The following is a 57,276-nucleotide window of genomic DNA, read 5'->3' as shown; positions in this document are numbered from 1 at the left end:
CTCAAGGCCGTCCAGAGCGGTGAGCTGACCGAGGCGCGGCTCGACGAGTCGATCCTGCGGATCCTGCGGCTGAAGGCGAAGCTGCGGCTGTTCGAGGAGCCGTACGTCAGCCAGGGCGGCGTCGACCGCAACGTCGGCACCCCGTCCCACCTCGCGACCGCCGACCGCATCGCCGAGCGCACCACGACCCTGCTGGTCAACGAGGGCGCCCTGCTCCCGCTGTCCCGCCGCACCCACCCCAGGGTCCTGGTCGTCGGCGCCGACCCGGCCTCCCCGTCCGGCACCACCGGACCGCCGACCGGCGTGCTCGCCGCCGCCCTCACCGAACTGGGCTTCACGGCGACCCCCCTGTCGACCGGCACCGCACCCTCCGCCGCCACCATCGCCAAGGCCGTCGCGGCGGCACGGGAAGCGGACGCGGTGGTGGTGGGGACGTACAACGTCACCGCGGGCAGTGCGCAGCGGACACTGGTCGAGCAGCTCCTCGCGACGGGGAAACCGGTGGTGGCGGTCGCGATCCGCAACCCCTACGACGTGGCCCATCTGCCCGGCGCACCCGCCTACTTGGCGGCGTACTCGTGGACCGATGTCGAGCTGCGCGCGGCGGCCCGGGTGATCGCCGGCCGGGTGGCGCCGCGCGGGAGACTGCCCGTGCCGGTGCAGCGTGCGGACGATCCGACCCGGGTCCTGTACCCGGTCGGGCACGGCCTGTCGTACGGGAGGAACTGACACCACCTGGCACCTCGGACGTAGCGCTCGTACGCCATATAACGACCCCACTCACCCCCAAACGACGCAAAGGACCCCACACGTCTGGCGTGTGCCCGTCGCCGCGGGCCACGCTTGACGGGGGTACCCGGGGGGAGTGCGATGCGTGGGAGAAATGCGGTCGGGGTGGCCTGTGCGTTGCTGGTGCTGCTCATCGGCTTGCTGACGGGGTGCCAGAGCACGTCGGGGGCGGCCGGGGAAGAGGACGGGCGGCTCGACAAGACCGCGAGCGAGCAGCAGGTGACGCCGACCCGGCCCGCGGGCTACGGCGCGGTGTTCCTCGGCGTCGACGAGTGCAGTTCCTTCGGTACGACGAGCTTCACCGAGGTGTCCTGCACCAGTGAGCGGGCGGCGGCGCGGGTCGTGGCGCGGCACGACGGGGCCGTGAGCGGCGGGCCGCTGTGCCCGGGGACCACGGACTTCGTGCTGCACATCAGCGAGCAGAGCCGGTCCTCCGACGAGGACGGTGACGGCGCGATCCCGCAGGGCTACGCCTGTATGCGCAACCTGGCCCCGCCCCACCCCGGCGACCCGGGCGGCGGGGGCGGCCCCCGCACGATCGTCGGCGACTGCGTGTACAGCTCGGGCGACGGCCAGGTCCGTGAGACGTCGTGCGACGGCAAGGGACAGCAGAAGCCGGAGTACAAGGTGACGAAGGCCGCCGGCAAGCGGGCGGGGTGCCCCTTGTCGACGGCCCTTTACGTCCAGCTGGGCGGCGAGAAACCGGTGGGTTGCGCGCGGCCCGTATGAGACGTGCGGCTACGGACGCAGCGTCGGCTGCCGGTCCACGCCGCGCACGTCCAGCTTGGCGTCGTACTTCGCCAGCGGCTTCGCCCGGTCCACGGCGGCGGCCGGGACACCGGCCCACTGCAGGATGCGGGCCGTGGCGAGGTTCTTCTCGTCGGCGGTCAGACCGGACACACGGGCGCCGTGGTTGGCGCCGGGGGCGGTGAGGACGTACGAGTCCTCGGCGCCCTTGCCGAGGCGGAACCGCTCGCCGCCCCACGGGTCGTTCTGCCCGTAGACGAAGAGCATCTGGTGGGCGTTGTGCCGCACCCAGCTGTCCACGTCACGCATGGCCCGCGGCTGGAACGTCGTCGGGATGTCCCTCGGGACGAAGTTCCGCGGGGGCTGGTAGCCGTAGCGGAGGTACTTCTTCTCGATGTGCGGGAAGTGGATCGTGGGCGCGCCGAGCTGGGTGGCCGCCTGGTAGTAGTACGGGGTGTACGGCTCCAGGCCCTGGTCGGTGTAGAAGGAGAAGCCGGAGACCGTGTCGATGGACGTCCAGATCTGGTCGTCGGTGGCGTTCTTCGCGTCCGGCGGGACCAGCTTGTCGTCGGCGCAGTTCTCCAGCAGGTTGTACTGCCAGAAGCCCCAGACGTAGTCCAGGACGACCGCCTCGTACGCCCGGTCCAGGCTGCCGATCGTGCGGAAGGTGTAGCCGTTGTCGGCGGCGACCGCGGCGTACTTCTTCTCCAGCGGCTCCCGGCGCACCAGCGCCTCCCGCTGCACGGCGTTCAGCCGGTCGCGGCACTCCTTGGTGCCGACGGTCGCGAAGAAGCGGTCGTAGGCGGAGTCCTCGTCGTTGACGACGTCGTTGGGGGCGACGTAGGCGACGACGCCGTCCATGTCCCTCGGGTAGAAGCGCTCGAAGTAGGTGGCGGTCATGCCGCCCTTCGAGCCGCCCGTGGAGAGCCAGTTCTTGTCGTAGACCTTCTTCAGCGCCTTGAAGATGCGGTGCTGGTCGCTGGCCGCCTGCCAGATGTCCAGCTTGGTCCAGTCGGCCGGGTCGGGCCGGGACGGCGTGAAGAAGCGGTACTCCATGGATATCTGGTTGCCGTCCACGATCTGGGTCGGCTCGCTGCGGCGCGGTGTCGTGGAGAGCTCGTAGCCGCTGGTGTAGAAGACCGTCGGCCGGCTGACGTCCTTGTGCAGCACGGTGATCCGCTGCTGGAACGTTCCCTTGGACGGGTGCCGGTGGTCGACCGGCTGGGTGTAGTTGAGGACGAAGAAGCGGTAGCCGGTGTACGGCTTCTCCTCGATCAGGCTCATCCCCGGTATGGAGAGCAGCCGTTCCTTTATGTCGGCGGTGGCCTGCGGCCGGGCGGCGGTGGCCGCTCCTGCCGTGCCCGCCGTCGCCGCCGTACCCAGCGTGCCGATCAGCACGGTGAGCGCCAGCAGCCATCTGAGCGCCTTGCGCATGCACCCTCCCCGGTGAGTCAGATGTGCGTGCGGAAGCTATCGGAGCAACTCCCTGACACACCAGGGGAGATGAAGAAAACCCGGCGGAGGTGGCCTGTCAGTGGCCGAAATCAGTCGGCATCAGCGGGCATCAGCGGGTCAGCAAAGAATCCAGCCCTTGCTCACGGACCCCGACCCGACCTTGCCCTTGACCCAGACACAGCGCTGCCCGGCATGCACGGTGACCGGCCCGGCCCAGCTGGTGTACTTGCCCTCGTCCTCGACCCTGTTGGCGCGGTACGCCTGCACGCTGACCATCATCCACTGCGCCCGCCCCGAGCTCTTGGGCTTGACGATGGCGCAGACATGCCCCCGCTTCTTGTACACGTAGAGCGTGCCGGTGGAGAACGGATATGTCCTGACCTTGCGCCCCGCACACCCCGTGGGAGCGGTCTGCGCCTGCGCCTCCGTCGGCGCCGCGACCGCGAGCACTCCGGACGCGGTCAGCAACGCCAGACCGACCACCAGCCGCCGGCCTATCGCACCCATGTCCACTGTCCTGTCCTCCCCGTACACCGGCAATGAGCGTACTGATGTACGGACGCACGACGTATGCCGGGTGGTTGCACGGCAGTCCCCCGACCCGCAGCCGCCCCCTCAGTCCAGCCCGGCGCCGACCGGCTCTCCGACGAACGTGCGCCACAGCTCCGCATAGCGCCCGCCCCGCGCCACCAGCTCGTCGTGCGTGCCGTCCTCGGCGACCCGGCCGTCGGCCATCACGACCACACGGTCCGCGCGGGCGGCCGTGGTCAGCCGGTGGGCGACCACCAGGGTGGTGCGGCGGCCGGCGAGGCGGTCGGTCGCCTGGTTGACCTGGGCCTCCGTGGCCAGGTCGAGGGCGGCGGTCGCCTCGTCGAGGAGGAGGACGTCGGGGTCGACCAGTTCGGCGCGGGCCAGGGCGATCAGCTGGCGCTGCCCGGCGGAGAGGTTGCGGCCGCGTTCGGCGACCTCGTGCAGGTAGCCGCCGTCGAGGGTCGCGATCATCTCGTGGGCGCCCACCGCCCGGGCCGCAGCCTCGACCTCGGCGTCCGTCGCCTCGGGACGGCCGTAGGCGATGGCGTCGCGGACGGTGCCCTGGAAGAGGTACGCCTCCTGCGGGACGACGCCGAGCCGGTGGCGGTACGACGTGATGTCCAGGGAGCGCAGGTCCGTGCCGTCGACGGTGACCCGGCCGCCGGTCGGGTCGTAGAAGCGCGCGACCAGCTTGACGAGGGTCGACTTGCCGGCGCCCGTCTCGCCGACGAAGGCGACCGTCTGACCGGCGGGTATGCGCAGGTCGATGCCGGACAGGGCCGCGTCCCCCTCATCGGCACCGCCGTACTTGAAGTGCACGTCCTCGAACGCGATCTCGCCCCGCAGCGACAGCACCTCCAGCGGTTCCTCGGCCGCCTCGGTCGACGTCGGCTCCTGCAGGAGCTCCTGGATGCGGCCGAGGGAGACGGTGGCCTGCTGGTAGCCGTCGAAGACCTGGGAGAGCTGCTGGACCGGGGCGAAGAACAGGTCGATGTAGAGCAGGTACGCCACCAGCGCGCCGGTCGTCAGCGTCGCCGCGTCGATCCGTCCGCCGCCCACGATCAGCACCGCCGCCACGGCCGCCGACGACAGGAACTGCACGAAGGGGAAGTAGATCGAGATCAGCCACTGGCCCCGGATACGGGCCTTGCGATAGCTGTCGCTGCGCTCGGCGAACCGTGCGCCGCCGTCCCGCTCGCGCCGGAAGGCCTGCACGATCCGCAGCCCGGACACCGACTCCTGGAGGTCGGCGTTCACCAGCGACACCCGCTCCCGGGCGAGTTCGTACGCCTTCACGCTCGCCCGGCGGAAGTAGTACGTGGCGACGATCAACGGCGGCAGCGTCGCGAAGACGACCAGCGCGAGCTGGAGGTCGAGCACCAGCAGGGCGACCATGATGCCGAAGAAGGTGACGACCGAGACGAAGGCGGTGACCAGGCCGGTCTGCAGGAATGTCGACAAAGCGTCAACATCCGTCGTCATCCTGGTCATGATCCGGCCGGTCAGCTCACGCTCATAGTAGTCGAGTCCGAGCCGCTGCAGCTGGGCGAAGATCTTCAGGCGCAGGGAGTAGAGGACGCGCTCGCCGGTACGCCCGGTCATCCGCGTCTCCCCCACCTGCGCCACCCACTGGACGACCACGGCGACCACGCCGAGCAGGGACGCCGCCCAGACCGCGCCGAGGGCGGCCTGGGTGACACCGGAGTCGATGCCGTGCCGGATCAGAACGGGCAGCAGCAGACCCATGCCGGCGTCCACCGCGACCAGGCCGAGGCTGATGAGGAGAGGGAGCCCGAAGCCTCGCAGCAGCCGTTTCAGGCCGTACGACTCCTCGGGGCGCACCGCGCGCGCCTCGTCGATGTCGGGGGTGTCGGTCGCCGGGGGCAGCGCGTCGACCTGGGCGAGGAGCTCGGGCGTCGCCGGGGACTCGGACAGCGCCAGGTCCTTGGGCTCGCGGTCGCCGGTCCACAGCCGGGGAGTCACCCCGCGCTCGGCGTCGAACTCCGCCTCCAGCTCGTCCCGTACGGAGGTGTCCTCCTGCGGGCAGGCCGGCTGGGCGTGGCCGGGCGAGACGCCGCCGAGTTCGTCGGGGTCGGTGAGCAGGCGGCGGTAGAGGGCCGAGCGCTGCTGGAGTTCCTCGTGGGTGCCGATGTCGGCGAGCCGGCCGGCGTCCAGGACGGCGATGCGGTCGGCGAGGTTCAGGGTGGAGCGCCGGTGCGCGATCAGCAGCGTCGTCCGGCCCTCCATGACCTGCTTCAGCGCCTCGTGGATCTCGTGCTCGACCCGGGCGTCCACCGCCGACGTCGCGTCGTCCAGGACGAGGAGGCGGGGGTCGGTGAGGATCGCGCGGGCGAGCGCGACGCGCTGACGCTGGCCGCCGGAGAGGGTGAGGCCGTGCTCGCCGACCTTGGTGTCGTAGCCGTCGGGCAGCTCGGCGATGAAACGGTCCGCCTGGGCAGCGCGTGCGGCGGTGCGGATCTCCTCCTCGGTCGCGTCGGGACGGCCGTACGCGATGTTGTTGCGGACCGTGTCCGAGAAGAGGAAGGAGTCCTCGGGGACCAGCCCGATCGCGGCCCGCAGCGAGTCGAAGGTCAGCTCGCGCACATCGTGGCCGCCGACGAGGACGGCGCCACGCGTGACGTCGTAGAAGCGCGGCAGGAGCAGGGAGACGGTGGACTTTCCGGAGCCGGAGGAGCCGACGACGGCGAGGGTCTCGCCGGGGCGTATCTCGAAGCTGAGCCCGTCCAGGACGGGGGCGCCCGGGTCGGCGGAGTCGCCGTAGCCGAAGGCCACGTCGTCGAACTCGACGGTCGCGGGGGCGTCGGCGGGCAGCGTCTTGGTGCCCTCCTTGATCGACGGCTCGGTGTCGATCAGCTCAAGGACACGCTCGGTGCCCGCCCGGGCCTGCTGCCCGACCGTGAGCACCATGGCGAGCATCCGGACCGGCCCGACCAGCTGGGCGAGATAGGTGGAGAACGCGACGAACGTACCGAGGGTGATGTGCCCGCGCACCGCCAGCCAGCCGCCGAGCGCGAGCATCGCGACCTGCCCGAAGGCGGGGACGGCCTGGAGCGCCGGGGTGTACTTGGAGTTGAACCGGATGGTGCGCAGCCGCCCCGCGAAGAGCCGCCGGCCGACCTCCCTGAGCTTCCCGGTCTCCTGCTCCTCCTGCCCGAAGCCCTTCACCACGCGTACGCCGCTGACGGCGCCGTCGACCACGCCCGCGACGGCGGCGGCCTGGGCCTGGGCGTACCAGGTGGCGGGGTGCAGCTTGGTCCGGCTGCGCTTGGCGATCCACCACAGGGCGGGTCCGACGGCCAGCGCGACGAGGGTGAGCGGGATGGACAGCCAGGCCATCACGGCCAGGGAGATCAGGAAGAGGGCGAAGTTCCCGATGGTCATCGGGAGCATGAAGAGCAGGCCCTGGATCAGCTGGAGGTCGCTGGTGGCGCGTCCGACGACCTGCCCGGTGGACAGCTCGTCCTGGCGCCGCCCGTCCAGCCGGGTGATCGTCTCGAACATCTCGGTCCGCAGATCGTGCTGGACGTCGAGCGCGAGGCGGCCGCCGTAGTAGCGGCGTATGTAGGTGAGGACGTACACGGCGAGGGCTGCGGCTATGAGCAGCCCCGCCCACACCGCCATCCCCCGGCTGTGATCACCGATGACGTCGTCGATGATCACCTTGGTGATCAGCGGGACGATCGCCATGACGGCCATACCGGCGAGCGAAGAGCCCAAGGCCAGGACGACGTCCTTCGGATAACGCCATGCGTACGCGGCCAGTCTGCGCGCCCAGCCCTTCGACTCCCCCTGCTGCGCTGCCACGCGGTGCCCTCCGTTTCGGCCTGATCTACCGGAAGGCACCAACGCGGACGAGCTCGGATTTCATCCCGCCGCAACAAACGGGGGCAATGCGCTCAGATACGTACTCGCAGGTAGTAGAACCGGGTCGTCTGTACGGCGTTCTGGTTGTCGTCGCTGACCAGCAGCACCTTGAGGCGTCCCTTCGAGTACCCCGTGATCGCCATGCCCTCGATGTTGTCGAGCAGCGGGTTCGGCTGGGGCTGCTTGGCGGTCGCTCCCAGTGACGGGCAGTTCACGAGGTCGGCGAGGAGGGTCTTCCTGATGAGACGTACGTCGTCCTGCCCGGTCAGGTTCTCGACGCCGCTGGTGTCCGTCGCCCGGCGCGGGTCGGCCAGGTAGAGGCGGACGGTGTTGCCGACGCCGGAGGTGAAACCGCGCTCCAGGACGAGGAGGCGGCCGTCGGGGGTGGCCTGGACCTCGGGGACGCCGAGGCCGGTGTCGGCGCGGTAGGCGTACTGGCGGCCGAGCTCGAAGGGGTCGCCCTTGTCGTCTTTGCCGCGCCGCCAGGTCTGGAAGCGGACGATGCCGGCGCTGTCGCCGCTGAGCGCGTACTCCATCGAGGCGAGCAGGGTACGGCCGCCGGGCAGCAGGGTCAGCCCCTCGAAGGTGCCGTTGGAGACGGCGCGGCCGGCCGGAACGACCCTGAGCGCGTCCGGCACGGGGAGCCGGTCGAGGACCCTGCCGTCGCGGGAGTAACGGCGAACGGAAGGCTCGGTCTCGGAGGAGATCAGCCGCGTGCCGTCCCGGTCCACGACGAGTCCCTCGGAGTCGAGGGCGGCGCCGTTCTCGTCGGCGAGCGGGGTGACGGCGTTCGGCGCGAGGGTCCCGCCGTCCAGCCCGAAGAGGGCGGAACGGTCGGACACGGCCGCGAGGGAGCCGTCCCGGTCCACGGCGAGCCCGGAGAAGTTCCCGACGAAGGTGCCGGCGTACGTCGTCTTGTCGAGCGCGTCGGAGAAGCGGTCGATGGAGACGGTGGGCGAGCAGGCGTGGCCGTCCGGCGAGTTGACGTGCCCGCCCTGCGGGATGGCGTGGGCGTTCGCCGGGCCGGCGGCGGTGAGGCAGGTGGCTGCCGCCAGGCCCGCGGTGGCGGTCGCGAGTACGGTTCTCAGGCGCATGGGGGCACCGTAGGACGGGTGGGTGACGCAGGGGAGACCGGCTCGTGAAGCGTCAGCTCGCGGCGAGGTCCTTGTGGATGGCCTTGGCGACGCCCTGGATGGTCGAGATGCCGTAGTTCATGGTGCTGTTGCCGTGGGTGAGCACCGTGACCATGTAGTCGTGGCCGCCGCCCTTGAAGGTGCCGACGCTGTGCACCCGCCAGCCGTGGGTGGCCCGCTCCAGCCAGCCGTTCTTCACGGCCACCGAGACACCGGACGGCGCTCCGTACGGCGTGCCCCAGCGCTGCGAGGAGACGACCTGGCTCATCAGCTTCAGGATGTAGGAGCGGGAGTTGTCGCTCAGCACGGAGTTGCGGGCCGTGAGGAGCTTCAGCAGCTTCTGCTCGTCGGTGACGGTGATCTGGGTCAGGCCCCAGTAGCCGTCCGAGCCGGGCTTGGTCTGGGTCATGCCGGCGGCGGTGAGGAAGCCCTTGATCTTCGTCATGCCGAGCTGCTTCCAGAGCGTGCGGGTCGCGGCGTTGTCGGACTTGGTGATCATGGCCTTGGCGAGGGACACCTCCCGGTCGGTGAGATACCGGTCGTGCTTCTTCGCGTCCCACAGCAGCGTGGCCAGCACGGTGACCTTGACGACGCTGGCGGAGTCGAAGGCGGTGCCGGGCCGCAGCGTGCAGGTGGTGTTCGTGGCACGGTCGTACAGGCCGACCGCGACGGTGCCCTTGCGGTTGGCGAGCGCCGCGGTGATGTCCTTCTTCAGCTTGGCGGCGAGGCCGTCCTTGGCCGACGTACAGCTGACGGTGGGTGTGGTCGCCGCGGCGGCGGGCGTGGCGGCCGCGAGGGAGGGCACCAGCACGCCCGCACCGACCCCCACCGCGACGAACGCTCTCGCCCGTCTGGAAACGCCTCTTGACTTTTCGCTCGGTGTCCCGTGATTCATGCCCTCTTGACTCGTGAGGCGGATGGAAAGGTTGTACGCGGGGGAAAGGTTCTGAGGCTCTCGGGTGTGATGACCGCTGACGACGTGTTGACCGTCCTGTCCCTGCTGCGCGAGGCGCGGGCCGATGTCCGGATCGGGGGCGGCCGGGGGATCGACGCCCTGGTCGGGGAGCAGACCCGCGACCACGGCGACCTGGACCTGATGCACCGCCAGGAACAGGAGACGGCCGTGGTGACGGCCCTGTCCGCCGCGGGTTTCGCGGAGACCCTGGACCGGCGGCCCGTCCGGTTCGTGGTCACGGCCCGGGACGGGCGGGAGATCGATCTGCATCCACTGGTCTTCGCCGAGGACGGCTCCGCGGTGCAGGCGTCACCCGAGCCGTCGCGCCCTTTCAAGTACCCCTCATCCTGCTTCGTGACGGGCACGATCAGCGGGACGACGGTCCCGTGTCTGTCCGCCGAGCAGCAGGTTTACTTCCATCAGGGGTACGAGCCGAGGTCCCGGGACCGGCATGACATGGCTCGGCTGCGGCGGGCTTTCGGGGTTGGCACGTACTTCTGGGGGGCGGCGGCGCGACACCCACGGCCCTGACCGTCTGTCAGTCGTAGAAGAACAGCTCAAGGTCCTCGACCGACCCTGGCCCGGTCAGGAAGGCCTCGGCCTGGGCGATCTCATCCCCTGGTGGCAGCAGGCCCTCTCGGAGCCGCGTCATCCATCTCTCACCCTGCTCGCCGATCGCATAGATCCCTGACAGCAGCTCAGCCATGCCCGCAGGGTGTGTCGGGCTGTGCCCGACGACGGGCCGGAGTTCCCATCCACCCGCCCTGGCGGCGAGCCGGAGCACACCGGCCCAGTTGGCGATTCGCCCGATGCGTACGTGCCACGAGTCTTCGGTGAACGGCGCCGGTCGACCGCCGTGCAGGGCATGGGTGGCAGCCCTGATGTCCGCGATCACCTGCCGTTCCACGGCATCACGGACCCAGCGCCCCTCCTGCGATTCCTCGACGGCGGCAGAGAGCCACACCCATGCGCCGTCCAGCCGGGATGCGAACTTGTCCATGCCAACAGGTTTCCATCCCTTGCAGACCCTCTTTGCAGACCCCTTTGAGAATCCACAGCAAACCGCCAGGCACGGCACAGCCCGCACCCACCCCCGCCGCACACGATGCGCGGGTGACATCAGCCACCGATCCCCACCCCCACACGACCGTGACCACCCCCGACGCGCCCCCGCCGAGTCCGGCCCCGCCCGCGTCGTCCCCGGACAAGGCACCGCGCTGGTCGCTCCCGGCCCTGCTGGCGATCCTGATCCTGGCGGCGGTGCTGTACTCCTGGAATCTGTCCGGGTCGAGCCTCAACAGCTTCTACAGCGCGGCCGTGCTGAGCGGTACGCAGAGTTGGAAGGCGTGGTTCTTCGGCTCGCTGGACGCGGGGAACTTCCTCACCGTCGACAAGCCGCCGTTCGCCCTGATGGTGATGGGGCTGTCGTGCCGTGTCTTCGGTTACGGCACCTGGCAGATGATGCTGCCGATGGTCCTGGTCGCGCTGGCGACGATCTGGATCGTGCACGCCTCGGTGAAGCGGGTGTGGGGCCACGGCGCGGCGACGGTCGCCGCTCTGGTGCTGGCCCTGACCCCGATCACGGTCGCGATCAACCGGGACAACAACCCGGACACGCTGCTGGTGTTCCTGATGGCCGGCGGCGCGGCGCTCGCCCTGCGGGCCGTCCGCAACGGCAAGTTGCTGCCGGTGGTCGGCTCCGCGGTCTGCTTCGGGCTCGCCTTCAACACCAAGATGCTCCAGGGCTACATCGCGCTGCCCGCCGTCTTCGCGGTCTACCTGTACGCGGCCAAGCCGAAGCTCGTGAAGCGGATCGTCAATCTCCTCATCGCGGGCGTCGCCCTCGTCGTCTCCAGCTTCTGGTGGGCAGCTGCCGTCTCGCTCGTGCCCGCCGACGAACGCCCGTACATCGGCGGTTCGACCGACGGCACGGCCTGGGACCTGATCATGGGCTACAACGGCCTCGGCCGGATCCTCGGCGGCGAGGGCAACGGCGGAGGAGGCGGTGGCGGGGGCGGTGGTTTCTCCGGGACCGCCGGGATCGGCCGCCTCTTCAACGACATCCTCGGCGGCCAGATCTCCTGGCTGATCCCCTTCGCGGCCATCGCCTGCGTCGGCGGCCTCGTCCTGTGCGGCCGCGCCCCGCGCACCGACCTCACCCGTGCCGCGCTGCTGATGTGGGGCGGCTGGACGGCCCTGCACTACCTGACCTTCGCCATGGCCGAGGGCACGATGCACCCGTACTACGCGACCGCGCTCGCCCCCGGCATCGCGGCCCTGTGCGGAGGCGGCGGCGTGATGCTGCTGCGCGCGTTCCGCGCCGACAAGCGGTGGGCGTGGGTGCTGCCGGCGGGGCTGGCGGTCACCGCCGTCTGGGCCGTCGTACTCCTGCGCCGGGCCTCCGGCTGGAACACCTGGCTGTGGCCGACGATCGCCGCCGTCATGGCGCTGGCCATCGTCGGACTGCTCGTCTTCCGCTCCGCGTCCGGCAACCGGCTGCGGCTGCTGGCCGCCTCCGTGACGGCGGCGATCGTCGCTGCGGTCGCGGGTCCGGCGGCGTACGCCTGGTCGGTGCCGTCCGGTTCGAGCGGCGGCATGGGCGGCGGCACGAACCCGACGGCCGGGCCCTCGACGGGGAGCGGCTTCGGGGGCGGGCCCGGCGGAGGCGGCGGTCCCGGCGGGGGCAGGGGCGGCTTCGGCGGCGGCGAGATGCCCGGCGGCATGCAGCAAGGCGGGCCGAACGGCCAGGCCGGCGGGCAGCAGCAGGGCCAGGACGGTGAGCAGGGCGGCTTCCCCGGCGGGGGCGGGCAGCAGCAGGGCCAGAACAGCGGCGGGCAGACGATGCCGGGCGACGGCAACGGCCAAGCCCCCGACGGGAACAGCCAGACCCCCGGCGGCACCGGCGAGATGGGCGGCACGCCGCCGAACGGCAACGGCGGTACGGCACCCGGCGGCACGGACACCGGCACCGGCACCGGCACCCCGCCCGGCGGCATGGGCGGCGGCGGCATGGCCGGCGGCCCCGGTGGCGGTATGGGCGGCGCGAGCAGCGAGCTCATCGCGTACCTCAAGAAGCACCAGGACGGCGCCAAGTGGCTGCTGGCGGTGTCGAGTTCGCAGAGCGCGGCGCAGCTGATCCTCAACAGCGGTGAACCCGTGATCTCCATGTGGGGCTGGTCCGGTAGCGACAAGGCGATGACGCTCGCCAAGCTCAAGGAGCTGGTCAAGAAGGGCGAGCTGCACTACATCCAGATCGGTGGCGGCGGCATGGGCGGCGGCCCCGGCGGCGGAAGCAGCGTCAGCACCGAGGTCACGGAGTGGGTGCAGAAGAACGGGACGGCGGTGAAGGAGAGCGACTACAGCTCGACTTCCGGCTCGACCACGAACTCGGACTCCAGCTCGGACAGCTCCTCCCAGAGCACCCAGTCGACCATCTACCGCCTGGACCCCTCCGACGTCAGCTGACCCCAGCCCAGCCCAACCCCGACTCCCAAGAACGGCCCCCGGCCCACCAGCCGGGGGCCGTTTCGGCGTCAACTAGCTCACCCATGCCCCGATTTGCCGTTTCCCGTCACCCGATGGACACGTGCAAACCCTCGACACGGCCACATGTCCATGTCACTCTCCCGTTTGCCGCCTCCATTCAACCCGCGTAGATGGGACACCCCACATGCTGGCGACACACATACGCCACCGCCGCTGGAAGTCAGTGGCGCTGACGACGGCCGCCGTCCTGGTCGGTCTCACGGCCCCGGCGCTCACCGCCTCCCCGGCCGCCGCGACCACGACGGAGTACGACGACACGTACTACGCCGACGCGATCGGCAAGACCGGCACGGCCCTGAAGGACTCGCTGCACACGATCATCAGCGACCAGACGAAGATCTCGTACTCGGCGGTCTGGAACGCGCTGAAGGCCACCGACCAGGACCCGAACAACAGCAGCAACGTTCTCCTGCTGTACAGCGGCGTCTCCCGCAGCAAGTCCCTCAACGGCGGCAGCACCGGCAACTGGAACCGCGAGCACACCTGGGCCAAGTCCCACGGCGACTTCGGTGAGGCGATCGGCCCCGGCACGGACCTGCACCACCTGCGCGCCTGCGACGTTCAGGTCAACAGCATCCGCGGCAACCTGGACTTCGACAACGGCGGCAGCGCCGTCACCAACGGCGGCGGCAGCACCGTCGACTCCGACTCCTTCGCGCCCCGCGCGGCGGACCGGGGCGATGTGGCCCGCATGATCCTCTACATGGCCGTGCGCTACGAGGGTGACGACGGCTGGGCCGACCTGGAGCCCAACGAGAAGGTCAACAACGGCAGCAACCCCTACATGGGCAAGCTCTCCGTCCTCAAGGCATGGAACGAGGCGGACCCGCCGAGCGCCTTCGAGGAGCGCCGCAACGAGGTCATCTACGACACCTACCAGCACAACCGCAACCCGTTCATCGACCACCCGGAGTGGGTCGAGGCGATCTGGTAGGCGACCGGAGCCGCGTCAGGGGCCCGTCGGCCGTCGGCCCGGCCCCTGGCGCGTTCGATCACCACCTGTCCAGCCGAATGACCTGCGCCGATCCGCTGCCGTTGACCCGGCCATGAAGAAGATCAGCGCGCTCGCCGCGCTCACCATGGCAGCCCTCGTGCTCGCCGCCCCGGCCCACGCCGACGGCCGCGACCGAGGCCGTATCAACATCGCCGGCTACTCCACCGGCGACCTCTGCAGGGAGGCACTCTCGGTCGTCCCGTTCGCCGTACCGCTGACCGGCCCCGCGGTGAACGACGCCTGCTACGACCGTGACCACGACGACGACACGCGCGACCAGGCCGGCGTCACATCGCCCCGCGCCGCATCGCCCGGCGTCGCATCTCCCGGCCTCTCATCGCCCGCCGTCGCAGCGCCCATCATCGCAACGACCGGCATCACACCGTGAGGTGCGTCGGCGCGAACATCCGCAGCACCGCCGGGAGGACGACCACCGACGGGCCAGGGGTCTGAAGCGCCTTCGCCAGATCCGCTTCCAGGGTCTCCGGGGTCGTACGGACCCCGGGGACACCGAAGGACTCCGCCAGCGACACATAGTCCGGCCGGGTCAGCTCGGTCGCCGTCGCCGCGCCGAAGGCGTCCGTCATGTACTCGCGGAGGATGCCGTAGCCGCCGTCGTCGACGATGAGCCAGGTGACGTTCAGGTCGTACTGGCGGGCGGTCGCCAACTCGGCGATCGAGTAAAGCGCCCCGCCGTCACCCGACACCGCCAGTACCGGGCGGGTCGGGTCCGCGACCGCCGCGCCGAGGGCCGCCGGGAAGCCGTAGCCGAGGCCTCCTGCGCCCTGGGCGGAGTGCAGGAGGTTGGGGCCCTTGGCGTCGAAGGCCGACCAGGCCCAGTAGGCCAGGATGGTCATGTCCCAGAAGGACGGGGAGTCGGCGGGCAGGGCACGCCGTACCGACGCCAACGTCTCCTGCTCCAGGGTGAGTTCCTGCCCGGCGATACGGTCCGTCACCTTCGCGAGCAGTTCACGCACCCGCTCCGGCGCCGACGGATCCGGGCGCTCGTCCACCGTCTCCAGCAGCGCCTGCAGGGCGAGGCGCGCGTCCGCGTGGATGCCCAGCGCCGGGTGGTTGGACTCCAGTTTGCCGAGGTCGGCCTCGATCTGGATGACCCGGCCTCGCGGCTTGAACGTGTGGTAGTTGGAGGACAGTTCGCCCAGGCCCGAGCCGACGACGAGGAGTACGTCCGCGTCCTCCAGGAGGTCCGTGGTGTACCGGTCCTCGATCCACGACTGCAGCGACAGCGGGTGCTGCCAGGGGAACGCCCCCTTGCCGCCGGGGGTGCTGACCACCGGGGCCTGGATCAGCTCCGCGAGCTGCCGCAACTTGCCGCTCGCGTCGGCCCGTACCACTCCCCCGCCCGCGATGATCGCCGGGCGGGCCGCCTTGGACAGCAGGTCGGCCGCCACCGCGGTCAGTTCGGGGCGCGGCGGCAGTTCCTCCGGGAACGCGTCGCCGCCCGTCACCACCGGGATCGATGTCTCGGCCAGCAGCACGTCCTGCGGGATCTCCACCCACACCGGGCCGTGCGGGGCCGTCAGCGCCGACTTCCAGGCCGCCTCGATGGCGGACGGGATCTGGGACTGGGTGCGGACCGTGTGGACCGACTTCACCACACCCCGGAACGAGGCCGCCTGGTCGGGGAGTTCGTGCAGGTAGCCGTGGCGGCCGCCGCCCAGACCCGCCGTCGGGATCTGGCTGCTGATCGCCAGGACGGGGGCGGAGGCCGCGGCCGCCTCCTGGAGCGCGGACAGCGACGTCAGCGCGCCCGGGCCCGTCGACAGCAGCAGCGGGGCCGCCTCGCCCGTGATCCGGCCGTACGCGTCCGCCGCGAACCCGGCGTTGTTCTCCACCCGCAGCCCGACGTAGCGGAGATCGGACCGCCGGAGCGCGTCGAACATGCCGAGGGCGTGCTGGCCCGGCAGCCCGAAGACCGTCGTCGTGCCGAGCGCCGCCAGCGTCTCCACGACCAGGTCCCCGCCGTTGCGGCCCGGAGGCGGATTCAGCGCGGCCTCCGTCTGGGCGGCGGTGGGGCGGAGTACCAGGTCGTGGTCGTGAGTCACTGCGCTTCCGAGTCCTTCCGGGCCGCCGCGATCTGGCGGGACATGATCGTGGTCAGTTCGTACGCCGTGTGGGACGCGGCCACCGACGTGATCTCGGCGTGATCGTACGCGGGCGCCACCTCGACGACGTCCGCCGAGACCAGGTTGCAGGACGCCAGACCGCGCAGGATCTCCAGCAGCTCCCGCGACGTCATGCCGCCCGCCTCGGGCGTACCCGTGCCGGGCGCGTGCGCCGGGTCCAGGCAGTCGATGTCGATGGAGATGTAGAGCGGGCGGTCGCCGATGCGCTGACGCAGCTGGTCGGCGACCTCGTCGGCGCCACGGCGGTAGACGTCCGAGGACGTGACGATGCCGAAGCCCATCTTCTCGTCGTCGGTGAGGTCCTGCTTGCCGTACAGCGGGCCGCGCGTGCCGACGTGGGAGAGGGCGGAGGTGTCGAGGATGCCCTCCTCGACCGCGCGCCGGAACGGCGTGCCGTGGGTGTACTCGGCGCCGAAGTACGTGTCCCAGGTGTCGAGGTGGGCGTCGAAGTGGAGCAGGGCGACCGGGCCGTGCTTCTTCGCCACCGACCGCAGCAGCGGCAGGGCGATGGTGTGGTCGCCGCCGAGGGTCATCAGGCGGGCGCCGGTGCCGAGCAGCTCGTCGGCCGCCGCCTCGACGGTCTCCACGGCCTCGTTGATGTTGAACGGGTTCACCGCGATGTCGCCGCCGTCCGCGACCTGCGCCAGCGCGAAGGGGGACGCGTCCTGCGCCGGGTTGTACGGGCGCAGCAGCCGGGACGCCTCACGGATCGCGTTGCCGCCGAAGCGGGCGCCCGGCCGGTACGAGACGCCCGAGTCGAACGGCACACCGACCACGGCGACATCGGCGCGGCCGACCTCGTCGAGGCGCGGGAGCCGGGCGAAGGTCGCGGGTCCGGCGTACCGCGGGATGCGGGAGGAGTCGACGGGGCCGCGGGGCGTCTCGTTGCTGCTCATGCGGAAATGCCTTCTTTCCTACTTCTCATACGCTTCATCGCGTATGCGGGATATCTGCCTACGACTCTACTGGTGAGCCGGCACTGGTTCGGACGCGAGTTCGGGAGCCCGCCCGGCGAGACGCTCACGCCAGGCGGCGAGTACGGCGGCGTCGGTCGGCCTTGTCATCAAGGAGACGGCGACGTACGCGGCGAGGGAAGACAGCAGGCCGTAGTAGACGGGCTCGTTGGCCAGGATGCCGTGGGTCGCCATCAGGGTGATCACCGCGACGCCGCCGACGACGACCGCGGCCAGCGCGCCCTGCACGGTCCCGCGCCGCCACAGCAGCCCGCCGAGGATCGGCACCAGCAGTCCGCCGACCAGGAGGTTGTAGGCGACGGTCAGCGCCTCCACGACGTTGTTCAGCGCGATCGCCGTACCGATCACGGCGAGGCCCATGAGGAGGATGAAGGCGCGGTTGCCCTTGACCTCGTCGTGCTCCTCCCCGTCCGGACGGACCACGCCGCGCAGCCGCGACCAGATGTCGTTGTTGGCGACGGTCGCGCAGGCGATCAGCGCGCCGGAGGAGGTCGACATCACGGCGGCCAGGGCCGCGGCCAGCACCAACCCCCGCACACCTACGGGGAGTTCGTCCTTGACGATGGTCGCGAAGGCGGCGTCCGCGCTGCCCAGCTTCGGGTACAGCACCTTGGCCGCCGTACCGATGACGGCGCCCGCGAGGGCGTACACGAGGCAGTACGTGCCCGCGACCGTCCCGCCCCACTTGGCGGTGCGGTCACTGCGCGCCGTGAACACGCGCTGCCAGATGTCCTGCCCGATGAGCATGCCGAAGGTGTAGATCAGGACGTAGGTGAAGATCGTCTCGCCGCCGATGCCCAGCGGGTCGAAGTACTCGGTGGGCAGCTTGGCCTTCATCTCGCTGAACCCGCCCGCCTTGACGACGGCGATGGGAAGCAGGAGCAGCAGCACGCCCACTGTCTTCACCACGAACTGCACCATGTCGGTGAGGGTGATCGACCACATGCCGCCGAGCGTCGAGTAGGCGACGACGATCGAGCCGCCGAGGACGATCGCGACGGTGCGGTTCATGTCGAAGAGGACGTCGAAGATCGTGGCGTACGCGATGGTCGACGTGACCGCGAGCATGAGGGTGTACGCCCACATGACGACACCGGAGATGACACCGGCCCGGCCGCCGTAGCGCAGGTCGAGCATCTCGGAGACGGTGTAGACCTTCAGGCGGGCTATACGGGCGGAGAAGAACACGGAGAGGGCGAGGAGCCCGAGGCCGATGGTGAAGACCATCCAGGCGCCGGAGAGCCCGTACTGGTAGCCGAGGCCGACGCCGCCGATGGTGGACGCGCCGCCGAGGACGATCGCGGCCATGGTGCCGGAGTACATGGTCGGCCCGAGCCGCCGTCCGGCCACCAGGAACTCGCTCTTGGACTTGGCGCGGCGCATGCCCCACCAGCCCATGGCCAGCATGCCGGCCAGATAGACGACGATGACGGTGTAGTCGACGGCCACGGGGACCTCCCTCAATCGAACGCTCGAATCGCCAGGGGGGTGACAGACGTCGACACTAGGTGGCCGGAAAGCGACTGCGAAGTGTACGTTTCATCCATTCGTGGTCGCATGAATAGAGGAAACATCCATATGCCGGACCCGGCTGTTCCGCCCACCCCACCGGTACCGCTCGCCGCGCTTCTGGCCCGCGAGGACCTGGCCCTGCGCCAGATCGCCGGACCGGCGGACGCGGGCACGGTGATCCACTGGGCGCACACCTCGGAGATGGCCGACCCGTATCCGTATCTGCTGGGCGGGGAACTGCTGCTGTCGGCCGGGGTGCACATCCCGGAGGCGGCGGGGTCGGGGACGTACTTCGACGACTACGTGTCGCGGATCGTCGCGGCGGGCGGCGCGGCGCTCGGCTTCGGGCTCGCGCCCGTGCACGACACGGTGCCGCGCGCGCTGGTGGAGGCGTGCGACACCTACGAGCTGCCGCTCCTTGAGGTCCCGCCGCAGACCACCTTCTCCGGCGTGGCCCGCGCCGTCTGGCAGCTGATGGCCCAGGCCCGGCACGCCGAACTGCGCCGTGTGACGGAGGCCCAGCAGAGCCTGGCCGCCGCGGCCGCCCGCCCGGATCCGGTGCGGGCGGTATTGCGGCAGCTGGCTCAGCGGGTGGCGGGCTGGGCGGTGCTGTACGGCCTGGAGGGGACGGAGGTCGCGTCGGCGGGGAGGGCGCCGGACGAGGCGGTCGGCGGGTTGCTGGCCGAGCTCGCGGAGGTCGTACGCCCCTCGGGCCCGGGGACGCCCACGTCCGCCACCGACACCGCCGCCGGCACCCACCTGGCCGCCTACGCCCTCGGCGCCGGTCCCGGCTTCGTCCTCGGGGTGGCTGCCGCGCACCGCGACCCCGGCGACCACACCATCGCCTCCGTCGCCGCCGTGCTCCTCTCCCTCCTCACCGGCGAGCAGCAGAGCGGCTCGGGAGCGGCCCGCTCCTCGGCACTGGTACGGCTGCTGCTGGGCGCCGCACGACAGGAGGTCGCCCCGCTCCTGGGCGAGGGCAGCCGGCTGGTGGTGCACGCCCGTCCCGACGCCGGGCCCTGCGACCCGGTGGCGGCCTCGGCGCTGGGCGCGGCCCTCGGCTCCCCACTGGTCGACCTGGCGCCCGACGTCGTACGCGTCCTCGTCCCGGCGGACCGCGAACCGGCCCCGCAGCCCGGCTGGACCCTGGGCGTCAGCGCCCCGGCGGCGGCGCCGGACTGGCCGGCGGCGGACGTCCAGGCGGCGCGGGCCCTGTCCCGGGCGCGGGCCACCCGCACGCCCCTGGTCCGGCACGGCGCCCGCCGCCCCGCCCTCACCGACCTGCTCTCCCCCGACGCGGCCGAGGCCCACGCCCGCGCACTGCTCGCGCCGCTGACGCCCCCGCTCACCGAGACCCTGCGCACCTGGCTCTCCCTGCACGGCAGTTGGGACCGCACGGCCGTCGCCCTGTCCGTCCACCGCAACACGGTCCGCCAGCGGATCGCCCGGTGCGGGGCGCTGCTCGACACGGACCTGGACGACCCGGACGTACGTATGGAGCTGTGGTTCGCACTGCGCAACGCCGAACTGCCCGGCACCCCACGCTGATCTGCACAGTGACCCGCGTCGCACGCGCACCGGACTCAACCATTCCGCCCAGTTGTCTGCCTCACAATGGGAACCATGCCGATACCCGGGACACCCAGCCGCGCCGAGCTCGTCGACCACCTCGTCAGAACGCGTATCGCGGGCGACGTCGCCACTCCCCGCGAGAACAACCTCTCCCACTACCGCAAGCTGGCGAACGGCGACCGCCACTACTGGCTCGGCCTGGAGCTCGGCGACCGCTGGACCGACGAGCAGGACGTGCTCGCGGTGATGGCGGAGCGCGTCGGTGTCAACGACGACGCGGAGCACCGGCACGGCCAGGACACCATCGACCCCGAGCTGACGGTGGCCGCGCTGGAGCGGATGGCGGCCCGGCTGCGCAAGGCGGCGGACGGGCAGCAGCGGGTGCTGTTCGCGACCGGGCACCCGGGCGGCCTGCTGGACGTCCACCGCGCGACGGCGGACGCCCTGCGCGCGGCCGGCTGCGAGATCGTCGTCATCCCGGAGGGCCTGCAGACCGACGAGGGCTACGTCATGCAGTTCGCGGCCGTCGCCGTCCTGGAACACGGCGCCACCCTCTGGCACACCCACTCCGGCGACCCGATGAGGGCCATCCTCACCGGCCTGGAGCGCGAGGGACGCCCGCTGCCGGACCTGGTGGTGGCCGACCACGGCTGGGCGGGCTACGCCGGCCAGCACGGCGTGGACTCCGTCGGCTACGCGGACTGCAACGACCCGGCGCTGTTCCTCGCGGAGGCGGAGGGGACGGTGCAGGTGGTGGTGCCGCTGGACGACCATGTGGTGAGCCCGCGCTACTACGACGCCATGACGGCGTACCTGCTGGCCGAGGCGGGCCTGGTCGAGTAGAGGGTCGCGCCGGAGGGGCGGGCCAGAGGGTCAGGCAGCCTTCCTCATGCCGCCTTTAGGTCAAGACTTAGTAAAGTGGCGCGCGTGATCATTGCTGCCGCATCCGACGCACCCGTCGGCGGGGTCGCCGGCTGGGCCGCCGGGCTGATGGAGAAGCTGGGCGGTCCCGGTGCCGGGCTGGCCATCGCCCTGGAGAATCTCTTCCCTCCGTTGCCCAGCGAGGTGATCCTGCCGCTGGCCGGGTTCACGGCGAGTCAGGGCGGGATGAGCCTCTTCGCGGCCGTCGTCTGGACGACCGCGGGTTCGGTGGTCGGCGCGCTGGCCCTGTATCTGCTCGGCGCGCTCCTCGGCCGGGACCGGCTGATCGCGGTGGCGGCGCGGCTGCCGCTGGTGAAGGCCGCCGATGTGGAGCGGACCGAGGCGTGGTTTCTGCGGCACGGCACCAAGGCCGTCTTCTTCGGCCGCTTCGTGCCCGTCTTCCGCAGCCTGATCTCGATACCCGCCGGGGTCGAGCGGATGCGGCTCCCGGTGTTCCTCGCCCTCACCGCGACGGGCAGTCTCATCTGGAACACCGCCTTCATCACCGCCGGTTACGCCCTCGGCGCCCGCTGGCACGAGGTCACCGACGTGGTGGGGCTCTACTCCAAGGTCATCCTGGTGGTCGTGGGCGTGGCGGGCCTGGCATTCGCCGGGATACGGCTGTCACGGTCGGGGCGGCGGCGACAGGGACGGCAGCAGAGGCAGCAGCAGGGGCAGAGGCAGGGTGCGCCTTGAGCGCCGCGATCCAGCCCTGTTGCGGGGTGTAACCGCTGCGGTTGCAGGCACTGCTGAGGCATGTGTGACTGGTGGGGACCCCAATCTCCTGCTCCTAGGGGAAACTTCATGTCCGAACGCCCTTCCCACCGCACCGGCTCCGTCGCCGTCTGGTCCGACTTCTGCGCCGTGCCCCCCAGCCCGCAGCTGCGCGAGCGGCTTCTGGAGGAACAGCAGCGCATCCGCAGTTCCTCACCACTCGCCCGGCAGTTCGCCGTGAGCGGCGATCCCCGCCACCTCGGCCTCAACGACGCCATGCTCTTCCCGGCCCACGAGTACCCGGTCGGCACGCCGCGTGCCACCATCGCCGCCGCGGCCGCCGAACGCAGGCCCCTGACCGGCGCCGTACGCGTGGTGGTCGTCCTCGCCGACTTCGGCGACAAGCAGATGACGCACGACAAGGAGCACTTCGAGAAGCTGTTCTTCTCGCTGGGCGCGATGCCGAACGGCAGTGTCCGCGAGTACTACCGCGAGGTGACCCACGGTCTGGTCGACATCGTCGGCGAGGTCGTCGGCCCCGTCCGGCTGCCGAAGGACCTCTCCTGGTACGCGAACGGCAACTTCGGCATTGGCAAACCGACCGGTCAGCCGCGGGCGCACTTCATGGCCAGGGACACCGCGATGGGCGCCGACCCCCAGATCAACTACGCCCCGTACGACAACGACGGCAACGGTTTCGTCGACGCCTTCATCGTCGTGCACGCGGGACAGGGCGGCGAGGTCACGGGTGACCCCGGCGACATCTGGTCGCACAAGTGGACCCTGCCGGACGCCTACAACGCGGACGGCGCCCGCATCTTCGCGTACCTCACCATCCCCGAGGACGCCAAGATCGGCGTCTGCGCCCATGAGCTGGGGCATCTGGTGTTCGGCTTCCCCGACCTGTACGACATCGACAACACGTCGGAGGGTGTCGGCAACTGGTGCCTGATGGGCGGCGGTTCCTGGGGTGGCGGGGAGGGTCAGGAGGGTGAGCGGCCGACGCACCCGTCCGCCTGGTGCAAGATCAACCAGGGCTGGGCGTCGGTGTCCAACGTCACCGGCTCGACGACCCTGTCGATCCCCGACGTGAAGAACAGCCACCAGGTGCACCGGCTGTGGACCGGCGGACTGCCGGGCAGCGAGTACTTCCTAGTGGAGAACCGCCAGCGCACCGGCTACGACGACTCGTTGCCCGGCGACGGGCTGCTGATCTGGCACATCGACGAGCACCAGCCGGACAACTCCGACGAGAGCCACTACATGGTGGGCCTGGTGCAGGCCGACAACGAGCACGACCTCGAATGGTCGGCGAACCGCGGCGACCCCGGCGACGCCTACCCCGGAAGCACCGGCAACACCACGTTCGGCCCGACGAGCACTCCCAGCTCCCACTCGCACTCGGGTGCCCCGACCGGTGTGTCCGTCACCGGCATCTCGGCCTCCGGGCCCACGATGACGGCCAAGGTCGCGGTCACCGTGCCGGGGCCGGTCCATATGCCGGTGGGCGTCGGCGCGGCGCAGGCCGAAGCTGACGGGGAGACCGGTCTGACCGAGATGATCCACGGCCTCCAGTCGCGGCTGGAGGCCCTGGAACAGGCCGTGGCAGGGGACGCGCGCAGGCCGGCCGAGCCCGCCCTCGAAGGCAGCCCACGCCACGATCGCGACGGGACACCGCGCACCGCGGAGTCCGGCACCGGCAGCGGGCGCGGCTATCGCCGGTCCTAGAACCGGCGACAGGACCACGGGCGAGAGCGGGCGAGGACGGAGGTCGCGAGTGCCATGGTGCAGGCGATCGAGAATCTCACCGCGCTGACTGTCCGCCTGGTCTCCTCAGGTCCGCATCCGCGGCTGACGGGCTGGGACCGGCTGGTCGTCGACGTCCTCGACGGCCGGCCGGTCGCCGGCTATGCCGACCTTCTGTCCCGCCGGGTCGGACACCGCCTGGACATCGCTGTGCCGAGCACCCTCGCCGCGGGTCTGGCCCCGGGCACCGTCATCCGGCTGCGGGCGAGGCTCGCCGGAGGTGAGGCACTGGCGGAAAAGCGCCCGCCGCCGGGCACGTTCACGGTGGAGCCGCCCTGACGCCCGGCAACCCCGCTCAGCGCGGTACCCGGACCACGCCCTCCTGGATCACCGACACCGCGAGCCGTCCGTCCTGCGTGTAGATCCGCGCCTGTCCGAGCCCCCGCCCCGCGTACGCCGACGGCGACTCCTGGTCGTACAGCAGCCACTCGTCCGCGCGGAACGGGCGGTGGAACCACATCGCGTGGTCCAGCGAGGCCCCGACCACATCCCCCACGGCCCAGCCGCCGCGCCCGTGGGCGAGCAGCACCGAGTCCAGCAGGGTCATGTCGGAGACATAGGTGGCGAGCACGACATGCAGCAGCGGGTCGTCGGCCAGCTTGCCGTTGGTGCGGAACCAGACCTGGGAGTGCGGCTCACGAGGCTCGCCGAACTTTCCGTACGGCGGCTCGTCGACGTAGCGCAGATCGACCGCCTGGCGCGCCTCCAGGAACCGCTCGACGACCGCCGGGTCGAGGTGGTCGTACCCGCGCAGGCGCTCCTGGGAGGTGGGCAGCGACTCCGGGTCGGGCGAGGCGGGCATCGAGGTCTGGTGGTCCAGGCCCTCTTCGTACGTCTGGAAGGACGCCGACAGCGCGAAGATCGGCTTGCCGTGCTGGACGGCGACCACCCGGCGGGTGGTGAAGGAGCGGCCGTCGCGCATCCGGTCGACGTTGTAGACGATGGGCGCGCCCGGGTCCCCCATGCGCAGGAAGTACGCGTGCAGGGAGTGGGCGGGCCGGTCCGCGGGCACCGTGCGGCCGGCGGCGACGAGCGCCTGGGCCGCGACCTGGCCGCCGAAGACCCGGGGGACGACGGCGGAGCGGGACTGGCCGCGGAAGATGTCCTCCTCGATCTGCTCCAGGTCGAGCAGATCGAGGAGATCATGCAGTGCCTCGTTCATGGCACCTTTTCTACTGGCAGGGATTTCAGGAGCCCTACGGACCGCCTCACAGGCCCGTGTGCTTACAGGCCCATGTCCTTCGCGATGATCGACTTCATGATCTCGCTGGTGCCGCCGTAGATGCGGTTGACGCGGTTGTCCGCGTACAGGCGAGCGATCGGGTACTCGTTCATGAAGCCGTAGCCGCCGTGCAGCTGCAGGCAGCGGTCGATCACACGGTGGGCGACCTCGGTGCAGAAGAGCTTCGCGGAGGCGGCCTCGGCGGGCGTCAGCTCACCGGCGTCCAGGGCCTCCAGTGTGCGGTCGGCGACGGCCTCGGCGGCGTCGACCTCGGCCTGGCAGGCAGCCAGCTCGAACTTGGTGTTCTGGAAGGAAGCGACGGACTTGCCGAAGACGGTGCGGTCCTGCACGTACTCCTTGGCGAACCGGACGGCCGCCTTGGCCTGGGCGTAGGCGCCGAAGGCGATGCCCCAGCGCTCGGAGGCCAGGTTGTGGCCGAGGTAGTAGAAGCCCTTGTTCTCCTCGCCGAGGAGGTCCTCGACGGGGACCTTGACGTCGACGAAGGCCAGCTCGGCGGTGTCGGAGGTCTTCAGACCGAGCTTGTCGAGCTTGCGGCCGACGGAGTAGCCCTCGGACTTGGTGTCCACGGCGAACAGGGAGATGCCGTGGCGGCGGTCCTCGGCGCTGGGCGCGTCGGTGCGGGCGCAGACGATCACACGGTCGGCGTGCACGCCACCGGTGATGAAGGTCTTGGCGCCGTTGAGGACGTAGTGCGTGCCGTCCTCGCTCAGCTTGGCGGTGGTCTTCATGCCCGCGAGGTCGGAACCGGTGCCCGGCTCGGTCATCGCGAGGGCCCACATCTCCTCACCGGAGACGAACTTCGGCAGGAACCGCTTCTTCTGCTCGTCGGAGGCGAGCATCTTGATGTACGGCAGACCGAGCAGCACGTGCACACCGGAGCCGCCGAACTGCACACCCGCGCGGGCGGTCTCCTCGTACATCACCGCCTCGAACTTGTACGAGTCGATGCCGGCGCCGCCGAACTCCTCGTCGACGCGGATGCCGAAGACACCCAGCTCGGCGAGCTTGTAGTAGAAGTCGCGGGGCGCCTGGCCCGCCGCGAACCAGTCGTCGTAGACCGGCACGACCTCGGCCTCGATGAAGGCGCGGATGGTCTCCCGGAACGCCTCGTGATCCTCGTTGAACACCGTACGGCGCACGCCGCCCACCTCCACCGGTACATGTCTAAGCGCTTGCTCACTCAACCGTACCGGCGAGTATCCACAGGCGTCCAGAGGTCAAGGTCCGTAACGCTCGTCACGCTCGGAGTCCTACGCCCCTCCGGTGGTCGTACTCCAGCCCGTGCTCGGCGCAGGGCCGACCCGCCTCACGTGGGCAGATCATCGAGTACGCGGTGACCCGCGCGCGGTACACCCGGTACGGCGCCGACGGCCCGACCTCTTCCGGGGCGAGCGCACGGCCGCCGCGACCGGCGGGACCCGGGATGACCCGCAGCCCCTCCAGCGCCTCCGCCCCGTCCAGCTCCGCCGCCGTGGCGGTCAGATACAGCGCGCGGGGCGCCGCCGTGCCGACCGGGGCGCGGGAGTCGTGGATGACGATGCCGACGCGGGGCTCGTGGGCGATGTTGCGGGAGTGTGTGACGTCCGGGGACGAGGCCCAGTAGAAGTCACGGCCGTCCTCGGTGGAGTAGAAGACCGGCGCGGCCCAGGGGGCGCCGTCGGGACCCACCGTGGCCAGCACCATGTACATGTTGCCGTCGATGATCGCCCGCGCCGCGCTGCGGGCGCTCCCGGCTTCTCGGCCATGCGTCCCCCTCGTTCGACTCACGAGCTGACCACTATGACGGCCGCCACCGGCATTACTCCACCCCCGCCGCCCCGAGCGCCCCCCGGGCCATCCGGTGCAGCAGCACCGCCGTAGTCCCCCGCCCCGGCAGCGACCCCGGGCGCCCCAGATGCGGGGTGGAGTTCAGCAGGCCGAAGACCGAGTGGACCGCCGAGCGGGCCGTCGGTTCGGTCAGGTCCGGGTACACCTCGCGCACCACCTCCACCCACAGCTCGACGTACTGCCGCTGGAGCTGCCGTACGAGCTTGCGGTCGCTGTCGCGCAGGCGGTCCAGCTCGCGGTCGTGCAGGGTGATGAGGGGACGGTCGTCGAGGGCGAAGTCGATGTGGCCCTCGATGAGGGAGTCGAGGACCTGGTCGGCCGGCACCCCGTCGGCCTCCGCGAGGCGCCGCTTCGCGCCCGTCAGCAGCTGACCGCTGATGCCGACCAGGAGCTCGGCGAGCATCGCGTCCTTGCCGGCGAAGTGCCGGTAGAGACCGGGGCCGCTGATGCCCACGGCGGCGCCTATCTCGTCGACACCGACGCCGTGGAAGCCGCGCTCGGCGAAGAGCCGCGCGGCCTCCTTGAGGATCTGTTCGCGGCGGGTGGGGGCGTCGGTTCTGGTGGCCATGGAAGCAATTCTAGACAGGGAGGTTAGCGGTCGTTAACCTGAAGGAAATGGTTAACGCTCATTAACACGCCCAACAGGCGATCACTGGGTGAGGGGACCGCAGGATGCAAGAGGCACCGGAGCTCCACAGCGCGGCAGATCCCGCGTCGGAGGCCTGGCGGGCCAACGAGGAGGCCCATCGGGCGCTGGTGGGCGAGCTGCACGGCAAGCTCGACGCCGCCCGGCTGGGAGGCGGCGAGAAGGCACGCGCCCGGCACACCGCGCGCGGCAAGCTGCTGCCCAGGGACCGGGTGGACACGCTCCTCGACCCCGGCTCCCCCTTCCTGGAGCTCGCGCCCCTCGCCGCCGACGGCATGTACGACGGCCAGGCCCCGGCCGCCGGTGTCATCGCCGGGATCGGGCGGGTCAGCGGGCGCGAGTGCGTGATCGTCGCGAACGACGCCACGGTCAAGGGCGGCACGTACTACCCGATGACCGTGAAGAAGCACCTGCGGGCCCAGGAAGTCGCCCTGGAGAACCGGCTGCCGTGTCTGTATCTGGTCGACTCCGGCGGTGCCTTCCTGCCCATGCAGGACGAGGTCTTCCCGGACCGCGAGCACTTCGGGCGGATCTTCTACAACCAGGCCCGGATGTCGGGCGCCGGGATTCCGCAGATCGCCGCCGTGCTCGGCTCGTGCACGGCGGGCGGGGCGTATGTCCCGGCCATGAGCGACGAGGCCGTGATCGTCCGCAACCAGGGCACGATCTTCCTCGGCGGTCCCCCGCTGGTGAAGGCCGCCACCGGCGAGGTCGTCACGGCGGAGGAGCTCGGCGGCGGCGACGTCCACGCACGCGTGTCGGGTGTCACCGACCATCTCGCCGAGGACGACGCACACGCGCTGCGGATCGTGCGGAACATCGTCGCCACCCTTCCCGCGCGCGGCGCGCTCCCCTGGGAGGTCACGCCCGCCGCGGAACCCAAGATCGACCCCTACGGCCTCTACGGCGCCGTCCCGGTCGACTCCCGCACCCCCTACGACGTCCGCGAGATCATCGCGCGCGTGGTCGACGGCTCCCGCTTCGCGGAGTTCAAGTCCGAGTTCGGGCAGACCCTCGTCACCGGCTTCGCCCGGATCCACGGCCACCCGGTCGGCATCGTCGCCAACAACGGCATCCTGTTCTCCGAGTCCGCCCAGAAGGGCGCCCACTTCATCGAGCTGTGCGACCAGCGCGGGATCCCGCTGGTGTTCCTGCAGAACATCTCCGGGTTCATGGTCGGCAAGGACTACGAGGCCGGCGGTATCGCCAAGCACGGCGCCAAGATGGTGACGGCGGTCGCCTGCACGCGCGTGCCGAAGCTGACGGTCGTGGTCGGCGGGTCGTACGGCGCCGGGAACTACTCCATGTGCGGGCGCGCGTACTCGCCCCGCTTCCTGTGGATGTGGCCGGGCGCCAAGATCTCCGTGATGGGCGGCGAGCAGGCCGCCTCCGTCCTCGCGACCGTCAAGCGCGACCAGTTGGAGGCGCGCGGCGAGTCCTGGCCGACGGCGGACGAGGAGTCCTTCAAGGCGCCGATCCGGGAGCAGTACGAGCGCCAGGGCAACGCCTACTACGCGACGGCCCGCCTCTGGGACGACGGCGTGATCGACCCGCTGGAGACCCGTCAGGTGCTGGGCCTCGCCCTGACCGCCTGTGCCAACGCGCCGCTGGGTGAGCCCCAGTTCGGCGTCTTCCGGATGTGAGGGGGACGGAACCCATGTTCGACACAGTGCTCGTGGCCAACCGGGGCGAGATCGCCGTACGGGTCATCCGGACCCTGCGCTCGCTGGGCGTGCGCTCGGTGGCCGTCTTCTCCGACGCCGACGCCGACGCCCGGCACGTCCGGGAGGCGGACACCGCGGTACGGATCGGTCCGGCGCCGGCCGCCGAGAGCTATCTGTCCGTGGAGCGGCTGCTGGAGGCGGCGGCCCGCACCGGCGCCCAGGCCGTCCACCCGGGATACGGCTTCCTCGCGGAGAACGCCGGCTTCGCGCGCGCGTGCGCCGACGCCGGGCTGGTCTTCATCGGGCCGCCCGCCGACGCCATCTCCCTGATGGGCGACAAGATCCGGGCCAAGGAGACGGTGAAGGCGGCCGGGGTCCCGGTCGTCCCGGGCTCCAGTGGCAGCGGGCTCACGGACGGCCAACTCGCCGACGCCGCCCGCGAGATCGGCATGCCCGTCCTGCTCAAGCCCTCCGCGGGTGGTGGCGGCAAGGGCATGCGGCTGGTGCGGGACGCCGCGCAGCTGACGGACGAGATCGCCGCCGCCCGCCGTGAGGCCCGCGCCTCCTTCGGCGACGACACCCTTCTGGTCGAGCGCTGGGTGGACCGGCCCCGGCACATCGAGATCCAGGTACTGGCGGACGGCCACGGGAACGTGGTGCATCTCGGCGAGCGCGAGTGCTCGCTGCAGCGCCGGCACCAGAAGATCATCGAGGAGGCGCCCAGTGTGCTCCTCGACGAGGCCACGCGCGCGGGGATGGGCGAGGCGGCCGTCCAGGCGGCGCGCTCGTGCGGGTACCGGGGCGCGGGCACGGTGGAGTTCATCGTGCCGGGCGGCGACCCGTCGTCGTACTACTTCATGGAGATGAACACCCGCCTCCAGGTGGAGCACCCGGTCACCGAGCTCATCACCGGCCTCGATCTGGTGGAGTGGCAGCTGCGGGTGGCGGCGGGCGAGCGACTGCCGTACGAGCAGGACGACATCACGCTCACCGGGCACGCCGTCGAGGCCCGTATCTGCGCCGAGGACCCCGCGCGCGGGTTCCTGCCCTCCGGCGGCTCGGTCCTCATGCTCCACGAGCCCCAGGGCGACGGCATCCGCACCGACTCCGGGCTCAGCAAGGGCACGGAGGTCGGGAGCCTGTACGACCCGATGCTGTCCAAGGTGATCGCGTACGGCCCGGACCGGGAGAGCGCGCTCAGGAAGCTGCGCGCCGCCCTCGCCGGGACGGTCACGCTGGGCGTGCAGACCAACGCCGGGTTCCTGCGGCGGCTGCTCGCGCATCCGGCGGTCGTCGCGGGCGAGCTGGACACGGGGCTGGTCGAGCGGGTGGTGGACGACCTGGTCTCCACGGACGTACCGGACGAGGTGTACGAGGCGGCGGCGGCCGTACGCCTGGAGGCGCTGCGGCCGACGGCAGAGGGCTGGGTGGATCCGTTCTCGGTGCCGAGCGGCTGGCGGCTGGGCGGCACGCCCAGGCCCGTCGGCTTCCATCTGCGGATCACCGAGCCCGTGGAGTACGCCCCGCGCGGCACCCACACCGTCACGGACGACCAGGTGGCCGTCACCGTCGACGGCGTACGCCACACCTTCCGCTTCGCCGCCCTGCCGGACGGCATCTGGCTGGGCCGGGACGGCGACGCCTGGCACGTGCGCGACCACGACCCGGTGGCCGCCTCGCTCACCGGCGCCGCCCACGCGGGCGCCGACTCGCTCACCGCGCCCATGCCGGGGACGGTGACGGTGGTGAAGGTCGCCGTCGGGGACGCAGTGACCGCCGGTCAGAGCCTGCTGGTCGTGGAGGCGATGAAGATGGAGCACGTCATCTCCGCCCCGCACGCCGGCACGGTCGCCGAACTGGACGTCACACCGGGCACGACGGTCGCCATGGACCAGGTCCTGGCGGTCATCACCCCGGTGGAGGAGGACTGATGACGCTGCCCATGACGGTGCCGGCCGCGGACCTGCCCGCCCGTGTCCGCATCCACGAGGTCGGCGCACGCGACGGCCTGCAGAACGAGAAGGCGACCGTGCCGACCGAGGTCAAGGCGGAGTTCGTCCGCCGCCTCGCCGACGCCGGGCTGACCACGATCGAGGCGACGAGCTTCGTCCACCCCAAGTGGGTGCCCCAACTCGCCGACGCCGAGAAGCTGTTCCCGCTCGTCGCCGGTCTGAAGGGCGTGCACCTGCCCGTTCTGGTCCCCAACGACCGCGGCCTGGACCGCGCCCTGGCGCTGGGCGCCCGCCGGGTCGCCGTCTTCGCCAGCGCCACCGAGTCCTTCGCGAAGGCCAACCTCAACCGCACGCTGGACGAGTCGCTGGCGGTGTTCGACCCGGTCGTGCGGCGGGCGAGGGACGAGGGGCTGCATGTGCGCGGCTATGTCTCCATGTGCTTCGGCGACCCCTGGGAGGGCGCGGTCCCGATCCACCAGGTGGTGCGGGTCTGCAAGGCGCTGCGGGACATGGGCTGCGACGAGCTGAGCCTGGGCGACACGATCGGCGTCGCGACGCCCGGCCATGTGCTGGAGCTGCTGGCCATGCTCAACGAGGAGGGCGTGCCGACCAACGTCATCGGCGTCCACTTCCACGACACCTACGGCCAGGCCCTCGCCAACACCTACGCCGCCCTGGAGCACGGCGTCACGACGGTCGACGCCTCGGCCGGCGGCCTGGGCGGCTGCCCGTACGCCAAGTCCGCGACGGGCAACCTCGCCACGGAGGACCTCGTGTGGATGCTGCGGGGCCTCGGCATCGACACCGGAATCGACCTCGACCGCCTAGTCGCCACAAGCGCGTGGATGGCCGAGCAACTGGGCCGACCCAGCCCGTCCCGCACCGTCCGAGCCCTGTCCCACAAGGAGCACTGAACAGCCATGGACCACCGTCTCTCCCCCGAACTGGAGGAACTCCGCCGTACGGTGGAGGAGTTCGCCCACGACGTCGTGGCGCCGAAGATCGGCGACTTCTACGAGCGTCATGAGTTCCCGTACGAGATCGTGCGGGAGATGGGCCGTATGGGGCTGTTCGGGCTGCCGTTCCCGGAGGAGCACGGCGGCATGGGCGGCGACTATCTGGCGCTGGGCATCGCGCTGGAGGAGCTGGCCCGCGTGGACTCCTCGGTCGCCATCACGCTGGAGGCGGGTGTCTCGCTGGGCGCCATGCCGATCCATCTCTTCGGCACGGACGAGCAGAAGCGGGAGTGGCTGCCGAAGCTGTGCTCCGGCGAGGCCCTCGGCGCCTTCGGGCTCACCGAGCCGGACGGCGGCTCCGACGCGGGCGCGACGCGCACGACGGCCCGTCTCGACCCGGAGACGGACGAGTGGGTGATCAACGGCTCCAAGTGCTTCATCACCAACTCGGGCACCGACATCACCGGCCTGGTCACGGTCACGGCGGTGACGGGCCGCAAGCCGGACGGCAAGCCGCTCATCTCGTCGATCATCGTCCCGTCCGGCACCCCGGGCTTCACGGTCGCCGCCCCCTACTCCAAGGTCGGCTGGAACGCCTCCGACACCCGCGAGCTGTCCTTCGCGGACGTCCGTGTCCCGGCCGCCAACCTCCTGGGTGAGCAGGGCCGCGGGTACGCCCAGTTCCTGCGCATCCTGGACGAGGGCCGGATCGCCATCGCGGCGCTGGCGACGGGCCTGGCGCAGGGCTGTGTGGACGAGTCGGTGAAGTACGCCAAGGAACGCCACGCCTTCGGCCGCCCCATCGGCGCCAACCAGGCCATCCAGTTCAAGATCGCCGACATGGAGATGAAGGCCCACACGGCCCGCCTGGCCTGGCGCGACGCGGCGAGCCGCCTGGTCGCCGGAGAACCCTTCAAGAAGGAGGCGGCCCTGGCGAAGCTGTACTCCTCGACGATCGCGGTGGACAACGCCCGCGACGCCACCCAGATCCACGGCGGCTACGGCTTCATGAACGAGTACCCGGTCGCCCGTATGTGGCGCGACTCCAAGATCCTGGAGATCGGCGAGGGCACGAGCGAGGTACAGCGGATGCTGATCGCCCGCGAGTTGGGCCTGGCGGGCTGACCCCGGCCCCCATCACGCCCCCCGCTCCCATCACAGCCACAGCGAGGCTCAACTCCCCTTGATTGCAAGGGGGTTGGGCCTCGCGGGCTGGGTAGCGGTCGTCACAGCCCGCGCACAACTTCGATCACAAGGGCCCCCGCCCCTGGACATCAGCTCAGGTTAGGCTAACCTACCTTCGAATTGTCCGGCCGGTGATCCGCCCTGTTCGAAAGCAGCGTACCCATGCCCAACGCCAGAGCCACCCACCTCACCCGCCGCGGCATCCTCGCCGCCGGTGGCGCCCTCGGCCTCGGGGCCGTGCTCGCAGCCTGCGGGGACGACGACGCGAAAAGCGGTGGTTCGGACGAGGCCACGACCGCTGCCAAGTCCGGCCCCTGGACGTTCAAGGACGACCGCGGCACCACCGTGAAGCTCGACAAGGTCCCGACGAAGATCGTCGCCTTCGTCGGCGTCGCCGCCGCCCTGTACGACTACGGCATCGAGATCAACGGCGTCTTCGGCCCCACCAAGACGCAGGACGGCAAGGCCGACGTCCAGGCCGGCGACATGGACGTCAGCAAGCTGACGGTCTTCGGCAACGTCTGGGACCAGTTCAACGTCGAGAAGTACGCCGCGTTCGCCCCCGAGGTCCTCATCTCCACGACCTTCGACGGCGCCGGCACCCTCTGGTACGTCCCCGAGGCGTCCAAGGACAAGATCGCCAAGCTCGCGCCGAGCGCCGCCGTCTCGGTCTACGACCGCCAGCTGACCAAGCCGCTGGAGAAGATGTGGGAGCTGGCCGAGTCCCTCGGCGCGGACATGAAGGCCGACAAGGCCGTCCAGTCCAAGAAGGACTTCGAGGCCGCCGCCGAGCGGCTGCGCAAGGCCGCCAAGGCCCGCCCCGAGATCAAGGTGATGGCCGGTTCCGCCAGCCAGGAGATCTTCTACGTCTCCGGCACCAACCTCTCCATCGACCTGGAGTACTTCAAGGCCCTCGGCGTGAACTTCGTGGAGCCGCCGGAGAGCGCCAAGAAGGAGGGCGGCGGCTGGTTCGAGAGCCTCAGCTGGGAGAACGTCGACAAGTACCCGGCCGACATCATCATGATGGACGACCGCTCCTCGACGATTCAGCCGAAGGACATCACCGAGGCGACCTGGAAGAAGCTGCCCGCGGTGAAGGCCGGTCAGGTCATCGCGCGTTCGCCCGAGCCGATTCTGTCGTACGACAAGTGCACGCCGCTGCTCACGAGTCTTGCCGAGGCCATCGAGAAGGCCAAGAAGGTCGCCTAGGCGCTCCGCTGGGAGAGCCGGTTCAGCGCCGTAGGCCCACCGCACCGTGGTGAACTGCGAGTCCGTCGTGGCTGGTCGCGCAGTTCCCCGCGCCCCTTTGGGGCGCGTCACCTCAGGAGCCCATATGACGACCGCCGTAGCCGCCCCGTTCCGATTCTTCTCGCTGCAAGTCGTACGGACGAGGCGGCTCGGTCCGTCCATGGTCCGGGTCACCTTCGCGGGGGCCGATCTGCACGCCTTCCACTCGGACGGATGCGACCAGTCCCTGTCGCTGTTCCTGCCGCACCCGCATCAGAGCGAGCCGCGGGTCCCCCTGGAGCTCGGCGACGGCTGGTGGCAGGGCTGGCGTGAACTCCCGGACGACGTACGGGCCGTGATGCGGTCGTACACGCTGCGCGCCCTGCGCCGGGATCCCGACGAGATCGACATCGACTTCGTGCTGCACACCCCGGCCGGTCCCGCGTCCGAGTGGGCCTCCCGCGCCGCCACGGGTGACCGCGTCCTCCTGCTCGGCCCCGCGATCGCCGACAACCGGGCGATCCGGTTCCGGCCGCCCGAGGACACCGACCTGGTCGTCATCTGGGGCGACGAGACCGCCGTACCCGCCGTCTCCGCCATCCTCGAAACGCTGCCGGCCGGCACCCGTGCCCGGGTGTGGCTGGAGGTGCATGACGCCGGGGACATCCAGGACCTGGCGACCGAGGCCGACGCCGAGATCACGTGGCTGGTCCGGGAGGAAGCCCTGGACGCCGTCCGAGCCGCTCAACTCCCGCCCACCGAGCATCCGTACGTCTGGATCGCGGGCGAGTCCGGCCGCGTGAAGGCGCTGCGCCGGCACTTCGTCGGTGAGCGCGGGGTGGACCGCCGCCGGGTCACCTTCGTCGGGTACTGGAGGCAGGGGATGAGCGAGGAGCAGCTGCGCGAGCAGGCGTAACTGCCGCTGAAAGCAAGGAGATCGGGCGACTACTGCGACGTAAGTGATCGCAGTCACCCTTGAGGCCGCCTTGATTCAAAGGAACTTAGGTTAGGCTAACCTAAGTTTCACGGCGCCCCTTCATGCCACCCCGCACTTCACGGCCCGTCCCCACCGGAGGACCTCCCCATGCGCTCGCACCTGCTCAATGACACGACCGCGGAGCAGTACCGCCGCTCCGTGACCGAAGGTATAGAGCGGGTGGCAGCCAAACTCGCCGCCACCGACCGTCCGTTCACCGGTGTCACCGTCGACGCCCTCGCCCCGGCCATCGACGCGATCGACCTCGACAAGCCGCTGCTCGACACCGCCGCGGTCCTCGACGAGCTGGAGGACGTCTACCTCCGGGACGCGATCTACTTCCACCACCCCCGCTATCTCGCCCACCTCAACTGCCCGGTCGTCATCCCGGCCGTGCTGGGCGAGGCGATCCTCTCCGCCGTCAACTCCTCCCTGGACACCTGGGACCAGTCGGCCGGCGGCACGCTGATCGAGCGCAAGCTGATCGACTGGACGACGGCCCGAATAGGGCTCGGCGAGAACGCCGACGGTGTCTTCACCTCGGGCGGCACCCAGTCCAACCTCCAGGCGCTCCTTCTCGCCCGCGAGGAGGCCAAGACCGACAGCCTGGCCAAACTGCGTATCTTCGCCTCCGAGGTCAGCCACTTCAGCGTGAAGAAGTCGGCGAAACTGCTGGGCCTCGGCCAGGACGCGGTCGTGTCCATCCCCGTCGGCCACGACAAGCGGATGCAGACCGTCGCGCTCGCCCATGAGCTGGAGCGCTGCAAGAAGGACGGCCTGGTCCCGATGGCCGTCGTCGCCACCGCCGGCACCACCGACTTCGGCTCCATCGACCCGCTGCCCGAGATCGCCGAGCTGTGCAAGCAGTTCGACACCTGGATGCATGTCGACGCCGCCTACGGCTGCGGGCTGCTGGCCTCCGTGAAGTACCGGGGCCGTATCGACGGCATCGAGCGCGCCGACTCGGTCACCGTCGACTACCACAAGTCCTTCTTCCAGCCGGTGAGTTCGTCGGCCGTGCTGGTCCGGGACGCCTCGACGCTGCGCCACGCGACCTACCACGCCGAGTACCTCAACCCGAAGCGCATGGTCACCGAGCGCATCCCCAACCAGGTCGACAAGTCCCTGCAGACCACCCGCCGGTTCGACGCCCTCAAGCTGTGGGTGACCCTGCGGGTGATGGGCGCCGACGGCGTCGGGCAACTCTTCGACGAGGTCTGCGACCTGGCCGTGGAGGGCTGGCAGCTGCTGGCCGCCGACCCCCGCTTCGACGTGGTCGTGGAGCCCACGCTCTCCACCCTCGTCTTCCGCTACATCCCGGCCGCGGTCACCGACCCGGCCGAGATCGACCGCGCCAACCTGTACGCCCGCAAGGCCCTGTTCGCCTCCGGCGACGCGGTGGTCGCGGGCACCAAGGTCCAAGGCCGCCACTACCTGAAGTTCACCCTGCTCAACCCCGAGACGACGGCCGAGGACATCGCCGCCGTCCTCGACCTGATCGCCGGCCACGCCGAGCAGTACCTGGGAGAGTCCCTTGACCGCGCGTCCTGAAAACCCGACCAGAACCCATGATTTCGTGGGGATCGGGCTCGGCCCGTTCAATCTCGGCCTCGCCTGTCTGACCGAGCCGATCGACGAACTCGACGGCGTCTTCCTGGAGTCCAAGCCGGACTTCGAGTGGCACGCGGGCATGTTCCTGGACGGCGCCCACCTCCAGACCCCGTTCATGTCGGACCTGGTTACGCTGGCCGACCCGACCTCGCCGTACTCCTTCCTGAACTATCTGAAGGAGAAGGGCCGGCTGTACTCGTTCTACATCCGCGAGAACTTCTACCCGCTGCGGGTCGAGTACGACGACTACTGCCGCTGGGCCGCGAACAAACTGAGCAGCATCCGCTTCAACACGACGGTGACGGAGGTGACGTACCAGGAGGAGGACGCGGTCTACGTCGTGCAGACCGCCGACGGCGCCGAGTTCCGCGCCCGTCACCTCGTCCTCGGCACCGGCACCCCGCCCCACATACCCGAGGCCTGCCAGGGCCTGGGCGGCGACTTCCTGCACAACTCGCGCTATCTCCAGCACAAGGCGGAGCTCCAGAAGAAGGAGTCGATCACCCTGGTCGGCTCCGGGCAGTCCGCGGCCGAGATCTACTACGACCTGCTCAGTGAGATCGACGTCCACGGCTACCGGCTGAACTGGGTCACCCGCTCCCCGCGCTTCTTCCCGCTGGAGTACACCAAGCTCACGCTGGAGATGACCTCGCCGGAGTACGTCGACTACTTCCGCGAGCTCCCCGAGGCCACCCGCTACCGACTCACCGCCGAGCAGAAGGGCCTGTTCAAGGGCATCGACGGCGACCTGATCAACGAGATCTTCGACCTGCTCTACCAGAAGAACCTCGGCGGTCCCGTACCCACGCGCCTGCTCACCAACTCCTCCCTCAACAGCGCGCGGTACGAGAACGGCACGTACACCCTGTCCTTCCGCCAGGAGGAGCAGGGCAAGGAGTTCGAGCTCGACTCGCAGGGCCTGGTCCTGGCCACCGGCTACAAGTACGCCGAGCCGGAGTTCCTGAAGCCGGTGCGCGACCGCCTGGTCTACGACTCCCAGGGCAACTTCGACGTCGCCCGCAACTACGCCGTCGACGTCACCGGCCGCGGAGTGTTCCTCCAGAACGCCGGCGTCCACACGCACAGCATCACCAGCCCGGACCTCGGCATGGGCCCGTACCGGAACGCGTACATCATCCGCGAGCTGCTCGGCACCGAGTACTACCCGGTCGAGAAGACGATCGCGTTCCAGGAGTTCTCGGTATGAGCACCACAGCCATGGGTACCTTCACCTTCCGCCCCCTCGACCCCCTGCAGGACGCCGAGCTGCTGCACACCTGGGTCACCCACCCCAAGGCCGCGTTCTGGATGATGCAGGACGCGCGGCTGGAGGACGTCGAGCGCGCCTACATGGAGATCGCGGCCGACGAGCACCACCACGCGCTGCTCGGCCTCGACGAGGACGGCGTCCCCGTCTTCCTGATGGAGAAGTACGACCCCGCCCATCGCGAACTGGTCGGCCTGTACGAGCCGCAGCCCGGCGACGTCGGCATGCACTTCCTCACGCCGCCCACCGACCGCCCCGTCCGCGGCTTCACCCGGTCCGTCATCACCGCCGTGATGGCGCACCTCTTCGAGGACCCGGCGGTACGGCGCGTCGTCGTGGAGCCGGACGTCTCCAACAAGGCCGTGCACGCCCTGAACGAAGCCGTGGGCTTCGTGCCCGAGCGCGAGATCCAGAAGCCGGAGAAGAAGGCGCTGCTGAGCTTCTGCACCCGCCAGCAGTTCGTGGCCGCCATAGGAGTAGCCGTATGACCCTGTCCGACGCCGTAGCGCATCTGTCCCCCCACCGCTGGGCGCGGGCCAACCGCCTCCTGATCCGCAAGGCGCTCGCGGAGTTCGCGCACGAGCGCCTGATCACCCCGGAGCCGGAGGGCACCGGTGACGGCCGTTTCGTCGTGCGCAGCGACGACGGCCTGACCCGCTACACCTTCACCGCGGTGCTCCGCGCACTCGACCACTGGCAGGTCGACGCGGACTCGATCACCCGCCACCGCGACGGCGCCGAACTCCCGCTCGCCGCCCTGGACTTCTTCATCGAGCTGCAGAAGTCCCTGGGCCTGAGCGACGAGGTCCTGCCGGTCTATCTGGAGGAGATCTCCTCCACCCTCTCCGGTACCTGCTACAAGCTGACCAAGCCGCAGATCACGGTCGCCGAGCTGGCGAAGGCCGGCTTCCAGGCCATCGAGGCCGGCATGACCGAGGGCCACCCCTGCTTCGTCGCCAACAACGGGCGGCTCGGCTTCGGCATCCACGAGTACCTGTCGTACGCCCCCGAGACCGGCAGCCCGGTCCGGCTGGTCTGGCTGGCGGCCCACCGTTCGCGCGCCGCGTTCACGGCGGGTGTCGGCATCGAGTACGAGACCTTCGTACGCGACGAGCTGGGCACGGAGACCGTCGAGCGCTTCCACGGAATCCTGCGCGAGCAGAACCTCGACCCGGCCGACTACCTCCTCATCCCGGTCCACCCCTGGCAGTGGTGGAACAAGCTCACCATCACCTTCGCCGCCGAGGTCGCCCAGCAGCACCTGGTCTGCCTGGGCGAGGGCGACGACGAGTACCTGGCCCAGCAGTCGATCCGGACCTTCTTCAACCGGTCCAGCCCCGAGAAGCACTACGTCAAGACGGCCCTGTCCGTCCTCAACATGGGCTTCATGCGCGGACTGTCGGCCGCCTACATGGAGGCCACGCCCGCGATCAACGACTGGCTCGCCCAGCTCATCGACAACGACCCGGTCCTCAAGGCCACCGGCCTGTCGATCATCCGCGAGCGGGCCGCCGTCGGCTACCGGCACCTGGAGTACGAGAAGGCGACCGACCGCTACTCGCCGTACCGCAAGATGCTGGCGGCCCTGTGGCGCGAGAGCCCGGTGTCGCAGCTGGAGGACGGCGAGTCCCTGGCCACCATGGCCTCCCTCGTCCACGTCGACCACGAGGGCGCCTCCTTCGCGGGCGCGCTGATCGAGCAGTCGGGGCTGGCGCCGACGGAGTGGCTGCGCCGCTATCTGAAGGCCTACTTCACCCCGCTCCTGCACAGCTTCTACGCCTACGACCTGGTGTACATGCCGCACGGCGAGAACGTGATCCTGGCCCTGAAGGACGGCGTGGTCCAGCGCGCGATCTACAAGGACATCGCCGAGGAGATCGCGGTCATGGACGTGGACGCGGTGCTGCCGCCCACGGTCGAGCGGCTCCGCGTGGACGTCCCGGAGGACAAGAAGCTCCTGTCCGTCTTCACGGACGTCTTCGACTGCTTCTTCCGCTTCCTCGCCGCGAACCTGGCCGCCGAGGGGATCCTGGAGGAGGACGACTTCTGGCGCACGGTCGCCGAGGTCACCCGGGACTACCAGCACTCGGTGCCCGAACTCGCCGACAAGTTCAAGCAGTACGACATGTTCGCCCCCGAGTTCGCCCTGTCCTGCCTCAACCGCCTCCAGCTCCGCAACAACAAGCAGATGGTCGACCTGGCGGACCCGGCGGGCGCGCTGCAGCTGGTGGGCAACCTGAAGAACCCGATAGCAGGGCTGTAGCAGTCCACGGCCCACACAGACAGGCGGGCACCCCGGGGTACGGTCCCCCGGGGTGCCCGTCGGCTTTTGGCCTTTAGGGGCGCGGGGAACTGCGCGACAAGCCCCCACCGGCCCGCAGACGAATCACAGCGCTTACGCCGTAGGCCAAGGCACCTGAGGCGACCGGTAGTAGTCGATCCCCAACGCCTCCCACCGCGAACCCTGCGCAGCCAGCCGAACCTTGTACTTCTCCCAGTCATGCGTGGCAGCCGGCGACCACCCCAGCTCAGCCGCCCCCGCCAGCCTCGGAAACGCCATGTACTCGACGTCCGCGGATTTCGTGAGCGTCTCCGTCCACATCGGCGCCTCGACTCCCCGGACAGCCGACGAAGGCACCCCCGGCAAATAGTTGCCCGGATCCCAGTCGTACGACCGCTTGACCTCCACCAGCCCCGCCCAGTCCAGCCCCAACGGCGTATCGGCGGTGTACTTCATGTCGAGGTAGATCCGGTCGGCCGGAGACAGAATGACCCCCGTGCCGTTCTGCGCGGCCTTCGCGACCTGCGCCTTCTCCTGCGCACTCGTGCTGTCCAGCCCCCAGTACTGAGCGAGCGCCCCCTTCGCCGGAGTGGCCCCCGTCAGCTGATGCCAGCCCACCACCGTCTTGCCGTACTCGGCGACGATCGGCTGCACCCGGTCCATGAACTTCACATAGTCCTCGTGACTCGTGGAGTGCGCCTCGTCCCCGCCGATGTGCAGGTACTTCCCCGGCGTCAGAGCGGCCAGCTCCCGGATCACGTCGTCCACGAAGTCGTACGTGATCTCCTTGCCGACACACAGCGAGCTGAAGCCGACGTCGGTACCGGTGTAGAGCGGGGGTGCCACGCCGTTGCAGTTCAGGTCGGCGTACGAGGCCAGCGCCGCGTTGGTGTGGCCGGGCATGTCGATCTCGGGGACGACCTCCTGGTAGCGGGAGGCGGCGTACCGGACGATCTCCCGGTAGTCGGCCTTGGTGTAGTGGCCGCCGGGGCCGCCGCCGACCTGGGTGGAGCCGCCGTAGGTCGCCAGGCGCGGCCAGGAGTCGATGGCGATGCGCCAGCCCTGGTCGTCGCTGAGGTGCAGATGCAGCTTGTTGATCTTGTACAGGGCGAGCTGGTCGATGTAGCGCTTGACCTGGTCGACGCTGAAGAAGTGCCGGGAGACGTCGAGCATCGCGCCGCGCCAGCCGTAGCGCGGGGTGTCCTTGATCGTGCCGCCCGCGACCAGCCAGGGGCCGGGCTGGACGGAGTCCTTCTCGACGGCCGCCGGGAGCAGTTGGCGCAGGGTCTGCACGCCGTGGAAGAGGCCGGCGGGCCCCGCGGCGGTGATGGTGACGCCCTTGCCGCCGCTGTCGAGGCGGTAGCCCTCGGCGCCGAACGGGCCCTGGGCGAGGCGTAGTCGGATGCCTCCGGTGCCTTCGGCGGTGACGGGGAGGGGGTAGCCGGTGGAGGGGCGGAGGATGGCCGCGAGGTAGTCGCCGACGCGGCGGGTCTCGCGGGAGTCGTCGACGCGGATGCGGGTGCCGCCGGTGATCCGGTAGGGGGACTCGGCCGGGGCGACCGAGGCGGGCGCGGGGACCACCCGGTCGAGCGGGGTGGGCGAGGCCGCCTGCGCGGGGGCGGCCCCGGTCAGCGAGGCGCCGGTCGCGACCAGCAGCAGGGAACCGAGCAGGCGGAACGTTCTGTGGTGCTGTCTCACAGGACCGACTCTCACAAGCGTGTCCCTTTCATGAGCCGTTGCACTCCAGGAGGTCTGGACCACTCTCTCGTGAGTCTGGTGGAACAATCCACCCCATGGCGGAAATCATCCAGAAGGACGGCACGTGGGTCTTCGACGGCGACGCACTGCGACTGACCCCCGGACGGGACAAGAACGTCAGCCTTTTCCGCAAGACGCTGGGTGAACTGGTCGTCCCGCTGGGGGCGTTGGCGGGCATCTCCTTCGAGCAGGGCAAGAAGGCCGGACGGCTCAGGCTGCGTCTGCGCGACGGCGCCGACCCGCTGCTGCACGCCACCGGCGGCCGTCTCGTCGAGCCCAACGACCCGTACCAGCTGACCGTCGAGTCCGACCGCTACGGCGTCGCCGAGTACTTCGTGGACGAGGTCCGCAACGCCCTGCTCCTGGACCAGGTGCCCGCCGAACCGGTCGACGCGTATCTGCTGCCGGGCCCCTCCGTGCCCCTGTCGGTGTCCGCCGGGGACGGCACCGCCAGTTTCGACGGTGAGCACATCCGCCTGGAGTGGAACTGGAAGACGGAGGACGCCAAGGCCGCCGCCGGCACCCGCTCCCTCGCGCTCACCGACATCGCGGCGGTGGAGTGGCATCCGGCGGCGGGCCTGGAGAACGGCTACCTCCGCTTCAGCGTCAGGAACGCGTCCACGAAGGCGCCGCCCAAGTACGACTCCAACTCCGTGGAGCTGTGGGGCTTCAAGAAGGACCCGCTGATGGCCCTGGTCGCGGCGGCCGTCCAGGCCCGCCTCCCGCACCCGGCCGCGGCCGGCGCCGGGGCCGCCCTCACGGACGTACCGGACGCGCGGGCGGAGCTGCCCGCCGCCCGGGTCCCGTCCGCCGAGGACGACCACGACGCCCTCCTGCGCCGCCTGCGCGAACTCGGCGACCTCCACCGCACGGGCGTGCTGACGGACGAGGAGTTCACGATGGCCAAGCAGGCGGTTCTCAAGCGGATGTAGGGCTCCTGCGCGGCTACTTGGCCCGGCGCGCCACCGTGAAGTGGTCGATCCGGTCACCCGTCTCGGCGATGCCCTGCACCTTCAGGGTGGCGTACCGGCCCTTCGGGGCGGGGTTCACGTCCACCCGCAGGAACGAGTAGTTGAGGTAGCGCACCCGCGACCAGGCGACGGTCTCGTTCTTCTTGCCGTCCTTGAGGTTGACGAAGGAGGCCACGGAGTCGACCTCGTGCTCGTGCCCCTCGTAGGAGTCGGGCGCGGAGAACGCGTACAGGCTGCGGCCGGCCGCGCCCGCCGTGACATAGACGACGCCCTCGGTCTCGGGGTACGCCGTGCCGCCGATCGGCAGCTTCTTGGTGACCTCGTCCCCCTTGATCACGTCCGTGCGCTCGTACTGGTGGTTGTGGCCGTTGATGACGAGGTCCACCTGGTACTTCTCGAACAACGGCACCCACTCCTGACGCACACCCCCCTCCGAGGCGTGCGCCGTGGAGGTGCAGTACGCGCAGTGGTGGAAGAACACGATGACGAAGTCGATGTCGTGGGCGGCCCGGAACTTCTTCAGCTGCGCCTCGAACCACTTGGTCTGGGTGCCCCCTGAGATGCCGAGGTTGGCGGGGATCTCGTACGACACGTCGTTCGGGTCGAGCGAGATCACCGCGGTGTTGCCGTAGACGAAGGAGTAGACGCCCGGCAGGTTCTTCTTGTCCGGCCCGTTGTCGGGGAGCGTGAAGCGGGCCTCCTCGCCGCCGTAGCCGTTGGGCGAGTACCAGGCCTCCATGTCGTGGTTGCCGTAACTCACCATCCATGGCACCGACTTGGCGACCGACTCGGTCTGGTACAGGAACTGGTCCCAGGTGCGCGAGTCGAAGCCGGTGTCGGAGGTCTTGCCCTGGCCGGCCGGGTCGCCGTACGCGATGTCGCCGGCGTGCAGATGGAAGACCGGATTCTGGCCGAGGATCAGGCTGTCGTTGGCCAGCGCGTGATAGCTGACGCCCTGGTCGCCGAAGGCCGTGAAGGTGAACGGCGCCTTGTAGGCGGGGGCGGTGGTGAAGGTGCCGAGGGTGCCGAGGAGGTGCGGCTCGGCGGGGTCGAAGCCGTCGTGGCCGACGCCGTAGTAGTAGGTCCGGCCGGGGCGCAGGCGGGCCAGCTGGGCATGGACGTAGTACTGCGTGTGGTCGCCGCTGGTACCGACGCCGGCCGGGGTGTACAGGGTGCGGACCTCGGCCTCGATCTTGCGGGAGAGGTCCCAGGGGTGGGCGCCGATCCGGATGAACGGCTTCTTCACGGCGACCGGGACCTGCCACGAGACGGTCATCTCGGTGCGCGGGTCGTTGCCGAAGGCGAGATGGCGGCCGAACGGGGCGACGAGGGCGCCGTCGACGGTCTCGGTGCGCGGGGCCGACCGGGTGGGTACGGCCTGCGTCGGCACGGCGGCCCGGGCGGTGGCGCCCGGTACGAAGGTGCCGCCCGCGACGGCGCCGAGGGTGACGGCGCCGCCTCTGATCATGTTGCGCCGCGAGAACTTGGCGCGCAGGTACTCGTGCTGCTCGGCCATACTCATGCGCTCGGCGAGCTGCTCGGGTACGCCCATACGTGGAATGTCCATGGCGTCACAAGGTGCTCGCCACACACATCGGCCCGGGGAACAGCCGACCAACAGACTCCCATGGGCGTCCCATAAGTGTTTCAACAGCAACGTGCCCGAAATCGGGCAGGATTCTTGCGAAGGCGTCGCCCATGGTTCAGGATCTACCGGGTGCACGACGAACTTGTTGATCATCTGACGCGGTCCACGCCCCTCAACCGGGGCGAGGCACTGCGGGTGATCCAGGACGTGCTCGCCTACTTCGACGAGACGACCGAGGACTACGTCCGTCGCCGCCACCGCGAACTGCAGGCCCAGGGCCTGGTCAACGCGACGATCTTCGAACGGATCGAGGCGGACCTGAAATACCGAGCGGTGGCACCGCCCGAGCTTACGCTCAGGCAACTGCGCCGCATCGTCTACGGCTGAGGAATACATCTGTATGTGCGGAATTGTCGGATACATCGGGAAGCGTGACGTTGCTCCTCTGCTGCTGGAGGGCCTGCAGCGGCTGGAGTACCGCGGCTACGACTCGGCGGGCATCGTCGTCACCTCCCCGAAGGCGACGGGCCTGAAGATGGTCAAGGCCAAGGGCCGGGTGCGTGATCTGGAGGCCAAGGTCCCGGCGCGCTTCAAGGGCACGACCGGTATCGCCCACACCCGCTGGGCCACCCACGGCGCCCCCTCCGACCTGAACGCCCACCCGCACCTGGACGCCGAGGGCAAGGTCGCGGTCGTCCACAACGGCATCATCGACAACGCCTCCGACCTGCGCCGCAAGCTGGAGGCGGACGGGGTCGAGTTCCTGTCCGAGACCGACACCGAGGTCCTCGTCCACCTCATCGCCCGTTCGCAGGCGGAGAAGCTGGAGGACAAGGTCCGCGAGACGCTGCGCGTCATCGAGGGCACGTACGGCATCGCGGTGATGCACGCCGACTTCAACGATCGCATCGTCGTCGCCCGCAACGGCTCCCCGGTCGTCCTCGGCATCGGCGAGAAGGAGATGTTCGTCGCGTCGGACATCGCCGCGCTGGTCGCCCACACGCGGCAGATAGTGACGTTGGACGACGGCGAGATGGCCACCCTGAAGGCCGACGACTTCCGCACGTACACGACGGAGGGCACCCGTACGACGGCCGAGCCCACCACCGTCGAGTGGGAGGCCGCCTCCTACGACATGGGCGGCCACGACACCTACATGCACAAGGAGATCCACGAGCAGGCCGACGCCGTGGACCGCGTGCTGCGCGGCCGCATCGACGACCGCTTCTCCACCGTGCACCTCGGCGGCCTGAACCTGGACGCCCGTGAGGCCCGCCAGATCCGCCGTGTGAAGATCCTCGGCTGCGGCACCTCGTACCACGCGGGCATGATCGGCGCCCAGATGATCGAGGAGCTGGCCCGCATCCCCGCGGACGCCGAGCCGGCCTCCGAGTTCCGCTACCGCAACGCGGTGGTGGACCCCGACACGCTCTACATCGCCGTCTCCCAGTCCGGCGAGACGTACGACGTGCTCGCGGCCGTCCAGGAGCTGAAGCGCAAGGGCGCGCGGGTCCTGGGCATCGTGAACGTGGTCGGTTCGGCGATCGCCCGCGAGGCGGACGGCGGCATCTACGTGCACGCGGGCCCGGAGGTCTGCGTGGTCTCCACGAAGTGCTTCACCAACACGACGGTCGCCTTCGGCCTGCTCGCGCTCCACCTCGGCCGCACCCGCGACCTCTCGGTCCGCGACGGCAAGCGGATCATCGAGGGGCTGCGCAAGCTGCCCGCACAGATCGCCGAGATCATGGAGCAGGAGGGCGAGATCGAGAAGCTGGCCCAGCAGTTCGCCGAGGCCCGCTCGATGCTCTTCATCGGCCGCGTCCGGGGCTACCCGGTCGCCCGCGAGGCCTCCCTCAAGCTCAAGGAGGTCTCGTACATCCACGCCGAGGCCTACCCGGCCTCCGAGCTCAAGCACGGCCCGCTGGCCCTGATCGAGCCCGCCCTCCCCACAGTGGCGATCGTCCCGGACGACGACCTGCTGGAGAAGAACCGCGCCGCCATGGAGGAGATCAAGGCCCGCAGCGGCAAGATCCTCGCGGTGGCCCACCAGCCCCAGGAGAAGGCCGACCAGACGATCATGGTCCCGAAGAACGAGGACGAGCTGGACCCGATCCTGATGGGCATCCCGCTGCAACTCCTCGCCTACCACACGGCGTTGGCCCTGGGCCGGGACATCGACAAGCCGCGAAACCTCGCGAAGTCGGTGACGGTCGAGTAGCCGTCCCGTTCTCAGAGGCGCGGGGCCGCACCGATGTACGGTGCGGCCCCGCGCCGCGTTCTCAGGCCTGTTGTGGCGGCATCCATCCATGCATCAGGGACGCAGCACCAGCCGCCACCGCGTCTCCCCGTCCTGCTCCTCCTCGGTCGCGCTCAGCCCGGCCGCCGAGGCGACCGCCGCCGACGCCAGGTGGTCGGGACGGACATGGGCGACGACCGTACGGACCGACCGCCGCCCGAGCCAGCCCACGAGCCCTCGCGCCGCCTCGGAGGCGTACCCGCGCCCCTGCCACGCCGTACCGACCACCCAGGCGATCTCGGCACCGCCGTCCGCGGTGACGGTGGCCTGGACGGTGCCCACGAGACATGACTCGGCGCGTAGCGACAGCACCCAGTTGCACCAGGAGACGCCCGGGTCGGGAGATCCGGCGACGAGACGCTCGTAGCGGGCCCGCAGGTCGTCGGCGGAGTACGGGGCGCCGCCGATGAAGCGGTGCAGCGCCGGGTCCGACAGGACGACGGCCATCTCCGCGGCGTGCTCGACACGCAGGGGGAGAAGATCGAGGCGGTCGGTGGAGATGGGCTCAGGCTCGGCACATATAAGGGGCATACGGAAAATGATTCAGCCGGTGGCTTCGTTTCCGAAGCCACCGGCTGATCATTCAGGGTGAGTGACGGGACTCGAACCCGCGGCATCCTGGACCACAACCAGGTGCTCTACCAGCTGAGCTACACCCACCATGCCCGGTTGTTGACTTCCGTGGAGTCCCCGACCGGCCGAGAAAAAGTGTACAGGGTCCGAAGGGGTGCTCGCGCACGCCTTTTCACGGCGTCCTTGTGCGACCCCCTCGAACACCTACTGAGCAGGCAGAACGTGCTTCGCGGCGATCGACTTCGCGGTGTCGGAGTCGGGGCCGGGCTGGGGCACGAAGATGGCCTCGCGGTAGTAGCGGAGTTCGGCGATGGACTCGCGGATGTCGGCGAGTGCGCGGTGGTTGCCGTTCTTCTCCGGGCTGTTGAAGTAGGCCCGCGGGTACCAGCGGCGCGCCAGCTCCTTGACGGAGCTGACGTCCACGATCCGGTAGTGGAGGTAGATCTCCAGGGTCGGCATGTCACGCAGCAGGAAGCCGCGGTCGGTGCCGACGGAGTTGCCGCACAGCGGGGCCTTGCCGGGTTCCTTCACATGCTCGCGGACATAGGTGAGGACCTGGTCCTCGGCGTCCTTGAGGGTCGTGCCGCCGGCGAGTTCGTCCAGCAGCCCGGACGCGGTGTGCATCTGACGCACCACCTCCGGCATCGTCTCCAGCGCCGAGTCCGGCGGGCGGATCACGATGTCCACCCCCTCGCCGAGGACATTCAGCTCGGAGTCGGTGACGAGGGCGGCAACCTCGATGAGAGCGTCGTCGGACAGCGAGAGGCCGGTCATCTCGCAGTCGATCCACACCATGCGATCGTTCATGCGACCACCCTACGGCCGACGTCCGCCTCTGTGGTGCCCCGCGTCGGCGCGGGCCCCGGACCCGAAACGCCGGACGAGCCGAGGTGGCCCGTCCGGCGTCGCGAAGTCACGTCACATCCCGCTGCGCTGCCCCGGCAGGCTCGCGCGGCTGCCCGCGTAGGCCTCCCGGCCGTTGTCCGACGACACCGACAGGGACGCGGACGTGCCCAGGGCACTCGGCGCCGGGGTGCGGCGGGCCTGGAGCGGGACCGGTCCGCCCTCCGGGTAGGGCGAGGGCGGTGGGCCGGGCGGAGGCGCGGGCGGACCGACCGTCGGATCGGTGTCCGTCGGCTTCTCGGCCTGCGGGCGCCGTGCCCGGTACGCGGCCCGGTACGCCGCCGGCGACGAACCCAGCTGGCGGCGGAAGTGGCCGCGCAGCGCCACCGGCGAGCGGAAGCCGCAGCGGCCCGCGACCTCGTCCACCGAGTAGTCCGACGTCTCCAGCAGACGCTGTGCCTGAAGCACCCGCTGGGTGATCAGCCACTGCAGCGGGGCCGAACCCGTCAGCGAGCGGAAGCGACGGTCGAACGTACGGCGCGACATGTACGCGCGTGCCGCCAGCGTCTCGACGTCGAACTGCTCGTGCAGGTGCTCCAGCGCCCAGGCGACGACCTCCGCGAGCGGGTCGGCGCCGATCTCCTCTGGTAAAGATCGATCGAGGTAGCGCTCCTGACCGCCGGACCGGCGCGGCGGGACCACCAGGCGGCGGGCCAGTGCTCCGGCCGCCTCGTTGCCGTGGTCCGTGCGCACGATGTGGAGGCACAGGTCGATGCCGGCCGCTGTGCCCGCCGATGTCAGTACGTCCCCGTCGTCCACGAAGAGTTCTCGTGGATCCACGTGCACCGACGGATAGCGCTTGGCCAGCGTCGGTGCGTACATCCAGTGCGTCGTCGCTGGGCGGCCGTCCAACAGGCCGGCCGCGGCCAGGACGAAGGCGCCGGTGCACAGCCCGACTATGCGGGCGCCTTCCTCATGCGCCCGGCGCAGCGCGTCGAGCGCGTCCTCCGGCGGCGGCGAGGTGATCGAACGCCAGGCCGGCACGACGACCGTGCCCGCCCGCGAGATCGCCTCCAGGCCATGTGGTGCGGAGAGTTCCAGGCCCCCTGTGGTCCGCAGCGGGCCGTCCTCGCCCCCGCACACCAGCAAGCGGTAGCGCGGTACGCCGGCGTCCTGGCGGTCGATCCCGAACACCGACAACGGTATGGAACTCTCGAAGATGGGGCCGCCGCTGAACAGCAGCACCGCAACGATCTCCTTGCGGCGTCGCCCGGACAGCTTCCGGACCGCCCCTTCCGGCGCGGCAGTGGAGTCGTGGCTCATACTGCTAAGCCCCCCTCGGTGGTCGCGGCTCCTCGGTTGTGTCGCTCCTGCACGTTTCCCCTCGGTCCTGCACGAGTCCCCCGCCGTAGACAGTCAAGATCGAACTTACTGTGTCGCGTCGTGCCGGAGTGGCCGGTTCGGCACTCGGCACATTGTCGACTTGGCAACTTGGCGTGAAGCATTCGATCACGAAGCGTTGCACTCGCGGGGCGTGCAGGGAAGTGCGCCTTGTCGCAGTGGCCAATCCACGTAGGGTGCGCAGGGCCCTTGAGGCCCTTTCCGTGCAGGTGGAACGGGGGTTGGGGGGTGTTCTGGGCAGGGGATGCATGCACGCCAGAAGTTGGCTGAAAAGCAACGTTCCCGTGCACGGAAACCGGTCAGCCGACCGGTGTATTTCCCCCACTGTGACGTCCGCCTCTATGCGCCCCGGTTCCGGTCCGGTGATGGCGACCGCGACGGGACGGCGCCGGACCGCCCCGCACTTCGTCCTTCATCCGGGCCGCCTCGTCCCTCAGCCGCGCCGCGCCGCGTTCCGATTCGCGCAGCAGCAGACGGCAGACCCCGGTCACGGCCGCGAGGCCGAGGGCCGTACCCGTGGCGCCGGCCAGGGAGGTGCCGTACCAGAGCAGGACGACGGGGACCAGGACGCAGCTGAAGGCCGCCCACCGGACCACGGTGGTGCTGTCCGAGTAGGTGGTGCGGGGTCCGGTCATGGGTGCGTGCTCCCTGGGCTCCCTGGGCGGAGGATCACGGTGATCAACGCCTGTTCGAGCGGTCGGTCACTGGTGCGGGGCCGCCCCGGGCAGGTGAACCCTGTGCAAACCGCCTGTACACCGCAGCAACCATTGCGTGACGGGCATCCCCTCGTGCATGCTCCCTGGAACCCGCACCGACCGTGAGCGGAGATCTGGGCTAAGGAGGCGTGCCGCCGTACCCTTGGGGTATGGGGTTGGGAAGACCATTCCCGGACACCGCTCCGCCGCCGCACCCAATCAATGAGCCCCGCTCGCGGGCCCACCCATACAAGGATCAATACGCCGAGACAGCCATGGCCGGTCACGAATTCTTCGAACCAGCGGACCGCAAGCGGCCCGTCGCCGACCCCACGGCGGCCGAGCCCCTGGCGGCGGAAGAGCCACGCCACTCCTGCGACCCCGCCTTCAAGCACGGCGTCGTGGTCGGCTTCGACGGCTCCACATCCAGCGAGCGCGCCCTCGCGTACTCCATCGGCATGGCCCATCGCTCCGGGTCGGGCCTGATCATCGTCCACGTCGCCAACCGGCTGCCCACCACGGTGTGGGCCGGCTGTGAGCCACCGGTCTTCGTCGACGTACCGGACCACCGCACCGAGGTGCTCGGCCTCGAACTGGCCTGCGCGGACTATCTCGCCGAGGTGCCCTGGATCCTGGTCGAGCGCGGCGGGGACATCTGCCACGAACTCGAAGAGGTCGGGCGGGAGTACGAGGCGGACGCGATCGTCGTCGGCTCCACACACGGCATCGTCGGGCGGATCTTCGGCTCCGTCGCGGGACGGCTCGCCAAGCGGGCCAAGCGTCCCGTCGTTGTCATTCCGTAACTCGCCGTCGTCCCTGGTGAGATGAGCCGTTCGGGACGTCGCCCTCCTTCCTGCGATGTGTGAATTTACTGGCGCGTAGAGGTGTTTGTGCCTTTGTGAAGGGCATATAACGCTCACCGCACAACTGCACATGCAAGAAGGGAGCCCGCCGTGGACAACGACGTCTCTGCGGGAAGCGGAATCACCACCGTGGTCGGCCGACTCGCCCTTGGTGTCACCCTGTTGGCCTTCGGGCTGGGGTACACCGACGTGATCGACGGTGTGTCAGCTGCTGACGCCGTATCAATCGCCCAGTACGTGGGCGGCATAGCCCTCTTCGTCGCCGGCCTGATGGCCCTGCGCGACCGTGACTCCGCGAACGGGACCGCGTTCGTGGCGCTCGGCGCCCTCTGGTTCACCTGGGCCGTCTCCGCGGACGCGGCGGTCTCCGACAACGCGGCGGGGCTCTTCCTGCTGCTGTTCGCCCTCGTGGCGCTCTCCCTCACCCTCGCCGGCGGCGACCAGCTCGGTCAGGGTGCGTACGGGCTGTTCTTCGTCGCCCTGTTGCTGATGGCGATCGCCCAGTTCGCCGGCAACGACGGGCTCACCAAGGTGGGCGGCTGGTGCGCCGTCGCGGCCGGGGCGGTGGCCTGGTACGCGGCGACCGCGGCGCTGGCCCACTGGCCGACCGCACTTCCGCGACGCGCTGCGGGCCGGGGCGTGACGGCCACCGGTTAGCTGCGCAGGCCGGGGAGTTGGGCGGCTCCCCGGCGATCCGAACGGACCCCCCGTGACAGGTGGCATCACGTGGGGGTCCGTCCCCTTTTTGCGCCTAAACCGGCGCCGCTCTCGCGGACGTGGTTGCTCGCCGCGGGGGTTGCTCAATTGTCGCTTCGGCGGTCGGTGGGCAGAACACGGGTGCCTGGTGCGCAGGTCTCCGTCAGGTCGGCGCGATCGGCCGGCGGCAGGCTGCTCGCGGAGCCTCTGCGGCTGGAGTCGAGCGAGGCAGCGCCGGTGGCCAGCCACTGCGGTACGGGGGCGACGCCGATGAACTCGGCCAGACGGGTGAGTTCTTCGGTCGGTTTGTCGAGGAGGTTCTCGTAGGCGAGGGTGGCGCGTCGGTCGGCGGGGAGGGTGGAGAGGAACTCCGTGCCGTCGGTGACGAGTTCGGACCACAGGGCGCCGAACCTCCGCAGGGAGAGGTCCCGGTCGCGTACGAGGGCGGGGTCGAAGCGGTCGTCGAGCAGCGGTGCCAGGTCGGCGGGCAGGGAGCGGACGTGCTCGGGGGTCAGGTCGGCGAAGCTGTCGATCCCGGCGTGTTCCTTGATCTCGCGCAGCAGGGTGATCGTGCGGTAGCCGGGGTGGCGGCTCATGGACAGGGCGCAGTCCGGCCCGTCCCGGTACATGTGCACGAACCTCGCCTCCGGGAACGCCTCCCGCAGCCCGGGTGCCCAGCCGGTCGAGTAACCGGACCGCTCCACGACCGCGGTGCGCCCGAACCGCCCGCAGAGCAGATCGAACAGGGCCCGGTGGTGCTCGGCGGCGGTGCGCTCGGGCCATCCGGGCACCGCAGCGCCGAGTTCGTCGAGGAGGCCGTCCGGGTCGTCGGTGAGGTGGGGCAGCGCCATCAGGGAGAGCGCGGGGATTCCGGTGGTCTCCGCCGAGTACCTGCCGGGGCGGCGGGTGTGGAGGAACTCCGGGAGCGGCAGCCCGCTGCGGATCATCCGCTCGAAGTGCGGGGCTGGACGGAAGAGCGTCTGCCAGAACTCCTCGCCGCTCACCTTCCCTTCGGGGAAGGCGGCGTCGCCCACGGAGGCCATGTACTCGTTGAGGCTCAGTACCTCCGGATGGGCGTTGAGGATGCGGGACAGCGCGGTCGAGCCGCTGCGTCCCGTACCGATGACGAAGGTCAAGGAACGCATGGTCATCCTCCGTGTGCTGCCGTGTGCTGCCGTGTGCTGCCGTCCGATGCGTGTGCGGTCAGACTCTGCCCGGTCCGAGGCATGATCAAGACCGGCCGATCCCTCCGGAGGTACGACGTGGCGTGGACCCAGCGCATGGTGGTGCGAGACGGCGTGCGGCTCGTCTGCCGGGACTGGGGCGGGCCGGGGCGGCCCGTCGTGCTGCTGCACGGCCTGGCGGGGCACGCGGGTGAATGGGACGAGCCGGCCCGGCGGCTGAGCCCGCGGTACCGGGTCGTGGCGGTCGACCAGCGCGGGCACGGCGCCGCCGAGCGCCACCCGGGGGACGTCTCGCGCGCGGCCTACGTCGCCGACGTCACCGCCGTCGCCGACCAACTCGCCCTACGCCGGCCCGTCCTCGTCGGCCAGTCGCTGGGCGGCCACACAGCCATGCTCACCGCCGCCGCGCACCCCGGACTGGTCGGCGCGCTCGTGCTGGTCGAGGCCGGTCCCGGCGGCCCGAACCCGGACGCCCCCGAGGACATCGGCGGCTGGCTCGACTCCTGGCCGACGCCGTTCCCCACCCGTGAAGCGGCGGCCGCGTTCCTGGGCGGCGGACCGGTCGGCGCGGGCTGGGCGGCCGGGCTGGAGGAACGCGAGGACGGCTGGTGGCCCCGCTTCGACCGGGACGTGATGGTCGGCTCCCTGGCGGAGAACGCCCGGCGTTCCTTCTGGCCCGAGTGGGCCCGGATCACCTGCCCCACCCTGGTCGTCCTGGCCCAGTCCGGCATCATCCCCGCCCAGGAGGCCGACAGGATGCTGGGCCAACGCCCCGCCACCCGGTCCATGAGCATCCCCGGCACCGGCCACGACCTGCACCTGGAACGGCCCGAAGTCCTGTACAACGCGCTGTCGGACTTCCTCGCGAACCTGGCCTGAGGCTCCCCGCACCGGCCCTTCCACCGCCGCCGACAATCAGCCTGCCCTCAGGACGAAGCGCTCAGGACGAATTCTCAGACCAGAGCCCTCAGGACGAAGCCCTCACCACCAGTTCCGTCGCCAGCACCATCTGGGACCGCTCCAGCCCCCGGGACACCGCCGGCCGGCGGTCCGCGATCTCGGAGAGCAGGAGGTCCAGCATGCGGCGGCCCATGTCCTCGATGGGCTGGCGGACGCTGGTGAGGGGCGGCTCCATGTGGCGGGCGATGGCCGAGTCGTCGTAGCCGACGAGGGACACGTCCTCGGGGATACGGCGGCCGACCTCGCGCAGCACCTGGCGGGCGCCCGCCGCCGTCACGTCCGATCCCGCGAACACCGCGTCCAGGTCGGGGCAGCGCGCGAGCAGGTCCCGCATCGCCCCGGCACCGCCCTCCTCCGTGAAGTCGCCGGGCTCGATGAGCCGTTCGTCCGGCTCGTGCCCGGCGTCGCGCAGGGCGTCGCGGTAGCCGTCGACGCGGCGCTGGGCGCCGTACACGTCGAGGCGGCCGGTGATGTGGGCGATGCGGGTACGGCCGCGGGACAGCAGGTGTTCCACCGCCGAGCGGGCGCCGCCGTAGTTGTCGGAGTCCACCGAGGTCAGGGTCTCCGCGGCCGACCTCGGACCGCTGATCACCGCCGGGATCTCCAGCTGGGCCAGCAGGTCCGGCAGCGGATCGTCCGCGTGGACGGAGACCAGGAGCACGCCGTCCACCCGGTGGGCCGCGAGGTACTGGGCCAGCCTGCGGCGCTCCCGGTCACTGCCCGCGAAGATCAGCAGCAGCTGCATCTCGGTGTCGGCGAGACCGGCGCCCACGCCCTTGAGCATGTCCGAGAAGTACGGCTCCGCGAAGAACCGCGTCTCCGGCTCGGGCACGACCAGCGCGATCGCGTCCGTGCGGTTGGCGGCCAGGGCCCGGGCGGCGGTGTTGGGGACATAGCCGAGTTCCGCCACCGCCGCTTCCACCGCCGCGCGGGTGGCGTCACTGACCCGGGGCGAACCGTTGATCACCCGGGAGACGGTGCCGCGGCCGACGCCCGCGCGGGCCGCCACCTCTTCGAGGGTGGGCCGGCCGCCGCTGCGGCCTCGCGCTCCGTGGCTTGCCATTGGGCCCCGCCTTCCGCCGTTGTCTTCACGCTGGCCTGGAATTTAACAGTCCCGCCAGGCATGGTGACCGCCCTTGGGGCCGCCGCTCCCGGACCCCGCTTCGGCCTGAAACGGCCTCCCACTCGAACGCCGAACCGGCTGAAGTGGGTCCAGTTAACGGCCCGATAACTGAACGCAGAACTCCGCGTCGGCTCCCTTGACACCCCCGCTTCGACCGACGACCCTTCAACACATCACCTGTGGGAGCGCTCCCACAGTACCTGACACATACACATCCCGCACGTTCCCCGCCCGAGCCGCAGCGATGCAAGATGACGTTTCAACGGGCCCAACCATGCCGTTGGCCGGGGGGTCGGCACGTCAGGCAACAGGAGGACGCAATGCGCACGAGTACCCGCGGGTCCCGCAGACTGACGACCCTCGCGGTCGTCGCCGCGCTCACGACAGGGCTGCTCGCCGGCTGCGCCGAGGACTCGGACGACGGCTCCACGGGCGACGGCGGCGGCAACGGCGGCGGTGGCAAGACCACCCTCACCGTGGGCACCTTCGGCACCTTCGGCTACAAGCAGGCCGGCCTCTACGACGAATACATGAAGGCCCACCCGGACATCTCCATCAAGGAGAACGTCACCACCCGTACCGACGTCTACTGGCCCAAGGTCCTCACCCGACTGCAGGCCGGGTCCGGTGCCGACGACATTCAGGCCATCGAGATCATGAACGTCACCGAGGCCGTGGAGACGCAGGCCGACAAGTTCGTCGACCTCGGCAAGGAGGTCGACAAGTCGCAGTGGCTGGACTGGAAGAACGCCCAGGCCACCACCAAGGACGGCAAGCTGATCGGACTCGGCACCGACGTCGGCCCGATGGCGATCTGCTACCGCAAGGACCTGTTCGAGAAGGCCGGCCTGGAGACCGACCGCACCAAGCTCGCCGCGCAGTGGAAGGGCGACTGGGGCAAGTACGTCGACCTGGGCAAGCAGTACATGAAGAAGGCGCCGAACGGCACCAAGTTCGTGGACTCGGCCTCCTCGGTCTACAACGCGACCCTCGGCGGCGCGGACGAGCGCTACTACAAGGACGACGGCACCGTCGACTGGGACAAGTCGCAGGGCGTGAAGAACGCCTGGGACGTCGCCATGGACGTGGCGACCAGCGACATGTCGGCCAAGCTGAAGCAGTTCGACAAGCCGTGGGACCAGGGCTACGCCAACGGCACCTTCGCCACGGTGGCCTGCCCGGCCTGGATGATCGGCTACATCCTGGAGAAGTCCGGTGAGTCCGGCAAGGGCAAGTGGGACGTGGCGGCGGCGCCGACCGCGGCCAACTGGGGCGGTTCGTTCCTCGGCGTACCGACCTCGGGCAAGCACCAGAAGGAGGCCGTCGCACTGGCGAAGTGGCTGACCGCGCCCGAGCAGCAGGCGAAGGTGTTCGCCAAGCAGGCCAGCTTCCCGTCGACCCCGTCGGCGTACTCGGGCCTGAAGCCGGCGGCCGCCACCACCGCGTACTTCTCGAACGCGCCGATCACCCAGATCTTCTCCGACTCGGCGAAGACCATCCCGAGCCAGTACTTCGGCATCAAGGACCAGGCGATCAACACGGCGATGACCGACATCGGCATCCTCCAGGTCGAGCAGAAGGGCAAGACGCCCGACGAGGGCTGGGAGGCCGCCTCCAAGGAGATCAAGGACGTGCTCGGCCAGTGAGCAGCCCCAAGCAGGCTCTCGCGCTTCACGCGTCGAGCGCCGACGCCGCGCCCGGTGACCAGCCGGGGGCGGCCGGCCGCGCGCCCCGGGGCGGGGCCCCCCCGCCCGGCCAAGCCCGGGGGGGCCGGCGGGAGCCCGGGGGGCAGAATGGGGGGCCGGACCC

49 protein-coding genes and 1 tRNA gene (1 of these 50 only partly in view) are annotated in these 57,276 nt (G+C 70.3%); 28 read left to right on the top strand and 22 right to left on the bottom strand.

Features of this window, described 5'->3' with window-relative positions; genetic code table 11:
- Together ACFWYS_RS16350 and ACFWYS_RS16345 are read left to right on the top strand one after the other, a co-directional pair.
- Positions 1-729, top strand: the final stretch of a protein-coding gene (locus tag ACFWYS_RS16350) for a glycoside hydrolase family 3 protein (RefSeq protein ID WP_384768370.1). The gene continues 1,107 nt to the left of window position 1, outside the view; only the last 729 of its 1,836 coding nucleotides appear in the window; the start codon falls outside the window, past its left edge; the stop codon is at positions 727-729.
- A gap of 141 nt (positions 730-870) precedes the next feature.
- Entirely contained in the window at positions 871-1,518 is a 648-nt protein-coding gene (locus ACFWYS_RS16345) for a hypothetical protein (RefSeq protein ID WP_384768367.1), read from the top strand.
- 9 nt (positions 1,519-1,527) lie between these two features.
- On the opposite strand, the gene ACFWYS_RS16340 is transcribed toward ACFWYS_RS16345, so the two are convergent.
- From ACFWYS_RS16340 to ACFWYS_RS16320, 5 genes are all read right to left on the bottom strand, one after another.
- Positions 1,528-2,970, bottom strand: a complete 1,443-nt coding sequence (locus tag ACFWYS_RS16340; RefSeq protein ID WP_384768364.1) for a S28 family serine protease — start codon at positions 2,968-2,970, stop codon at positions 1,528-1,530.
- Positions 2,971-3,108: 138 nt separating this feature from the next.
- Positions 3,109-3,504 carry a hypothetical protein gene (locus ACFWYS_RS16335; protein ID WP_384768361.1) on the bottom strand — a complete coding sequence of 132 codons (396 nt, stop codon included), beginning with the start codon at positions 3,502-3,504 and terminating at the stop codon, positions 3,109-3,111.
- Positions 3,505-3,606: 102 nt separating this feature from the next.
- Entirely contained in the window at positions 3,607-7,347 is a 3,741-nt protein-coding gene (locus ACFWYS_RS16330; RefSeq protein ID WP_384768359.1) for an ABC transporter ATP-binding protein, read from the bottom strand.
- Positions 7,348-7,439: 92 nt separating this feature from the next.
- Entirely contained in the window at positions 7,440-8,501 is a 1,062-nt protein-coding gene (locus ACFWYS_RS16325; protein WP_384768356.1) for an esterase-like activity of phytase family protein, read from the bottom strand.
- A gap of 52 nt (positions 8,502-8,553) precedes the next feature.
- On the bottom strand, positions 8,554-9,435 hold the full coding sequence (locus tag ACFWYS_RS16320; RefSeq protein WP_384768353.1) for a serine hydrolase: 882 nt from the start codon (positions 9,433-9,435) through the stop codon (positions 8,554-8,556).
- Between the two features lie 69 nt (positions 9,436-9,504).
- On the opposite strand from ACFWYS_RS16320, the gene ACFWYS_RS16315 reads away from it, so the two are divergent.
- Positions 9,505-10,026, top strand: a complete 522-nt coding sequence (locus ACFWYS_RS16315) for a nucleotidyltransferase domain-containing protein (protein WP_384768350.1) — start codon at positions 9,505-9,507, stop codon at positions 10,024-10,026.
- A gap of 7 nt (positions 10,027-10,033) precedes the next feature.
- Here ACFWYS_RS16315 and ACFWYS_RS16310 read toward each other — a convergent pair whose 3' ends face one another.
- Positions 10,034-10,495 (bottom strand): hypothetical protein, encoded by a 462-nt coding sequence (locus ACFWYS_RS16310; RefSeq protein WP_384768348.1) that lies wholly within the window; start codon positions 10,493-10,495, stop codon positions 10,034-10,036.
- 113 nt (positions 10,496-10,608) lie between these two features.
- Here ACFWYS_RS16310 and ACFWYS_RS16305 point away from each other — a divergent pair, with 113 nt between their 5' ends.
- The 3 genes from ACFWYS_RS16305 to ACFWYS_RS16295 all read left to right on the top strand — a co-directional run bounded on the left by ACFWYS_RS16305 (position 10,609) and on the right by ACFWYS_RS16295 (position 14,423).
- Complete coding sequence (locus ACFWYS_RS16305; protein ID WP_384768345.1) at positions 10,609-12,960, top strand: ArnT family glycosyltransferase; 2,352 nt, start codon at positions 10,609-10,611, stop codon at positions 12,958-12,960.
- Between the two features lie 205 nt (positions 12,961-13,165).
- Complete coding sequence (locus ACFWYS_RS16300) at positions 13,166-13,975, top strand: endonuclease I family protein (protein WP_384768342.1); 810 nt, start codon at positions 13,166-13,168, stop codon at positions 13,973-13,975.
- A gap of 112 nt (positions 13,976-14,087) precedes the next feature.
- Positions 14,088-14,423 (top strand): hypothetical protein, encoded by a 336-nt coding sequence (locus tag ACFWYS_RS16295; RefSeq protein WP_384768339.1) that lies wholly within the window; start codon positions 14,088-14,090, stop codon positions 14,421-14,423.
- Here the strand turns inward: ACFWYS_RS16295 and ACFWYS_RS16290 are convergent.
- The 3 genes from ACFWYS_RS16290 to ACFWYS_RS16280 form a co-directional block, all read right to left on the bottom strand.
- The gene (locus tag ACFWYS_RS16290) at positions 14,413-16,101 is read right to left on the bottom strand and encodes a thiamine pyrophosphate-binding protein (protein WP_384768336.1); all 1,689 of its coding nucleotides are present in this window, start codon (positions 16,099-16,101) and stop codon (positions 14,413-14,415) included. The genes ACFWYS_RS16295 and ACFWYS_RS16290 overlap by 11 nt on opposite strands.
- On the bottom strand, positions 16,098-17,078 hold the full coding sequence (gene speB, locus ACFWYS_RS16285) for an agmatinase (protein WP_384768334.1): 981 nt from the start codon (positions 17,076-17,078) through the stop codon (positions 16,098-16,100). Before speB ends, ACFWYS_RS16290 begins: the two co-directional genes overlap by 4 nt.
- A 66-nt stretch (positions 17,079-17,144) precedes the next feature.
- Complete coding sequence (locus ACFWYS_RS16280) at positions 17,145-18,605, bottom strand: sodium:solute symporter (protein WP_384768331.1); 1,461 nt, start codon at positions 18,603-18,605, stop codon at positions 17,145-17,147.
- A gap of 129 nt (positions 18,606-18,734) precedes the next feature.
- Between ACFWYS_RS16280 and ACFWYS_RS16275 the strand changes: the two genes are divergently transcribed.
- The 5 genes from ACFWYS_RS16275 (at position 18,735) to ACFWYS_RS16255 (ending at position 23,960) form a co-directional block, all read left to right on the top strand.
- The gene (locus tag ACFWYS_RS16275; protein ID WP_384768328.1) at positions 18,735-20,216 is read left to right on the top strand and encodes a PucR family transcriptional regulator ligand-binding domain-containing protein; all 1,482 of its coding nucleotides are present in this window, start codon (positions 18,735-18,737) and stop codon (positions 20,214-20,216) included.
- 75 nt (positions 20,217-20,291) lie between these two features.
- On the top strand, positions 20,292-21,083 hold the full coding sequence (locus tag ACFWYS_RS16270) for a phosphatase (protein ID WP_384768325.1): 792 nt from the start codon (positions 20,292-20,294) through the stop codon (positions 21,081-21,083).
- A gap of 147 nt (positions 21,084-21,230) precedes the next feature.
- A complete protein-coding gene (locus tag ACFWYS_RS16265; RefSeq protein WP_384768546.1) occupies positions 21,231-21,857 on the top strand; it encodes a DedA family protein in 627 nt (208 codons plus the stop codon).
- A 108-nt stretch (positions 21,858-21,965) separates the two neighbouring features.
- Positions 21,966-23,603 carry a M6 family metalloprotease domain-containing protein gene (locus tag ACFWYS_RS16260; protein WP_384768322.1) on the top strand — a complete coding sequence of 546 codons (1,638 nt, stop codon included), beginning with the start codon at positions 21,966-21,968 and terminating at the stop codon, positions 23,601-23,603.
- Positions 23,604-23,657: 54 nt separating this feature from the next.
- Positions 23,658-23,960 (top strand): hypothetical protein, encoded by a 303-nt coding sequence (locus ACFWYS_RS16255; RefSeq protein WP_384768320.1) that lies wholly within the window; start codon positions 23,658-23,660, stop codon positions 23,958-23,960.
- 16 nt (positions 23,961-23,976) lie between these two features.
- Here the strand turns inward: ACFWYS_RS16255 and ACFWYS_RS16250 are convergent, their stop codons facing one another.
- The 4 genes from ACFWYS_RS16250 to ACFWYS_RS16235 all read right to left on the bottom strand — a co-directional run bounded on the left by ACFWYS_RS16250 (position 23,977) and on the right by ACFWYS_RS16235 (position 27,319).
- Entirely contained in the window at positions 23,977-24,843 is an 867-nt protein-coding gene (locus ACFWYS_RS16250; RefSeq protein ID WP_384768318.1) for an acyl-CoA thioesterase, read from the bottom strand.
- A gap of 62 nt (positions 24,844-24,905) precedes the next feature.
- A complete protein-coding gene (locus ACFWYS_RS16245; protein WP_384768315.1) occupies positions 24,906-26,063 on the bottom strand; it encodes an acyl-CoA dehydrogenase family protein in 1,158 nt (385 codons plus the stop codon).
- A 97-nt stretch (positions 26,064-26,160) separates the two neighbouring features.
- Positions 26,161-26,691, bottom strand: a complete 531-nt coding sequence (locus ACFWYS_RS16240) for a pyridoxamine 5'-phosphate oxidase family protein (protein ID WP_384768312.1) — start codon at positions 26,689-26,691, stop codon at positions 26,161-26,163.
- Positions 26,692-26,722: 31 nt separating this feature from the next.
- Positions 26,723-27,319 (bottom strand): TetR/AcrR family transcriptional regulator, encoded by a 597-nt coding sequence (locus ACFWYS_RS16235; protein WP_384768310.1) that lies wholly within the window; start codon positions 27,317-27,319, stop codon positions 26,723-26,725.
- 104 nt (positions 27,320-27,423) lie between these two features.
- Between ACFWYS_RS16235 and ACFWYS_RS16230 the strand changes: the two genes are divergently transcribed.
- The 10 genes from ACFWYS_RS16230 to ACFWYS_RS16185 all read left to right on the top strand — a co-directional run bounded on the left by ACFWYS_RS16230 (position 27,424) and on the right by ACFWYS_RS16185 (position 40,498).
- Positions 27,424-29,040 carry a carboxyl transferase domain-containing protein gene (locus tag ACFWYS_RS16230; protein WP_384768308.1) on the top strand — a complete coding sequence of 539 codons (1,617 nt, stop codon included), beginning with the start codon at positions 27,424-27,426 and terminating at the stop codon, positions 29,038-29,040.
- A 14-nt stretch (positions 29,041-29,054) separates the two neighbouring features.
- Positions 29,055-30,992 carry an acetyl/propionyl/methylcrotonyl-CoA carboxylase subunit alpha gene (locus ACFWYS_RS16225; protein ID WP_384768305.1) on the top strand — a complete coding sequence of 646 codons (1,938 nt, stop codon included), beginning with the start codon at positions 29,055-29,057 and terminating at the stop codon, positions 30,990-30,992.
- The gene (locus ACFWYS_RS16220; RefSeq protein WP_384768303.1) at positions 30,992-31,927 is read left to right on the top strand and encodes a hydroxymethylglutaryl-CoA lyase; all 936 of its coding nucleotides are present in this window, start codon (positions 30,992-30,994) and stop codon (positions 31,925-31,927) included. Before ACFWYS_RS16225 ends, ACFWYS_RS16220 begins: the two co-directional genes overlap by 1 nt.
- A gap of 6 nt (positions 31,928-31,933) precedes the next feature.
- The gene (locus ACFWYS_RS16215) at positions 31,934-33,094 is read left to right on the top strand and encodes an acyl-CoA dehydrogenase family protein (protein WP_384768300.1); all 1,161 of its coding nucleotides are present in this window, start codon (positions 31,934-31,936) and stop codon (positions 33,092-33,094) included.
- A gap of 222 nt (positions 33,095-33,316) precedes the next feature.
- Complete coding sequence (locus tag ACFWYS_RS16210; RefSeq protein WP_384768297.1) at positions 33,317-34,363, top strand: ABC transporter substrate-binding protein; 1,047 nt, start codon at positions 33,317-33,319, stop codon at positions 34,361-34,363.
- 124 nt (positions 34,364-34,487) lie between these two features.
- The gene (locus ACFWYS_RS16205) at positions 34,488-35,297 is read left to right on the top strand and encodes a siderophore-interacting protein (protein ID WP_384768294.1); all 810 of its coding nucleotides are present in this window, start codon (positions 34,488-34,490) and stop codon (positions 35,295-35,297) included.
- A 168-nt stretch (positions 35,298-35,465) separates the two neighbouring features.
- The gene (gene desA, locus ACFWYS_RS16200; protein WP_384768292.1) at positions 35,466-36,908 is read left to right on the top strand and encodes a lysine decarboxylase DesA; all 1,443 of its coding nucleotides are present in this window, start codon (positions 35,466-35,468) and stop codon (positions 36,906-36,908) included.
- Positions 36,892-38,175 (top strand): lysine N(6)-hydroxylase/L-ornithine N(5)-oxygenase family protein, encoded by a 1,284-nt coding sequence (locus ACFWYS_RS16195; RefSeq protein WP_384768288.1) that lies wholly within the window; start codon positions 36,892-36,894, stop codon positions 38,173-38,175. The genes desA and ACFWYS_RS16195 overlap by 17 nt, the downstream gene beginning before the upstream one ends.
- Complete coding sequence (locus ACFWYS_RS16190) at positions 38,172-38,723, top strand: GNAT family N-acetyltransferase (RefSeq protein ID WP_384768285.1); 552 nt, start codon at positions 38,172-38,174, stop codon at positions 38,721-38,723. The genes ACFWYS_RS16195 and ACFWYS_RS16190 overlap by 4 nt, the downstream gene beginning before the upstream one ends.
- Positions 38,720-40,498, top strand: coding sequence for an IucA/IucC family protein (locus ACFWYS_RS16185; protein ID WP_384768282.1), 1,779 nt, complete (start codon positions 38,720-38,722; stop codon positions 40,496-40,498). The genes ACFWYS_RS16190 and ACFWYS_RS16185 overlap by 4 nt, the downstream gene beginning before the upstream one ends.
- Positions 40,499-40,630: 132 nt before the next feature.
- Here the strand turns inward: ACFWYS_RS16185 and ACFWYS_RS16180 are convergent, their stop codons facing one another.
- The gene (locus ACFWYS_RS16180) at positions 40,631-42,214 is read right to left on the bottom strand and encodes a beta-N-acetylhexosaminidase (RefSeq protein WP_384768279.1); all 1,584 of its coding nucleotides are present in this window, start codon (positions 42,212-42,214) and stop codon (positions 40,631-40,633) included.
- A gap of 95 nt (positions 42,215-42,309) precedes the next feature.
- Between ACFWYS_RS16180 and ACFWYS_RS16175 the strand changes: the two genes are divergently transcribed.
- On the top strand, positions 42,310-43,206 hold the full coding sequence (locus ACFWYS_RS16175; RefSeq protein ID WP_384768276.1) for a DUF4429 domain-containing protein: 897 nt from the start codon (positions 42,310-42,312) through the stop codon (positions 43,204-43,206).
- Positions 43,207-43,219: 13 nt separating this feature from the next.
- On the opposite strand, the gene ACFWYS_RS16170 is transcribed toward ACFWYS_RS16175, so the two are convergent.
- Positions 43,220-44,797, bottom strand: coding sequence for a purple acid phosphatase family protein (locus tag ACFWYS_RS16170; RefSeq protein WP_384768543.1), 1,578 nt, complete (start codon positions 44,795-44,797; stop codon positions 43,220-43,222).
- A gap of 165 nt (positions 44,798-44,962) precedes the next feature.
- Here ACFWYS_RS16170 and ACFWYS_RS16165 point away from each other — a divergent pair, with 165 nt between their 5' ends.
- Positions 44,963-45,220, top strand: a complete 258-nt coding sequence (locus ACFWYS_RS16165; protein ID WP_054232868.1) for a hypothetical protein — start codon at positions 44,963-44,965, stop codon at positions 45,218-45,220.
- A 13-nt stretch (positions 45,221-45,233) separates the two neighbouring features.
- Positions 45,234-47,051 (top strand): glutamine--fructose-6-phosphate transaminase (isomerizing), encoded by a 1,818-nt coding sequence (gene glmS / locus ACFWYS_RS16160; RefSeq protein WP_384768272.1) that lies wholly within the window; start codon positions 45,234-45,236, stop codon positions 47,049-47,051.
- A 93-nt stretch (positions 47,052-47,144) separates the two neighbouring features.
- Here the strand turns inward: glmS and ACFWYS_RS16155 are convergent, their stop codons facing one another.
- The 5 genes from ACFWYS_RS16155 to ACFWYS_RS16135 all read right to left on the bottom strand — a co-directional run bounded on the left by ACFWYS_RS16155 (position 47,145) and on the right by ACFWYS_RS16135 (position 50,581).
- Positions 47,145-47,660, bottom strand: a complete 516-nt coding sequence (locus ACFWYS_RS16155) for a GNAT family N-acetyltransferase (RefSeq protein ID WP_384768269.1) — start codon at positions 47,658-47,660, stop codon at positions 47,145-47,147.
- 56 nt (positions 47,661-47,716) lie between these two features.
- Positions 47,717-47,789, bottom strand: a tRNA-His gene (locus ACFWYS_RS16150).
- A 117-nt stretch (positions 47,790-47,906) separates the two neighbouring features.
- Positions 47,907-48,509 (bottom strand): oligoribonuclease, encoded by a 603-nt coding sequence (orn, locus tag ACFWYS_RS16145; RefSeq protein ID WP_384768266.1) that lies wholly within the window; start codon positions 48,507-48,509, stop codon positions 47,907-47,909.
- Between the two features lie 111 nt (positions 48,510-48,620).
- Positions 48,621-49,868, bottom strand: coding sequence for a helix-turn-helix domain-containing protein (locus ACFWYS_RS16140; protein WP_384768263.1), 1,248 nt, complete (start codon positions 49,866-49,868; stop codon positions 48,621-48,623).
- A 377-nt stretch (positions 49,869-50,245) separates the two neighbouring features.
- The gene (locus tag ACFWYS_RS16135; RefSeq protein ID WP_384768260.1) at positions 50,246-50,581 is read right to left on the bottom strand and encodes a hypothetical protein; all 336 of its coding nucleotides are present in this window, start codon (positions 50,579-50,581) and stop codon (positions 50,246-50,248) included.
- A gap of 335 nt (positions 50,582-50,916) precedes the next feature.
- Here ACFWYS_RS16135 and ACFWYS_RS16130 point away from each other — a divergent pair, with 335 nt between their 5' ends.
- Together ACFWYS_RS16130 and ACFWYS_RS16125 are read left to right on the top strand one after the other, a co-directional pair.
- Positions 50,917-51,444, top strand: a complete 528-nt coding sequence (locus ACFWYS_RS16130) for a universal stress protein (RefSeq protein WP_093908257.1) — start codon at positions 50,917-50,919, stop codon at positions 51,442-51,444.
- A 150-nt stretch (positions 51,445-51,594) separates the two neighbouring features.
- Positions 51,595-52,161, top strand: coding sequence for a GPR1/FUN34/YaaH family transporter (locus ACFWYS_RS16125; RefSeq protein ID WP_384768257.1), 567 nt, complete (start codon positions 51,595-51,597; stop codon positions 52,159-52,161).
- 143 nt (positions 52,162-52,304) lie between these two features.
- Here the strand turns inward: ACFWYS_RS16125 and ACFWYS_RS16120 are convergent, their stop codons facing one another.
- Complete coding sequence (locus ACFWYS_RS16120) at positions 52,305-53,345, bottom strand: sulfotransferase (RefSeq protein WP_384768254.1); 1,041 nt, start codon at positions 53,343-53,345, stop codon at positions 52,305-52,307.
- A gap of 135 nt (positions 53,346-53,480) precedes the next feature.
- Here ACFWYS_RS16120 and ACFWYS_RS16115 point away from each other — a divergent pair, with 135 nt between their 5' ends.
- Positions 53,481-54,263: an alpha/beta fold hydrolase gene (locus ACFWYS_RS16115; RefSeq protein WP_384768541.1), complete on the top strand. Its 783-nt coding sequence runs from the start codon at positions 53,481-53,483 to the stop codon at positions 54,261-54,263.
- Positions 54,264-54,351: 88 nt separating this feature from the next.
- Here ACFWYS_RS16115 and ACFWYS_RS16110 read toward each other — a convergent pair whose 3' ends face one another.
- Entirely contained in the window at positions 54,352-55,407 is a 1,056-nt protein-coding gene (locus tag ACFWYS_RS16110) for a LacI family DNA-binding transcriptional regulator (protein WP_384768251.1), read from the bottom strand.
- Between the two features lie 380 nt (positions 55,408-55,787).
- On the opposite strand from ACFWYS_RS16110, the gene ACFWYS_RS16105 reads away from it, so the two are divergent.
- Entirely contained in the window at positions 55,788-57,113 is a 1,326-nt protein-coding gene (locus tag ACFWYS_RS16105) for an ABC transporter substrate-binding protein (protein ID WP_384768248.1), read from the top strand.
- Positions 57,114-57,276: the final 163 nt, after the last annotated feature.

Source organism: Streptomyces sp. NPDC059010 (genome assembly GCF_042740355.1).
Classification (GTDB): Bacteria; Actinomycetota; Actinomycetes; order Streptomycetales; family Streptomycetaceae; genus Streptomyces.
Note: the sequence above shows the minus strand (reverse complement) of the source record. Positions and strands in the feature narration are given on the sequence as shown.

Coding starts and splice junctions, on each gene's coding strand:
- ACFWYS_RS16320 (WP_384768353.1), bottom strand. CDS start 9,435: ATGAATCACGGGACACCGAGCGAAAAGTCAAGAGGCGTTTCCAGACGG.
- ACFWYS_RS16120 (WP_384768254.1), bottom strand. CDS start 53,345: ATGCGTTCCTTGACCTTCGTCATCGGTACGGGACGCAGCGGCTCGACC.
- ACFWYS_RS16135 (WP_384768260.1), bottom strand. CDS start 50,581: ATGACCGGACCCCGCACCACCTACTCGGACAGCACCACCGTGGTCCGG.
- ACFWYS_RS16260 (WP_384768322.1), top strand. CDS start 21,966: ATGTCCGAACGCCCTTCCCACCGCACCGGCTCCGTCGCCGTCTGGTCC.
- ACFWYS_RS16265 (WP_384768546.1), top strand. CDS start 21,231: ATGGAGAAGCTGGGCGGTCCCGGTGCCGGGCTGGCCATCGCCCTGGAG.
- ACFWYS_RS16140 (WP_384768263.1), bottom strand. CDS start 49,868: ATGAGCCACGACTCCACTGCCGCGCCGGAAGGGGCGGTCCGGAAGCTG.
- speB (WP_384768334.1), bottom strand. CDS start 17,078: ATGAGCAGCAACGAGACGCCCCGCGGCCCCGTCGACTCCTCCCGCATC.
- ACFWYS_RS16270 (WP_384768325.1), top strand. CDS start 20,292: ATGCCGATACCCGGGACACCCAGCCGCGCCGAGCTCGTCGACCACCTC.
- ACFWYS_RS16235 (WP_384768310.1), bottom strand. CDS start 27,319: ATGGCCACCAGAACCGACGCCCCCACCCGCCGCGAACAGATCCTCAAG.
- ACFWYS_RS16170 (WP_384768543.1), bottom strand. CDS start 44,797: ATGGGCGTACCCGAGCAGCTCGCCGAGCGCATGAGTATGGCCGAGCAG.
- ACFWYS_RS16275 (WP_384768328.1), top strand. CDS start 18,735: ATGCCGGACCCGGCTGTTCCGCCCACCCCACCGGTACCGCTCGCCGCG.
- ACFWYS_RS16205 (WP_384768294.1), top strand. CDS start 34,488: ATGACGACCGCCGTAGCCGCCCCGTTCCGATTCTTCTCGCTGCAAGTC.
- ACFWYS_RS16155 (WP_384768269.1), bottom strand. CDS start 47,660: ATGCCCCTTATATGTGCCGAGCCTGAGCCCATCTCCACCGACCGCCTC.
- ACFWYS_RS16115 (WP_384768541.1), top strand. CDS start 53,481: ATGGTGGTGCGAGACGGCGTGCGGCTCGTCTGCCGGGACTGGGGCGGG.
- ACFWYS_RS16230 (WP_384768308.1), top strand. CDS start 27,424: ATGCAAGAGGCACCGGAGCTCCACAGCGCGGCAGATCCCGCGTCGGAG.
- desA (WP_384768292.1), top strand. CDS start 35,466: ATGCGCTCGCACCTGCTCAATGACACGACCGCGGAGCAGTACCGCCGC.
- ACFWYS_RS16250 (WP_384768318.1), bottom strand. CDS start 24,843: ATGAACGAGGCACTGCATGATCTCCTCGATCTGCTCGACCTGGAGCAG.
- ACFWYS_RS16295 (WP_384768339.1), top strand. CDS start 14,088: ATGAAGAAGATCAGCGCGCTCGCCGCGCTCACCATGGCAGCCCTCGTG.
- ACFWYS_RS16185 (WP_384768282.1), top strand. CDS start 38,720: ATGACCCTGTCCGACGCCGTAGCGCATCTGTCCCCCCACCGCTGGGCG.
- ACFWYS_RS16300 (WP_384768342.1), top strand. CDS start 13,166: ATGCTGGCGACACACATACGCCACCGCCGCTGGAAGTCAGTGGCGCTG.
- ACFWYS_RS16345 (WP_384768367.1), top strand. CDS start 871: ATGCGTGGGAGAAATGCGGTCGGGGTGGCCTGTGCGTTGCTGGTGCTG.
- ACFWYS_RS16340 (WP_384768364.1), bottom strand. CDS start 2,970: ATGCGCAAGGCGCTCAGATGGCTGCTGGCGCTCACCGTGCTGATCGGC.
- ACFWYS_RS16210 (WP_384768297.1), top strand. CDS start 33,317: ATGCCCAACGCCAGAGCCACCCACCTCACCCGCCGCGGCATCCTCGCC.
- ACFWYS_RS16175 (WP_384768276.1), top strand. CDS start 42,310: ATGGCGGAAATCATCCAGAAGGACGGCACGTGGGTCTTCGACGGCGAC.
- ACFWYS_RS16325 (WP_384768356.1), bottom strand. CDS start 8,501: ATGCGCCTGAGAACCGTACTCGCGACCGCCACCGCGGGCCTGGCGGCA.
- ACFWYS_RS16105 (WP_384768248.1), top strand. CDS start 55,788: ATGCGCACGAGTACCCGCGGGTCCCGCAGACTGACGACCCTCGCGGTC.
- ACFWYS_RS16225 (WP_384768305.1), top strand. CDS start 29,055: ATGTTCGACACAGTGCTCGTGGCCAACCGGGGCGAGATCGCCGTACGG.
- ACFWYS_RS16315 (WP_384768350.1), top strand. CDS start 9,505: ATGACCGCTGACGACGTGTTGACCGTCCTGTCCCTGCTGCGCGAGGCG.
- ACFWYS_RS16310 (WP_384768348.1), bottom strand. CDS start 10,495: ATGGACAAGTTCGCATCCCGGCTGGACGGCGCATGGGTGTGGCTCTCT.
- ACFWYS_RS16190 (WP_384768285.1), top strand. CDS start 38,172: ATGAGCACCACAGCCATGGGTACCTTCACCTTCCGCCCCCTCGACCCC.
- ACFWYS_RS16220 (WP_384768303.1), top strand. CDS start 30,992: ATGACGCTGCCCATGACGGTGCCGGCCGCGGACCTGCCCGCCCGTGTC.
- ACFWYS_RS16110 (WP_384768251.1), bottom strand. CDS start 55,407: ATGGCAAGCCACGGAGCGCGAGGCCGCAGCGGCGGCCGGCCCACCCTC.
- ACFWYS_RS16215 (WP_384768300.1), top strand. CDS start 31,934: ATGGACCACCGTCTCTCCCCCGAACTGGAGGAACTCCGCCGTACGGTG.
- ACFWYS_RS16130 (WP_093908257.1), top strand. CDS start 50,917: ATGGCCGGTCACGAATTCTTCGAACCAGCGGACCGCAAGCGGCCCGTC.
- ACFWYS_RS16255 (WP_384768320.1), top strand. CDS start 23,658: ATGGTGCAGGCGATCGAGAATCTCACCGCGCTGACTGTCCGCCTGGTC.
- glmS (WP_384768272.1), top strand. CDS start 45,234: ATGTGCGGAATTGTCGGATACATCGGGAAGCGTGACGTTGCTCCTCTG.
- orn (WP_384768266.1), bottom strand. CDS start 48,509: ATGAACGATCGCATGGTGTGGATCGACTGCGAGATGACCGGCCTCTCG.